Here is a 57671-nt window from a genome sequence, read left to right on the forward strand (position 1 = left end):
TGGGTTTCACCACTCCTCGTGCTGGGGCTAATCTCGTCGTCCCCGCACGGGGGGTGTAGCGCCGCCTGAGTTTATCCAAATCCCCCACCCCCCCCCCCCAGCAGCCCCATCCCCCAATTCCCTCAGCGTCCCCCTCCTCCATCCATAAGAGGTCAAAATCCTACCATTGATTGTTGACCTTACTTCTTAAAGGTCATTATAAAACCCACAAAAGGTCAAAATGGAACTTATTTTAGGTATCCAGACTGAAAGCCTCCTGTGATTTCCTTTGTTAAAATAAAGCTACAAAGAAACAAAGCAATAAAGTTTCCTAGTAACTAAGAAGGATTTGATAGGAGGAAGAAAAATGAGTAAAGCAAAAGTAGGAATTATTGGATGTGGTGGAATTGCAAATCAAAAACATTTTCCGGCACTCAAGAACAATGCGGATTTGAATGAAATCGTAGCATTCTGTGACATCATCGAAGAAAGAGCAGTGAAGGCAGCAGAAGAATTCGGAGCAGCAGATGCTAAGGTCTATACAGATTATAAGGAATTATTGGCAGATCAAAACGTGGAGATCGTACATATCTGTACACCGAACGTTTCCCATAGTGAAATCGCAGTTGCAGCTTTCGCAGCGAAAAAGCATGTATACTGTGAGAAGCCTATGTCCCACAGCACGAAGGAAGCAGAGAAGATGGTGGAGGCATGGAAGGAATCTGGAATGCAGTTCACGGTCGGATATCAGAACCGTTTCAGACCGGAGGTGCAGAATCTTCATGTGGCATGCGAAAAAGGTGAGCTGGGAGATATCTATTATGGAAAAGCACATGCAGTCCGCAGAAGAGGAGTTCCTACATGGGGCGTCTTCATGGACAAGGAAGCACAGGGCGGCGGTCCTCTCATTGATATTGGAACACACGCACTGGATATCACGTTGTGGTGCATGGGAAATTATGAGATCGACAGTGTAACAGGTTCTGTATTTTACAAGCTGGGCGGTCTGAAACAGGCAACAGAGGGAAATCTGTTCGGACCATGGGATCCTGAGACCTACGAAGTAGAAGATTCAGCTATGGGATTTGTAAAAATGAAGAATGGTGCAACAATCAGTCTGGAAGCAAGCTGGGCACTGAATATCCTGGAGTCCCGCGAGGCGTCTACTACATTATGCGGAACCGAGGCAGGTGCAGAGATTCACTCAGGAATGAGCTACTCTAAGAATGAGCTGATTTATAACAGAGGAAGAAATAATCAGTTGATGGAAGAGACTCTTTCCCCAGTCGGTGGTGTGGCATACTTCGGCGGAGGCGGCGGAGAAGAGGGCAGTATCGACTGTAGACAGTGGCTTTTGGCGGTACAGAACAACACAGAGCCTCTTGTAAAGCCAGAGGAAGCACTGGCAGTGACCAAGGTTCTGGATGCAATCTATCAATCAGCAAAGGAAAACAAAGAGATTAAATTTTAACCAGGAAAGAGAGGGTATATCATGGGATTTGCAATGCGGATGCCTTTGAACGAGGAAATCATTAAAAAAGATTCCTTCAAGAGCATGTATATAAATGGTAAGAAAAATGGATTTGAGTTTGACGTGCAGCTCGCATATTACAGAGGTCATTATCTTTCAGACATTGACCTGCTGGAGGTCTATGTGGACGGTGAAAAGATGCCCCAGGAGGCAATCACATTTGAATTGAACGGCAAAGAAATGCCAGTCTATAAGCTGACCTATGCAGTAACAGAATTCTGGAGCCAGGTCGTGCCTGCTAAGATTCGTGTAATTAAGAAGGGCGGACTGGATGAAGGAAAACATGAACTGGAACTGAAACTGATGCTGCGTGTGCCATACATGCAGATTGGACCTGATCACAGCTTTATGCCTCTGGACTGTGGCGATAAAGTAACTGTGGAATCAGCAGAATAGGAGGCAGAGGAGAATGAGCAATATTAAATTAGGTGCAACACTGTTCTGCTATGGAACAGAATATGCAAGATTTCAGTATGATTTTGAGGAATGTGTAAAACAGGCGGCGCTTGCAGGAGCAACGGGATATGAAATCGTGGCAACACAGATGATTCCTTCTTATCCGAATGTAAGTGATGAATTCTTGGGCTTGGTCCATGACCTGAAGGTGAAATACAAAATCGGCCCGGTCGGATATGGTGCAAACAATGATAAAGGCATGCGTCATGACCGGAATCTGACAGATGATGAGATGCTGGCTGATACAATCATTGACTTGAAAGCAGCTAATAAGTTAGGATGTAAAGTGATGCGGTCCCAGTATATGCTCTCACCGGCTGCATTTGAGAGGCTGGCGCCTTATGCCGAGCTTTATGATGTAAAGGTGGGAATCGAGATCCACAATCCAGAGACTCCGATGTCTCCACTCATGCAGGAATATCTGGAAGTGATTCGCAGAACAGGCTCCAAATATCTTGGCTTTGTACCAGATTTCGGATGCTTTGCCATCGCTCCGAACAAACCGCATTGGATGAAGGCAATCCAGGCCGGGGTCAAGGAGGAACACTTAAAGATGGCGGCTGACATGCGTTATGCAGGCGTCGATATCGAAGAAGCACGGGCCAAATTAATGGAGGCAGGTGCACATCCGGCAATTAATGCAACACTGCAGGGAATGTACGGATTCGTACAATTTAAATCGAAGGAAGCATTACAGGGGCTTTTGGAGGAATTAAAGGAAATCCTTCCATACAGCTTTGAAATGCATGGCAAATTCCATTATTTGAGCGAGGATTGTGTGGAGCCGAGTATACCATATGAGGAAATCCTGGCAGTATTAAAAGAGTCTGACTTTGACGGATATCTGATCTGTGAATATGAGGACGAGCTGTACTGTGGCGGAACAGAGTTCACAAAGAGGCAGCTTGCTATGGAGAAAAGGATTCTGGGAATTTAAACACAATCAGGAAGCGGATTTAAAATATCCGCATAGAGGTCAGAAAAAAAGGATATCTGATTGGAGAAAATCAGTCAATCAGCATATCATATGAAACAATAATTTCGACATTACATAAAAAGTGGCATGTCAGACGCCCGCAACGCGTCCGGCATGCCGGGATTGAATAAATCAAACCTGAATTTTATTCTATATCCGTGAAATGTATCTTGTCAAGGATTTTATAAATCTGGGAGGATTGGGATGGAAACAACAAAGTTATCCAAGAGGACGTTATTCGCATACGGCTGCGGTGATTTTGCGAGCAACCTGTGCTGGACATTTATAGGCAGTTATTTGAGCGTATTTTATACGGATGTGGTAGGAATGGCCCCCGCCGTGGCATCTGCTATCATGTTGATTGCGAAGATCTGGGATGGAATCAATGATCCGATGTTTGGTGCAATTGCAGAACGTACCAACACGAAAAAAGGACGTTTCAGACCTTACATTTTTTATGGTGCACCATTTCTGGCAGTTTTATCTGTATTAGCATTTACCACATTCGGTAAAGGAAATACAGCTATCGTCTGGGCAGCAGTCACCTATATTGGATGTGGGATGTTATATACGGTGGTCAACTTGTCATATGGTTCCCTTTCTACGGTTATGACAACAGACGCAGGGGATATTGCACAGCTGAACAGCTACCGCATGATGGGGACCAACTTAAGCTCCGTCCTTTTAAATGCAATCACGGCGCCGCTTCTTATGAAATTTTCAGGAGGCGCAGAGGGGTATACGGCAGGTGCATATACAAAGGTAGCACTTTTATTTGCCATATGTGCACTTCCCTTATTCTATTTTGTATATGCAAGCTGTAAAGAAACAGTACATCCTCCGAAGAGCGCGGTCAAGGTGCCAGTGAGCCGGAGCATCAAATCAGTGGTGACAAATGGGCCTCTGATGTTGATTTTCTTGATCCAGTTAATTGCAATGACAGCATTCTTTGGGAGAATGGGAGTGGTCATCTACTATCTGATGTACAATGTGCAGAGATTTGATCTGATTGCGGCATTCATGTCGCTGCCGTCACTGTTCACTGTTGTAGGCATCCTGCTGACCAAAAACTTTATCATCAGAGTCGGTAAAAAGAAAATGGCTGCAATCGGATATATTGGAGCAGGAATTGCATTGATTCTGATTTTTATTGTCGGCAAGACAGCAGGATATACGAATATACCGCTTTTACTCATCTTACACTGTATTTATGGCTTCTTCTGCTTTTCATTCCCGATTCCGATGGCGATGGTGCCGGATGCAATCAATTATGAGGAAGAGAGAAAGGGGATCCGGTCGGATGGAACCTCCTATGCAACCGTGTCACTTTCTACGAAGTTCGGTTCAGCCTTTGGAGTGTCCGGGGCACTTCTGATTATGGGTGCGACCGGATATGTGGCAAACGCACAGCAGAGTGCAGAGGCATTGAACGGAATTAATATGACGACAAATCTGGTGTTCGGAATCATGTTCCTATGCTGCCTGATTCCGTTGTTCTTCTATCCATTGAATGAAAAGAAGAGTACAGAAATTCTGGAAAGTCTGCAGAAGAAACGTGCTTTGAGAGAAGCAGAGATTGAAAATTAGATTCGTATAAGGACATAAGGAAACGAAAAAGGGTGTCAAAATGATATGTTCCCTTTAGGACAACAGTTAAAATCATAAAACTGTATTTCTAAAGGGGAAGATATCATTTCGGCACCTTTTGTTATCCTTTTAATTGGTGATATAATTCAGCAACTGCTGCATGATAATAGGCTCCCGGCAGTGCATAGACTGCTGTTGAGACGGCGCGCCCTATGGAGGTGGGCAGAAGCAGACTGAATCGGTAGGACAAGAAAAAGCAGAGTGCGATCCAGCCCAGGAATGTCAGCTGCATGATAAATAGATTCATCCGCTGTCCCGCTGTCATATCGCGGCTGATCCGCATGGCCTCGGCCCCGGACATTTCTGGATTCTCCGCCAGAATCCATGGGGTAAAGAAGGTGCGGTAATACTGCAGGATCCCCGGTACAATCAGAATCAGGCCGCCTGCACAGACGGTGAGATACCGAATCGCCATTCCCTTTACTATGGAAAGATAAACCTTGCTTCCCTGTGTGAAAAATTTCCACAGTGTAGAAAAATCTGCCCTATCCTGTCCCAGATCCAGATAATAGGCGTGTTTTCCGGCAGTAAGAGGCAGATATACCAATAAAATGCAGGAAAGCAGAAGCAGGATCAGTAGGATGGAACTGGTCTGAGTAAGTCTTACAATGCTGTAATCCTGTTCAAAAAGCAACGCTGGAATGTCTGCGATCAGACGCAGCAGCAGGACGATCAGATAGGCCTGTGCAAAGTTCTGGTTCAGGCAGGAGAGCCCTTTTTTCTTAATTTCTTTTGAAGTCCATACCATAATTTTTTTCAAAGGTCCTGGCAGACTGCCAGGACCCTTCCTCCATATTTGAATTCATTGTTCATAAAATATTACGTCATAAGTTGGCTTTTAGCGGCCCGAGGGCCTATGTAAGGTCAAATATTACAGTCCGATTACAGATGCAATGATTGTAAATACTGCGCAGATCGCAAGCTGGATAAGGAACATCGGCATTGCGAAGCGAATCCATTTCTCATATCCTACGTTACCGGCACCGAGGCAGGCATTTGTTGTAGAACTGGTCGGAATGACTGCATTACTGAATCCTTCACCACCCTGGAATGCAACGATTGCTGTCTGCATCGTAACACCTGTCAGAGAAGCGATTGCTGCCATGAACGGCATAACCAGTGTTGCCTGTCCACTTCCAGATGGTACGAAGAAGTTGATTACAACGTTGGCAATCAGCATTCCCAGTGAAATCAGGGATGACGGCAGCATCTGCAGCAGTGAAGATAATCCAGAAACGATGGTATCCATAATCATACCATTTTCCAGGACAATCAGGATCGCACGGCCAAGTCCGATTGCAAGGGCACCGAATACCATGGTCTTAGCACCTTTGATCCAGGAAGTACAGATTTTGTTGCCGCCCAGCCCGCCGATGATTCCAGCCAGGATGCCCATTCCAAAGAAAGCAGCAGCCATATCAGTTGTTCCCCAGGATAATTTGAGGGAACCATATACAACGCATCCCAGACCTCCGAACAGTACCAGGATTACAAGAATCTGACGTACAGAAAGTTTTGTTGTGAAACTTTCCTGTGCTTTTTCGTGTGCTTCTTTTTCACTTAATTCCAGCTCATAGCAGTAGCTTGCAGAAGGTGTAACTTTTACCTTTTTTGCATAGCGGATGATATAAGCGCATGTGAAGATCAGGGTAACGATCTGCCATACAACACGGAACCCAAGGCCGGAGAACAGTGGGATTCCTGCGATTCCCTGTGCAACAGCAGTAGTGTAAGGGTTCAGCGCACCACAGGAAAAGCCGACATATACACCGCCGAGCACCATGGCGATACCTGTGATCGCGTCATAACCACATCGTCTGGCTAATGCGACGCCTAGCGGAATGAACATGATCACCTGAGGGTCAAAGGCCATGGTAGCTCCTAAGATGGAGAAAATCGTTGTGATTGCGATAATCATCAACGTCTCTTTCCCGTTCAGACGGTGTGCGATCTTGTTGATTCCTACGTTTAAGGCGTTGGTTTCATCAAAGATTCCAAAGGTTCCTCCACAGACAAATACAAAGAAAATCAGTGCAGCCTGTGCTTCAAGTCCAGATGGGACAGCTTTCAGGAAGTCCATTAATGAAATCGGATTGGACTCGACCTGGTGGAAAGAATCAGCGACTACGATCATACGTCCGGCTTCATTTTCAACACGGTCGTAAGCACCAGCGGGCAGGATATAGGTGAGTACTGCACATAAGATCAAGATCATGAAGATGATAAAGTAGGTGTGCGGGACTGCTATATCCCATTTTTTCTTCTTTTGTTGCTCGTTCTTTTCATTCATTTTCCTCTACTCCTTTAGTATAGTAAATTTCTACCAGCCTTGTGAACGAAAGGCTAGGTTATTCGTATAAGCAAAAAACAAAAAATAATAATTTGCTGCCCTTGCTGTTTATGCAAATTATTGTTATAATGACTATAGATTTTTTGCTTATACCTATAAGCAATTTTTATATTAGCATAAATCCATAATAAAAACAAGATATATTGGAAAAAACTGTGCAAATTTATACAAGTATAAGAGATATCATTATCTTTGGAAAGAGACATGATTTCGTGGGGCTTATACTATTTATCATTTTTAAACAGAGGGATCGGTATGAAAAGCAATATTACAGCAAAAGAAATCGCAAAGATCTGCGGGGTCAGCCAGGCCACGGTATCCTATGTACTCAATGACAGGTCCGATAAACGTATCAGCCAGCAGACGATCGACCGGGTGAGGCAGGCAATCAAAGAGTATCATTATGTCCCGAATGAGGCGGCAAGGAGCATGAGGAATAAGAAATGTGCTGCGATCGGGATTGTCTGCGCATGGGACTACAGCCGTCAGTCCTTTCTGGAGACCATTGAGGGAATCGGAAGGCATCTGGACAAGATGCACCATACGCTGACACTTTTCTATGAGAAAAAGGAGGATACCTTTCCTTCCTATATTAACAGTTATAAATCCAATCTGATCGACGGCCTGATTTATATTTCAAATAAAGAACATGAGCGTTTTGTGGAACCTGCGGAGAAATATGGCATCCCATATGTGGTAGTGTGTATGGATGGTGTCTTTTCTAAGAGGTCACCTAAGCCTCATGCCTTTGATGATGTACTAAAGGAATGTGCAGCGTTCTGTAAAGAGAAGGAGCTAAGGTCGATTCGGTATTTTTCTGTGGATAATGAGGGCGTGTTTGTTAACAATAAGTTTCCACAGTTTGAGGGAATCGTGTCCCGGATCTATCCAGAATGTGATCTGGAGCATGTGGTGATTCCTGTACGTTACCGCTGTCCCGAGAATATCTACCCGGGTCTGAAGGAGTATATGGATACACACGACTTTGACATTGCGATATCTCATAACTATGACATAGGGTATCTTCTGCAGAGAGAAATATTCAAAAATGGTGTGGTACTTCCACAGCATCCGAAGAACCTGTTCATTAATAATGTAGATTTTTATGCGATTACGTATCCGTCTGTATCCGGGATATCGATTCCTTATTATGAGATGGGACGATATGCGGCAAAACTGATTTTAGCGATACTGGCGGGGGAAGAAGAGGAATTTTCTTATCAGGAATTCACTTGCAGATTGATTCACAGACAGTCAACGATGTAGGAGGTCGGACGACAAAGGGAATGTAGATGGAATAAAAAAGACGATTGCAATCGGAAGCAGCAGGCGCGTATAATAAGAACGTTATACGAAGGGAGAAAGTGTAAGTGACAGAAAACAAAGGTTTTTATAAAAATTTCTTCTCCATATACGTGGCGCTTGTCCTGCAGAATGTAATTACGATCAGTGTAAATCTGGCCGATAATATGATGCTCGGAGCATATAGTGAGACTTCGCTGGCCGGAGTGGCGGCAGTCAATCAGATTCAGTTCGTCTACCAGCAGATTCTCAATGCACTGGGAGACGGGCTGGTAATCATATGCAGTCAGTATTGGGGAAAGAAAATGGTCGGACCAATGAAGAAGATCGGGGCTTCTGCCATGAGGCTCGGACTGCTTGTGGCGGTCCTTTTATTCCTATTAGTCAGTGTGTTCCCATATCAGGTGGTCGGAATATTTACAACAGACGGGCCGATTATCCAGGAGGGGGTCGGTTATCTGAACATCATCCGCTTTACATACGTATTCTTTGCAGTGACACAGCTTCTGCTCGCAGCACTGCGCAGTGTGGAGGTGGTGCGAATCGCGTTTTATCTTTCCATTATGACCTTTTTTGTAAACTGCGGTATCAATTATGTGCTGATCTATGGAAGATTCGGTGCGCCCGAGATGGGGGCCGCAGGTGCAGCAGTTGGAACGCTGGCGGCGAGGATCCTGGAATGCAGTATTCTGATTTATTACATGTGGAAGAAGGAGACCAGCCTTCATATGAAATGGAAAGACTATCTGCAGTTTGACCGGGTTCTGTTTCGGGATTACATGAAACTGACGAGTCCTATGCTGGTGGTCCAGAGTCTGTGGGGAATCAATACAGCTTTGCAGACCGCCATTTTAGGGCATATGACAGCAGCGGCCATTGCGGCGAACAGTGCCGCGTCTACCTTGTTCATGCTGGTAAAATCTACGGCAGTAGGTGCAGCCTCCACCGCCTCTATCATTATCGGAAAGACGGTGGGAACCGGGAAGATAGATTTGGCAAAACGATATTCAGAAAAACTGCAGAGAGTTTTCCTGGTCATTGGTGTCTGTTCGGGAATCTTGTTATTCTTCATCCGGGTTCCGGTCTTAAGTCTGTATGATTTGTCTGCTTCGACCAAGGAAATGACGAATACATTTTTGATTATCCTCAGCGTGATATGCGTGGGAATGTCCTACCAGATGCCGACCAATAATGGAATCATCCGGGGCGGCGGGAATACGATGTTCGTTGTAAAGATGGACCTGGTCAGCATATGGATGATCGTGATTCCACTGTCTTTGATCATGGCATTTGTGGTAAAAGCATCTCCGGCAGTTGTCGTATGCTGTTTGAATGCAGACCAGATCTTCAAATGCGTTCCAGCATATTTGGAGTCGCATTATGGGAATTGGATTAAGAAATTGACGAGAGAAGAAAAGATAAATTTATGAATCGCCAGGCAGGCTTTTCTGCATTTCAGAATCGTGGTATAATGCTCGTAGTTGTAAATTAGAACGAAATATTTTTGTGCATAGATTCTGCTGGAAAGATGAGAGGTGTTATGATGGGACGACGGGTAAAATGCAGGCGTATTTGTGAGATGCCTAGGATTGAGGAATTTGCTCCGGCTAATGTGAATTGTCAGGAGATCATTGAGATGACCGTGGATGAATTTGAGACGATTCGTCTGATAGACCATCAGGGCTACTCTCAGGAAGAGTGTGCCCGGCAAATGAATGTGGCCAGGACTACGGTACAGTCCATCTATGATTCTGCCAGAAAGAAACTTGCAGAGGCACTGGTCGAAGGAAAGAAACTAAAAATCGGAGGCGGTGCCTATGAAGTCTGCCCGGATGCCAAAGAGTGCTGCTTAAGGAGATGCGGACATCCAGACTGCGAAGGAGATTGTGGTGAAGATCCTAAAAACTGCCGGAGGGGGTGCAGAGAATAAAATAAATGACATATGACAAAAATATAATTGACATATGCCGGAAATAGGACTACAATAAACTATATCTAAAGAACGTGCCATTTCACCTTAACAAGGGAATCGCGAGGCGAATGTTAAATATCCGCTTTGATCAGACGGCATGAATTAACAACCCAATCATTCTATTATCAAGGAGGCATTCTATTATGAGAATCGCAGTAACATACGAGAACGGACAGGTATTTCAGCATTTTGGACATTGTGAGAATTTTAAGATTTACGAGGTAGAAGACAATCAGGTGAAGTCTTCAGAAGTCGTAAGCGCCATAGGAAGCGGGCATGGTGCACTGGCTGGATTTCTTCAGGGACATCAGGTACAGACATTGATCTGTGGAGGAATCGGCGGCGGAGCACGTACAGCACTTGCTAATATTGGAATTGAGCTGTATCCGGGAGTTTCAGGAGATGCAGATGCCAGTGTTGAGGCACTGTTAAAGGGAGAACTGGATTATAATCCAGATACCATGTGCAGCCATCATCACCACGGAGAGGGACATGACTGCGGAAGTCATTCCTGTGGGGAGAACAAACACGGATGCGCCGGCAACTAAGCTTTTAGAAGGTCCGGGATTAGAAGATATACTATCAGGGAACAGACTCCATGGCACCAGAAATTTCTGGGAGCTGTGGAGTTTCTTTGTTCTGAAAGTCTTTTGAAAAGAATCTGAAAAAGAGCGAAAAGGCAGTCTTACTACAGGGAGAATTTCGGAGGATATAAGTTGCATGATGTTGCAAAAAGAGATGTTTCCCCCTATAATGTAAAAGAAATTAGGAAAAGAGAATTGCGCAGGAGATTTGCACTGCGGTAAGAAAAAATATTCGTTATTATTTAAGAAGAGAGAACAGGTCCACATGGAGAATTTAATATTTAGTTTAAATGCGACTGTCCCGGTTTTTTTATTAATGCTTCTGGGGCTTTTTTTGAGAAAAATAGGATGGATAGATGATGAATTTGCTTCTAAAATGAATAAATTTGTCTTTCTGATTCCATTGCCAGTGCTTGTGTTCAATGACCTGGCGACAGTTGATTTCAGTGAGGTATGGGATGGGAGATTTGTCCTATTTTGTGCGCTGGTAACGATTGTGAGCATCGCGATTGCTGCGGCTGTATCCATGGTATGGAGGGATAAGTCTATCAAAGGCGAATTCATCCAGGCATCCTACAGAAGCAGTGCAGCCCTGTTGGGAATCGCAATCATTCAGAATGTCTACGGAACGGCAAAAATGGCTCCCCTTATGATTATCGGAAGCGTACCTATCTATAATATTATGGCGGTTGTTGTGCTATCGCTCTTCGGGCCGGATCAGAAAAAGCTGAATCAAAAAATGCTGAAAGATACTCTGAAAGGAATTGCAAAGAATCCGATTATTATAGGAATCGGAGCAGGAATTCTGTGGTCAGTTCTGAAGATTCCAATGGTTCCCATCGTGGAGAAAACGGTGACAAGTGTTGCCGCAGTGGCGACCCCTATGGGACTCATTGCAATGGGGGCAACATTTGACATAAAGAAAGCATCATCCAAGGTGGGTCCGGCAGTTCTCGCTGCTTTTATGAAGCTGATAGGTTATTGTGCATTATTCCTTCCACTGGCTATAAAAATGGGATTCCGCAGGGAAGAGCTGATGGCTATTTTGGTCATGCTGGGATCTGCTACCACAGTGAGCTGCTTTGTAATGGCTAAAAATATGAAGCACGAAGGGGTTCTGACATCCAGTGTAGTGATGCTTACGACATTGTTCAGTGCGTTCTCTTTGACGGGATGGCTGTATCTGTTGAAAAGTCTTGGGATGCTGTAGAGGGGAATGGAACTTGGAGACGATCCCAAAAGCAGGACAAAGCAGGCAGTGTGGTCGTTTTCCTAACGACGGCCTGCCTGTTTTGTTTTTTTCTCACCTGGCGGTCAAAGATTTATTTTGCTGCTTTTTGTGCGAATTCGGTCGTCACGAGATCTGAATAAGGTGCGCGCTGCTCAAGTTCGCCTGCACTTTCCAGGATATCCTGTAATAGATTAAAACTATCTTCCTCGAATACCAGATTATCCTTCCATGTATCCTGGTCATAATATCTGGTAACGATTGTGGTGATGGTTTCTAAATCTGTTTCAGGAAACTGGGGTTCAATGACTTTGGCAATTTCTTCTGGGGTATGGGACTGGACAAAATCCATCCCCTTCTGAAGAGCGTTGACGAATCCCTGGATGATTTCTGGATTTTCCTCGATATAGCTTTGCTTTGCACTATAAGCAGTGTAAGGAACATAACCGCTGTCTTCACCGAGGGAAGCGACTACATAACCTTTTCCCTCGGATTCAAGAGAAGTCGCACCTGGCTCGAACTCAACTGTATAATCCCCTTTTCCCTCTGCAAAAGCGGCAGCAGTAGAGCCAAAGTCAATACTCTGATTGATTTCAACATCCGTTGCCGGATCCATACCGTGCTGCTTTAAGATATACTCAAAAACCATTTCCGGCATCCCGCCAGTCTGCCCCACCATGATGAACATTTTTTCCACATCACGCAGTTGCTGTCGAGAAGCCACGATTCTATAGGGATAATGGTAGATGCCTGTTTTCTCAACCAGCCCTAAGTCTAACAGGTGTTCCATGTAGGTCACAAATTTCTTCTTGTGCATGGGATAGCCCATCTTTTTTAAACTGTCGGCAAGGAATTTAACCGAGGTAAAGCCCGTTTTGTCCTTTTCCAGAAGCCGGATTGATTCAATCAACATAGTCAGTTTCAGGTTTTCTTTGTCTGCCCTGAAATCATAGGCGGCCAGATTGCCAAGGCCATGTTTCAGGTATATATCAATGTTGCCGTCTTTATCCACTATGATTTTCTCAACTAGAACTTCAATATCTTTCCGGCTTAATTCTTTCTTTTCAAGAACCTCATTCAGAATATCCAATGCCGTATGTAAGCTGGGCTTGATTGTGGTGGAAGGGATATGCGGCTCCTTTGTTAAATCCTGCAAGGTTTTTTCAATAGCGGATATGCGCTCCATTTTATCTTTTTGTAGGGCCGCATAGGTTTCAGTGATAATTTCATTCATGGAGGGATTGGCGGTAATCTCCTTGACCTTTTGCGTTATGAGAACCTTGAGTTCTTCCTTGACTTTTTCGAGTTCAGCCTCTAAACGCTGTTTGCTGTCGGTGGGAGTGTAGGTTTCCACCTTTAGCTTTGCCAAATCAAAGTTCTGTATGATATCTGCAAGACTGTCACGGCAGAGTATCAGATATTTTACTAGAGCGTCCATCAGTGTTTCTTCTGTAACTAAATGGGCGTGTTGGCAAAATTGCTTTCCTTTTTTATTGTAAGTACCACACACATAATATTTCCCACGGTTAGGGCGGTTAATCGCTGTTAGTTTCCAGCCACAGTCTTTGCAGTACAGACAGCCGGAAAAGAGGTTTACATGGGCTCTCTGCCCTCTGTACTGGCTGTGATGGCGGCTGTCCTTGACTTCGTTTAGCAGTTTCATGGTATCATCATCAAAGATTTTGGGGTGATGATTCGGAAATATATACTGATTTTCTCTGGGAACCTTTTTGTCTTTCCCGTTTATCGTAGTGCGTTCTTTCTTGTGAGTTCTAAGAATACCGTTGTTATAATCATTGAATAAGGTATCTTTTACCATGCCATAACTCCACTGGTAGGCTACCTGCTTCTTGTAAACAAGCCCCAGTGATTCATGGCGTTCTTTATCTATCATGCTGGGAGTAGGAACGCCACGGTCGGTAAGTATTTCTGCTGTTTTTCGGATTCCGTTGCCATCCAGATAAATTTCTTTTTCCAGATTAAGGATAGCGGCGGCTTCTTCATCAATCAGAATTATCTGCTTATTAAGAGGGTGCCTAGTAAAACCAAACGGCGGCTGGCTGACAAGAGTACCGCTTTCCTGTTCCATGCGCTTGATACGTTTTACCTTCCGGCTTGTATTTTTCACATGCCGTTCGTTATCCCATGTTTTGATACCGATGATATCATCATCAGAGTAAAAGGAATCGTAGTTATCATCAATTAGAATAACACGTTTTCCCATTTCCTCCATTTCTTCAAGAAAGAGCAGTACCTTTGCGTTATGTCTGCCGATACGGGATAAGTCCTTTGCAACAATGACGTTAATAGTATCAAGACTAGCCATCATTTTCTGAAAGTCAGGACGGTTGAAAGAGTAACCGGAGATACCATCATCTTCGTAAATGTGGCGGATTATCATGTTATTTTCTTCTGCATATTGCTGTATAATCTTTTTCTGGTTTTCAATAGACGAGTAGTTCCGCTTATTATCGTCCCTGGAAAGCCGAACATAACCATCTATGACTAAAGGTGTATCTGTCAGTGCCTGGATCATAATTTCGTCCTCCTTATCGTTATACCTATATTGTACTATATAGGGGGATTAACACAATGTTGCGAATGATTAGTGGAAATGGTTCCTCACAACTTCCCGCAATCCTTTTTCCATGTTTTCCTTCCCTTCGATAATGGTAACGACAAGATAGCCCTGCTTTATCAAAAGTTCCTTTTTCACAGCAATTTCATTACTGTTCGTACCAGCTTTTTGAAGTAAGTAACAGATTTCTTTTCCTTTTTTTATAACAATCACCTCTATGTATACTTGCTATATCATATGCAATTTGAGGCTTATCCTATAGATGAATTTTGAAATGGACAAAATTAAAACTTCGGGTCAAGCTGTCCCGAAGCTAAAAAGAACTTTCATAATAATGTCTGGCGGCTTCTTCAATGGTCTTGAAGTCGAATACCGTATACAACTCGGTAACAACCTGTTTTATTTCCTTTGGCTTAAATCCGCAGTTTTGCATGGCCCAGATAACGTAGCCACGGCAGGCGTCATTACTCCATGGGTCTGTTGCCATAGCCTGAATTTCCTCAAATGTTCTTTCCATTGGAAAACTCCTTCTTGAAAAACAGGGGAGCCGCGCCGGAAGATTTGGCCTGTCACAAGACAGTGAAGCCGGGCGGCTCCCCATGATATGATGTTACTTATCAGATTCCCGAACGGGTGTAGGCATGTCCACCCCATAGTATTTCAACTCTCCCCATTCTTATGGCAAGGCGTTCTCATGGCCTGCGACGGCTCACGGCTTGCAAGGCCGCTTCACGCTCGGACGGTGACTAAACGCAAGTAACAAGGTCTTTGTGTTTTATCCGGCAAACCAGCCATGGCCTGCCTGCGGCATGGACCTTTTCGCTCTCTCCATTCTCTGACAATGGAGGTCATGGCGGGTCTGTCACTGGACACATCAACCCTTCGTATCCGGGTATCTTTTTATTCAGTTTTCAAATTGCATTCAAGGCGTATTTTTCTTCGGGCCATATTGGCTCGAGACTGTTTGCCTCTCATAAGCCAGTTCAAAAATCACTTCTCTGTAAAGTCAATCCAGAGAATTTTTTAGAAATTTTTCCATGGACTTTAAAGCCCTTTCGATGGAATAGCACACTGCCATTTTGCTAACGCCTTCCGCTTTGGCAATATCCGTCTGGCTCATACCGAGAATGAAATGGGCATAGACACGCTTCGCCTGTTTATCCGGCAGACTGAATATGGCGGCATGGAGTTCTTGCATGGAAACTTTTCGCTCATACAGTTCATGGGGCGAGAGGGAAACGAACAGCGCTTCATGCTCAATCCCATCATTCCGATCAAGAGAGTAGTAGGCTTTGTGGCGGTATGTACGTAGACGATAGGCGGCTTCTTTGCGGTCAAATTCTGCCATAGCTGCCGCTACTTCATCAGGAATCTCCATAAAGCAGTCAGATGTATAAAATGGATAAAAATCCTTTAAATTGATAATTGTCATGTATAACCTCCGTTTTGGTGTTAGGTTGGTAAGCGACCAAAACGGAAGTGGGAGGAGAACGACACCAGTGCTGTTTATGTTGTAATGAAGCTTCAAAATAGATTTGCCCAGGTTTTTTCCAGTGGAAAAGAAAAAAGCTCGAATGGCATAAGGCCAATCGAGCGTAGGGATAATAAGAAACGGCTACATAATGAGCATGGCTATCCCGTCGATGGTAATAGCTTTTTTTAACAAGCCGAAATATGTAGAATCATGTTGTAGAAATGGAAACATGGCGGCACCCTCCTTGCACCGCCGTGTTCGTAAAGAAGCGCGACTTAATCACGCCCTCCGTAAACCTCTTTTTCTAAAGGAAACGGCGGCTCTGAAATTTATTGGTTTCAAAACCGCCGTCCACAAAGAGACAACACGAAATTCCTCCCGCAACAACGGTTTTTTTCTTTCGCCGTATATCGGCGGGGATTTCGTGAACCTCGGGTCAATCTGGCCCGAAGTAATTATTTAATTTTTGTTTGACAATTCTTTAGCTTTTTGTTTTATTTTATAATCTCGGAATAATAGTAAATAATTGCTACAAAACAATTTCCATTCCATCATAAGCAAAAGATATATTATCTAAGGTCTTTTCAAAGTCCTGATAGTAAGCATAGGATTTACCCCAATATTCATCAATGTGAGTGACAATAATGCTTTTTATTCTGTATGTGCGTTTGATTTCCATAATTTCATTTAAAGTGAACATATCATCCTTAAAAGGTGCCATATCAAGAGTTGAGCCATCTTTGAGTATACCATTATCAGAAACAAGCCCAATTATTAAAATATCTGCATCAAAATACAATTCATTGGGAACAAATGGTTTTACATCACAACAAGCATAAATAACCTTTTTGCTTCCGTCTGATATAACATAAAATGTCATGTTGCCACGATGAGTTTTGTTATTCACTAAGTGTATCTCAAGAGTTCCGATTTTAATGTAGTCCGTTTTGTTGATTGAAATACACTTGAGAATGTTCTCATAATAATTCAGCCCATCTCCGTTCCAAGCGTTAATATCGTCTATAACTTCAGGTAGTGCGATGAATTGTATAGGTGTTCCTTTGTCTGCAATACAGTCATAGCCTAAAGGTTCCACGATACGCATACCTCTCGTATGGTCAGGATCTTTATGGGATATAGAAAGATATTTAATACTTGTAATACCCTGTTTATCACATGCAACTGAAATATCTTCTGGTGTATCAATGAGCATATTGATATCCTCAATATATAGACTCGGGCCTAACCGCTCATATCGGCCTCTTTTGATTCTGGCTTCCTCACAGAGAGGACACTTACAAAATGGATTGGGAATTAAAAACATTCCGCCGCTTCCTACGATTTTCAATTTCATTGGTGTTCACCTCGCAATAGTATTTTCTTATTTTACTAACATCGTTCTGATTTCGTTAATCATGTCTATTGAAATTTTATCATCGTCCAGCGGCATGATATTATTCAGCATTCGTACTCCTTGATAGGAGAAAATCAGTAAATCCACAACTGCCTTTATATTGACCTGCTTAAATTCCCCTTTGTTAATTCCATACTCAATTAAGTTACAGATCATTGCTTTTGAAATGTAATATTGCTTTAGCATGGCATTATCGTCTGATAATGGCATACTGCTGTAATACTCATAAAAAGCAAGTCCTAATGAACCGCTTCGGTCAAGCATTTCAGACAAGTAACGTCCTAATAGTTCATCTAATATGATGGTTGCGGATATGCCATTTTCTATCTTTACAGCGACTTCGTTTTCAAGACTTGACATAATTTCGTTTATGATATCAGCGAAAATCTGCTTTGTACTCCCGTAGTGCATATATAGACCACCGCGACTAAGTCCCGTTGCTTCACAAATGTCTTTCATTGTAACGTCCTTAAAACCCTTGTGAATAAATAAAACAAGTGCGGCTTTCCGAATTGCTATCTTTGTTTCTTCCCCTTTTTTGCCCATATCCGAAACCTCTCTTTTTGGTTAATTTCCGACACTGGTGTCTGATTTAAGTATACGACACTAGTGTCGGAAAGTCAATGGATTTATGCAAGTTTGCTAAATGGCAAGCAATTCTTTCGTGGCCACAAATGGCACGAAGGAGGCTTGTTGGGGCCCGCCCCAAACCCGGAACCTCGGGCCATGCTGGCCCGAAGTGGTTGTGTCGCTTTGCTCCTTGTTTTCACTGTCCCTATCGCTCCTGTTCCTTCTTTTTATCCTGTCCGGTATAGCCCAGCAGATAATCAATGTTTGCTTTTGCCGTATGGACTTCCTGCATATCCTGCCGTACTCGTTGATATTCTGCATAGAGTTTCCGTTTCTGCTCCGCCAGTCTGCGGCCTTCCTCTTTTAGTGCGTCCATCTTTGGGAGCTTCGCCCCATCAAGCAGACGCTTCAAGTCAGCCTGCGCCGCCCGGTAAAGCTCAATGTCCGCCTCATGCTCCGCAAGAAATTTTCCGCTGTACTTTTCCGCTTTGTATTTCTCAAAGACAGGCCGTGTCCTGGCATACTGTACCGTGGCTGATTTCAATTCCCGGTTGGTATTCATGGCGCTTTCTGTCTGTTTTATCTGGTTTGACAGGACATGGAAACGGTCAGTGGATTCAGCAGCCTTTTTCTCTAATTCCCCATATTCCGTCAGGCCGTTATCTTGCAAATAAGCGAGTGCGGCGGCCATCTGTTTCAGGTTGAATACTTTGGCCCACCGCTCATATCCCGGCCCCTTTCCTTCGGCCAGCTTCGCCTGAATATCTACAAGCAGATTGACTTTGTGTGGACTTTGGCCGGAGTGTTTCAGGCTTCCGTCTATGACGGCCAGTATGTCTTTTAAATCGTACCCTTCCCCCAGCGTGGAGGCCCGCATACGGGTGAAACGTTCCTGCCCTTGTCCGGCCAGCCGGAAAGACAGACTGCCTCCCCTGACCTTTTTCACTTCATAACCAGCCTGTTCCATGAAGGAAAGGAAGGCCGCCAGATCACCGGGGCGCTTTGCCAGTGCCGTGTCGATTGCCAGCCGCAATTTATCCTGAAAGTTAAGCGGCCTTTCTCTGTTCTGGAGCCATTCACCATAGTTCTTATAATCCCCTTTGCTCCGGGGCTTTGGATTCTCCACAATGGACAGTCCGTTTTCCAGACACAGCCGGTCGGAGAGCCTGCGAAGGGCGAAGGACGAACCCCAGAAATTACGGAATTTCCGGGTGCAGTCAAGGGCTGTTGAATTGTAATATATGTGACAGTGAATGTGTTTCTTGTCCGTATGGGTAGTGACGATAAAGGCATGGCGGCCTTTTGTCCAGCGCATAGCCAGCTCGTACCCGATACGGTTTGCCTCTTTCGGAGTAATCTCCCCGGGGAGGAAGGACTGGCGTATCTGATAGCACAGGATATCGTCCTCCTTTTTCTGCTCCCGGCCTGTGATAGCCTTATAGCTGGCCTTTGCCAAAAGGAACTCGGCGGCCACCGTGGCCGGGTCACATTCGTATGAGGAAATGTATTTCCCGTTCTCCGTCTTTTCTGGATTTTTTCCATAATCAACACAGTCACGGATTGCTTCGGCTATGGTTTCTCCTTCATTGGCGTGACGTTTCAAAAGAGTGGTAGTAGCCAAATAGCCACCCCCTTCCCAAATAGAACAGCGGCCCTTCCGAGCCGCCGCCATCGTTGGCCTCGGGCCAGTGTGGCCCGAAGTAGTATCAGCTTACAAGAAACCTGTGGAGGGAACTGCCCAACCCGTCCACCGCCTCAATCAGAAGTCCGGCAACCGCCTGCAATCCATAGGGGGAAAGCAGAAAGGCCAGAAACAGGAAGATGAACCCGCCATGTGGAGTGGGTGTAAAGAAAAGCCCGATACCCAGCAGTGCCGTTATGACAGAAGCCACCGTCAGAAGAAATGAACAGATATCAAACAGGAACATCATTATGGCCGTAAGCAGCGTCAGGGCCAGCATGACGGGTGCGGCAAACAGCTTTAGCAGTAATCTCATTGAAAACGCCTCCTTTTATTCTTTTTACTTATATTTTACCATGGCGATCCCGGGACAGGAATGTTGCGAATGATTAGCGAATCCTGTCCTGGGACCTCGGGCCATGATGGCCCGAAGCAGAGAAGGAAAAATATGATTGTTCTATAGTTTTTAATGAGATATAATTAAAAAATAATGATAAAAATATTTTTAAGGAGAGCTGTGAATATGGAATTTGATTTGGTTGAAAATGCCTTGCATTCACTAAGTGAAGCAATATCATACTATAATGAGGCTGATGAAGGTGATAATGAGCATTTATTTAAATTTAGTGTAATTCTATCTAATCATTGCGCAGAACTTCTGCTAAAAGAAATTCTTAGAAGAAATCATCCTGTGTTGGTTTTTGAAAATATAGATAAAATAAATGACATTGACAAAGATGATGATATTCAAACAGTTGGTTATCGACTTGCATTACAAAGAGTGAAACAGCTGTGTCATGTAAATCTTGAGCCTTACGAGAACTATTTAGTTGAATTAGGAAAATACAGAAATAAAATCCAACATTATAAATGCAAAATTGATGGAGCTTTCTATAAAAATTTAATGTCGCAGGCATTTTCAGCTATTGAATATCTATTTCTTGATATTTTAAAGCTACATTTTGAAAATTATGAAGCTATACTTGATCCACGGGATATAGCCTTTTTACATGAGGATACACAGGCTTTTAAAACTCGGAGAAGTGATATATTAAAAGAGTTTCAACAAGGCACTGCCAAAAGATATAAAATTTTATATGATATTAAAAAGGAACTCATTATTCCATGCCCTATTTGCGGCGCGACGTTACTTGCTAAAGAAGGCCAAGATGGTATACGCTGCAAAATGTGTGGCAAAGAATTTACTAATTATCAAGAAATATGTGATAACGATCAATCGTGTTTGACTAGTAATCATATTTTACGAGAATTGGGTAAACGAAAGGGCAAACTATATAATCCTGTATATACTTGTCCCAAGTGTGATTGCAATGCTGTGGTATATCTTCCAGATGTTCATGGTTGGAAATGTTTGTGTTGTAATGAGGTATTTGGAGATACGGTATACTGCGATGATTGTGGAAATCCAATGCCAGATGGGATAAGTCAACTGGCTATGTCAGAATCGGATACGGAAGATTACAAATATTTATGTCAAAGCTGTACTTCAAAAGCGAAAGAGAGTGATGAATATATAGGATATTATATTGATTAAGAGATAGGCGGCAGTCCATAATTGTCCATGGCCGCCGCCCCGTCTGTTACTTTGCCACCAGTTCGGAAAGCTCTTTCAGTACATTGGAAACCTGTTCCCAGAGCTTTTCATAATCACGCTGGAGCCCGGCGATTTCCTCTGGGTATATGCCGTACATGTTGGCATGGACAGCTACCTGATTGAGATTGTTTGCGCACCGCCGTTGTAGGGAAACCAGCTCCTTTACGGGAGATAAGTCAACATGGAGGATATAGCCGTTTAAGGCCATTTTGCGCATATAGGCCCCGGCGTTGGTGATACCGGCCTCGTCCATGTGTTCCCGGATTCCCGCCAGTTCCTCCGCAGTAACCATCACATGAAGGTGTATATCACGCCTACGGCCTTTCATCTGTCCTCACGTTCCCGGCTCCGTTTGCGGGAGGGCGGTTCCTTTACTTTATCAAGTGGCTTTTTGTCCGGTTCCGGGGGAGACGGAGGGAGCGGCGTATTGTTGGGAATCCCGTCAATCATGTTGCAGTTCTGCTCTGTGGAAAGTTCTGCATTTTTAAGGTAATTATCTTTTTCGTGCATGGTTTATCCTCCTATCTGTCCTCGTGGAAGGGACCGCCCTTTTTGGCGGGTGTCTCCCAGTTTTCCTTCCCCTGTTTCGTCTCTTTGCGGAGCATGGCGGTAATCGACCGTTTTTCTTTCCGCTCCGCCTCTAATTCCTCCATGACCTCTATCCGTCCAGCAAGCTGTTCCGGGGTAAGTGGCTGTTTCAGGATATAGGTTCCAAAATCCCGATGAAACCATGTCAGCCGCCGCTGATTGCCAAAATGGCGGCTGTCCTCCCACTTGCCCAGCGTCTGCGTCTGTTCCTCCATTTTCTTCCTCACGTCAGGATTCAGGCGGGAGGGCTTCAAGTCATAATCTTTCACCATCTTCTCCGGCAGCGGCTTTGTATAAATCAGTTCCCCCCACGTCCGTATGGAATTGCCTTCCACCAACGTCTGTTTATCGTAAGGGGCAATTTCTATCAGCCCCAGCTCCTTTGATTTTGGAAACGTGTTATTATCAAGGGGATAGTGGGTGTAATACCGGTAATAATCTGTTTCCATTGGCCTTTGGTCCTTCGACAGTTGAGGAACCTTGTAAACATAATCATAGGCGGACAGGAACTTCTCAAATTCCTTCTCAGGCGGCAGGATACCATGACAGGACGTGTAGTCATAATAATTGCGCTCTCCCTCCGGCATAATCGAGAAGTGCCAGATTACGAAGGGGGACTGCGCCTCCGGGTTGTGGGCCAGCGCAAAGCCCCGGCCATTTTCAAAAACGGCCTCTTTCTGGATTTGATACCCTTTTAAATCTTCCATATAGGTTCTCCTTTCCGGCCTCGGGCCAATATGGCCCGAAGTCTGATGGTGTTACGAAATAAACGGCAGAACCGGAGGCGGAGGCATCAGATTATCACGGCCCCGGTTCTGCCTCTTAAAAATCCCGCAGTGTCAGGCTTTTCGGAAGGGCAAAACGTAACAAGGGTCCTCCGTTTTCCTCCTCATTCTGCACATACGCTCCCGGCTCTTTCTACGGTTTCCCTCGGCTTTGCAGGCTTCGGAGCAGTAGGATTGTCGTCCTATAGGTAGAAAGGGTCTGCCGCACACGGCGCAGGGCCTAAGCCCGGGGGTGGGCCCTTCCTTCAATAAGGAGACTTTTAACGCCGGGTTGAGCGGCAGGACGGAGCGCTGGAAGTAACGGCAGTAAGCGCCTGTCCACCATTTATTCAGCATATAACAGGGACAGTCCAGCGGGAGGCACATGCCGGTTTCGCTGTCATAGTTGGCGCACATGCCCGTGATGAGCCTCCGGATTTTCTTTCTCTCGTCACGGGTCAGCTCCCGGGCCATCAGGACTTCGGGCCACGTTGGCCCGAAGTCTGCGGCTCCACAAGCAGGGCGCGGAACTTTTTCCGGCAGCGTCCTTTTTGGTTTTTGCACTCTTTGGCATAACGGCATCCGGCACAGGGACCGGAATCACTCCTGCCCGGCCGGGGAGCTTCCTTCATCATCTGTTCAAAGGGGCTGTTTGTGAAATTCATTCCTTGTCCTCCTTTCCCTCCCCGTATGCTTCCGGTTCTCCTTCGTCCCACGGCGGGGTATCATCTTCCTCGGATTCTTCTGTTTCCATGGTTTCTTCCTCATACTCGCAGTAATCGTCCTCCAAGTCAGGGGCCTGATGTTTGGGTTTATAGATTTTGAAATAATATCCGGCCCCGCCGCCAGCCAGGATTATCGCCGCAACCAGAAGGAGGGAAAACAGGCCGTTGTTTGTCTTATCTTCTTTGGGCGCGGACTCCGGCTGTTCCGGTTCCTTTGCGGGCTTTTCCAGTTCCGGCGTGTGTGCTGTTTCCGGTTCCACGGCATCCCCTTTGCTGTCTTTTTCCGCAAGGGGAAGGAGGTCTTTTTCCGTCACAGCGTTCAGAAAATACACATTTTCGCTGGACTTCTGGTTATCAATCACTAAAAAGAAGATATTCTCGTCCGGGGTGGTGATGGTGTAAAATTCCTTTCCGTCCTTGTCAGTAGCTTTATCCACCACGGTTCCGGTTCCGTCCGGGGTGAAGGGGTTCGGCTCTGCTGGTTCTTTTGGGGCCTCGGTTTCAGCTGGTGTGATTTCGGCCTGCGGCTCACTGCTCTGGGCGTAGGCGGGGATAGTAAAATAAGTACAGCACAGCAGGCAGGCGGACAGCGCCGCCAGCCGGTGAAGGTTAGGCTTCTTCATTGGCTTCGTCCTCCTTTTCCATTATGTCAGCGGACTTCGGGCCAGACTGGCCCGAAGCGGCAGGTGTATCCATCGGGTTGTTTAAAAAGGCCAGGAGCCCGGCTGGGGTCAGCTTCATGGAGCGCACCGCCTGCACAATCTGGCTGTTTTCTTCCTCCTGTTTCTGCTTTTCCAGCTCCCGGACTTTGTTCTGGCATTCGGCGGCCTTTTCCCGGGCTTTCTCCAAATCCTTCTCGATTTTTTCAAGTCTGTTCATGAGAATCTCCTTTCTGTTTGTGACAATCAATTTCCTGATAAACGGCCAAAGGCGTAGAAATGCTGCTGCCAGTAGGACGTGCCGATACTGGCATATTGGATTGGGTTCCCACAGTGAATCATCATATTGTTGCCTACATAAATGCCAACGTGGGAGACTGGCACGCCGCTGTCATAGGTGCCAGTGAAAAAAATAATATCCCCGGGCCTTGCGTCAGCGGAGGATACGCGGGCGCACTGGTTATAAATGCCTTGCGCCGTGGTACGGGGCAGATTGTGGACGCCGCTGTTGGAAAATACCCAGCAGACGAAACCGGAGCAGTCAAAGGAGGTGGACGGGCTGGAGCCTCCCCATACATAGGGATATCCAAGGTATTTCTCTGCCTCCCCAATCAGGGCCGCAAAGGACGGATCGGACAGTGCCTCACCGGGTATCTGGTAGCCGGGTTCTGTCTCCGTGCCTCCTTCCGTGTAAATGCCTTCCCACAGGTAGGGTTTGTTGCCCTTTAATTCCTGCATGACGAAATAAATCTCTTTCTGCTCCATATCCAACCGGGTATTTACTACAGCGGGAAGTGTGCGGTTTTTTAAGGTCACATGGAGGATATAGTATTCATAAGAGACTTCCTCACTTGTCTCGTTGCCGTCTGCGTCCGTGCTGGTTTCCGTTCGGTAGCGGATTTCCACTTCCTCGGTCAGTGTCAGTTCGTACTGTACTTCAAAGACCTCCTGGAGCTCGCCCTGTATTTCCGTTCGTGTATAGCTGTGGTATTTGGCCGACAGGTAGGAGGTCAGCTCATAGGGGTTGTGGCCGATTTCGTCCACGTTGTAACGGTATTCGTCATAGTCGCTGTGAGTGCGCTCGATATTGGCGATTTTCTGTTTCAAGTCATTTTCCAGAGCGGCATAGTCCTCGTCCGCTCCTAGAAGGTCGCTGTCAGCGGAGGCGTAGGAGGTGCCGGATATGGCATTGACAAGGCCGCTCCCCAGCATGGGGATAAGGGAAGAAAACGCCGACAGCGCATAGAACAGCAGGAACAGCACCAGAATAATCAGGATAAATACCGGGTGGCGGGCCACTGCCTGAACCGCCCGTTTCGTGAAGGTTCCGGCTGTGGCAGTTGTTTTTTTCGCCGCCCGCGTCCCCTGCTTTGCGGCCTGTCCGGCTTGTTTGGCGTACCGGCGTTTCAACTTCCATTTTTGGGCCATACGGGAAAGGGGGTTACTGGCAAGCTCCGGGTGCTCCTTTATCATCTTCTGAAAATCCAGATTGGCTTTTGCCGCCGTTTCCTTCCGCTCCCATTTTGCCACCCGGCGGGCCGGGTGTTCCCGATAGCGGCGTCTGGCAAACCGGACGAGCTTACGGGTTCCGGCCTCGGCCACAAGCTCGGATTTATGGGCTCCTTCCACGCCTACATTTTCATGCTCTACCTCGTGTATCTTGTTGTGGGTGTAAAACCATACTTCTGCCCGCACTCCCCGGACAGTCTTTTTGGCCAGTCCCGGCCGTTTCTGCGGTTTCTGTGAGGCCAGCTTTTCCCGGGCTGATTCCAGTTTCCGTCCAGCCTTATCCGCTTTGTACTGTGCCTTCTCCATCTTGTCCGGTTTTTTCCCGTCAGGGCGTTTCCCTCTGGCGCAGTCAGAAGCGGCCTCCTTGCTATGGGTTCCCTGTTCCTTGTCGCTATCCGCTTTTTCCTCCCGCCTCATATGATCGGAGGGGCGGGCTCGCTCCTTGTCCTGCTTAAACTTCCCGGAGGGCTTCGGGCCATGTTGGCCCGAGGCGGCCCCAGCCTGCGGCGGCGTGTCCTCGTCTTCAAAATGCAGGCGGCTGGAAGGGCTGGAAGGGGCGAAATCCTGGGGTGGGCTGGTTTCCTGCTTCGGGCCAGATTGGCCCGAAGGGAAGATTTCAGGCGGGGGCTGTCCGGGCCTGCCTTTTTGGGGTTCCTTTCCGATAGGTCATTCCTCCTTTCCCGGAATAAAAAAGCCAGCCTCAACATTTCTGCATGTTGAACTGGCATACATCACGGTTAAATACTGGCGGCGTTATTCGTGTTTGGGCTCATTCTTCTTATCCTCCGGGCGGGTTGTCATGATTGCATAGAGTTCTGTATTCTGCGGGAAGTGATCTACGAAGGGGATTGTGACGTTCCCGAAAAACAAAAGGCCCTCACCGGAATTGGTGTGGGTCACATAGGAAAGCTGGTGCGGGCTGATACCGAGCTGTTTTGCGATGATCTGTCGGTCGCCCTGTGCCTGTGCGAGCAGTACGAGAAAATCCGAGTTCTCGAAAATATTCTCAATCTCGGGACTTGCCAGAAAATCCTTCACATTCTGGGTCAAAGCTGACGGAACACAGCCTTTCTTCCGCAGCATTTTCCAGATGGCAACGCAGTAGCTGGCTGTTAGGGCGTCTCGGAGCAGTACGTGAAATTCGTCAAAGTAGCACCATGTGGAAAGCCTGTTCATGAAGTTTAGGGAAACCTGTGAGTTCACTAAATCCTGCATGATGAGCATGGCAATCGTGCGCAGTCCCGCTCCAAGCTTCTTTAAATCGAGGCACACAAGGCGGCGGTTCAAATCCACATTTGTTTCATGGTTAAATACGTTTAAGGAACCCGATACGTAGATTTCAAGGGAGGTTGCAAGACGGGAAGCCTCCGCCTCCGGCTGTTTGCAGAGCAGTTCGTATAAATCCTGCAAAGTCGGCATCTGTTCCTTTTCCGGGTGCTGGATATGCTCCCGGTACATGAAGCGCACACAGCGGTCAATCACAGTCCGGTCAATAGGCTGTAAGCCGTCCTTACCGCCGACAATGAGCTCCATCAGCGACAGGATAAAGTCGGCCTTTAAGGCCATTGGGTTTTCCTCGTTAAAGCTCAAATCAATGTCCATGGGGGTGATATGATGCGGGCTGTCCGGCGCAATCTCAATCACCTGCCCGCCTAACCGCCGGATTAGCGGGGAATATTCGCCCATGGGGTCCACCACGATAATCCGGTCGCGGGTGGCAAGGAACACGTTCACAAGCTCCCGTTTTGCGGCAAAGGATTTCCCGGAACCGGGCACGCCAAGGAATAGGCCGTTGGGGTTTTTCAGTTTCTTCCGGTTCGCCATAATGACGTTGTGGGAAAGGGCGTTCAGGCCGTAATAGACCGCCTCCCCGTCCATGCGGAGTTCCTGCGTCATGAAGGGAACGAAAATAGCAGTGCTGCTGGTAGTCAGCCCTCTCTGTATCTCTATGGTATTGTGACAAAGGGGGAGGCTGGAAAGGAATGCCTGCTCCTGCTGGAAGTCCAGCCGTTTCAGGGCGCAGTTATATTTCTGCACGATTCCCGATACGGTGAACAGGTCATTATCCAGCTCCCTCCGGGTCGGTGCCATGTTTACCACAAGGAAGGTCAGAAGGAACATTCTTTCATTCCGGCTCTGTAAATCTTCCAGAAGGGTCTTTGCGTCCTGACTGTATGTCACAAGGTCAGGCGGCAGAATGTCCATGTCGTAGCCGGAGCGCACCGCCTTTTTCTGTTCCTCCACCTTCATCTTGTCGATATCGGAGACTTTGGCCTTGATGGCCTTCACGGCGGCGGCCTGGTCAACTGTCTGTACATGGAGGGTAATGGTCATTTCCGTGTCCAGCTCCAACAGCTCCGCCAGCAGTTTGTCGGAAAGCTCCGAGGCAAGAATCTGCAAGTAGGAGGCGGCTCCCCATGTGGTGCCCACCCGGAACAGACGGCTGAACCGAAAGTCAAAGCTGGTCGGCGCGATAAAATCCTTTGTGGAAAGCCCTGTTTTTGGTATCATGTCCCATGAAAAATGGAAAGGGTCATTCCCTCCCGGGTGAAGCTGGCCGTGGAGCAGTTCCAGACGTTCCAGCCCGGAGAGGGCGGCGGATTTTACGCCCAGCTTCTTGAAATTGTTCATGATGTCGGCCTCCACCCGTTCCAGCCTTGCCCGGGCCGTGGATAAATCGTCCACATTTACGCCAAAGGTCAGCAGTTTCGTCCGCACGATTCCGTTGTTGCTTTTGGCTATCTGGTTTTCCAGCATTTCCACGTATTCCTGCCGTACCCCGTTATATTCGTCCTCCTGCATGGAGATGTTGACGCTGTACCGGCTTTCCGGGCGGCTCCGGTGGTTGATGAATGAGAGCTGGAACGGGAGGGTGCTGTCAAAGTAATTTAAGCAGGCGCTCCAACCGTCAAAAATAGCCGCCTGATCCTCGGCCTGTGCGAGCTGGTAGTTGATATCCTCGTATTCTATAGTTTTCGTGTAATAATGGTCGGCCACCCGGCACACGCCGTCCCGGTACATTTCCCGGTAGGGAAGGGTCTGCTGGGCGGTGGCGGGAACCTTCCGCTTTCCGCCGGGAAACAGGCTGCCTTTCCGGTCAGGCTTTTTTCCTGCGGGGCTTTTTCTTTTTTTCTGGTTCTGCAATCGGCTTCGCCTCCTTTTTGAAACCGCTCAAAAGAGCATAAAAATTTTCTGTATTATAGGGCCGCACCCTCGGATAAAGGAACCGGGTGCGCAGGATATTCCTCAGCACCTTTTCAAGCGGCAGGCCGTCACGCTCATACATGGCAAAAAAGAAGAACGGGAGCATGAGGCCAATCATCAGGAAAAGGGACGGGCTGTTTCCAATGGTTCCACGACAGAGCAGGTAGGACGGAATCCCTACCGCTGCCGCAAGTGAGAAACAGATAAGCTGGCGCTTCGTCAAGTTCAGGGCCAGCTTCGTCTTGATTTTGTTTAGGTCTTTTGGTACGGGTACATATGCCACGGGCTGTTCACCTCCTTTGGCACTTCGGGCCATGATGGCCCGAAGCTATCTGACTGCCTCCTTCACGGGCAGGGGACGTTTCCCTTCCACGGCAGCTTCACGTCCGGCCTGTCTTGCCCGCCAGTAGTTGGGGTTGTATTGTCTGATAGACTGGTTAATGTTTTCTTCAAATTTTTCCTTATTCTTGATACGGTCAGGGATTTTCCACAGCTTTTTATCAAGGAGCTCCCGCAATACCACGCTTTCCTGTGCGTCCTCCTCAAAACAGATGTAGCCGTTTCTCTGGAAACCGCATTTTTTGGCCGCAGTGGACAGGACGGCGGCCACTTCCTTTGCCACCATTGTCCCGCCGTGGCTGGCTGTGCTCACGAGAAACACACCGGGGCAGAGCGTGTCGCAGGTCTGTACCTTGCCCCACGGGGAGCTTTCCGGCTCATGAAACATGCCGCCTGTCCTCTGGCGGTCGGCCTGCATGAGCGCCGCCTTTTCCAGAATGGCTTTCAGTTCCGGTGACAGGTATGGATATTCCCGCAGGACACGGGCCGCCTCCCCGCCACACTCCTTCATCAGAAGGGAATAGGCTTCACTGTCGGCCACGGTACAGCGGCCTAACAGCTTTCCCCCGTAGTAGCAGGCGGCGTCATACGCTGGTTTTCTCTGTGTCATGGGCTACGCCTCCTTCCTCCGCTTCGGGCCACTATGGCCCGAGGTTATCTGTCCTGCCCGCGGCTGGCCTTTGCCTTTGCGGGTTTCTCCGTCTGTGCCTGTTCCACTTGTTTTGCTCCGGCGGTGAGCTGTTCCTTAATGGAGGGGCGTTCCTGGCCTCCCCTTGCGGCGGTTAACCTTGCCTGCAAATGGTCTAGCTCCGCCGTGTAGGCTTCCACAACAGCCTCGTTAAGCTGTCTGCGGAACTCCTTCGTGATGGGTTTTGCTACGTCACGGTAGCCCCCGTTCCTGTCCGGTTGGCTGGGCATACCTGCATAAATTCCATTTTCGCCTTGCAGTATCTTGAAATTCTCCACCACAAAACAGTCGTTGAATTTCACATTGGCAAAGCCAATCAGGTTTTTTACGGGGTCAATGAGCCTCACGCTCACGTCCAACTTCATGGGTTCCTGTGTAGCGGCGGGTGCGCCGCCTGTCTGTTCCTGCATAACTGTCTCCTTTCCTGAAATGGGGACAAGGCCCCCGTTTTTATACTCGTAGCTTTCTGCCCGGAGTGCGGCATGTGTGTCCGCCGACAGAAGCTTGTACAACTGGATATCTGTGTCTGCGAGGAAACGCAGGGTATCCTCTTTTGTAAATTCCTCCGGGAGCTTTCCAAAGTAGGCCCGGTGGGCCTGCCCGTCCGCTCCTGGCTTGTAACGCCTCGGCATACGTCCTCCTTCCCGCCTCGGGCCATGATGGCCCGAAGTCCTTCTGCTGGTTTAGCCGGTGCCGAAGATGGATTTTGACAGGCTCCCGGTCTTGAACAGGGAGAAGCACAGGAGCACCGTGTAACCGACACACCGCCAGATAGCCCCCATTGGGTCACCGTCTGTTGCGATACCCTGAATGAGTACGGCGTAGATTGCCACACATACCATAATCAGAAGCCCCTGAAAGCCGACCGCGCACAGCGACCGGAAATAATTCTGCCCCATGTGTCCGGTTTCCCGGTTCGCTACAGTGGAGAAGGGGATAGGGGCAAGGCTGGTCAGCAGGTATATTTCAATCATGCGGCCATAAACGATAACAAAAATCACGATATTCAGGGCGGTCATAGTAAACTGGACAAGGAATGACTGGAGGAACAGGCCGAACAGTGGGCCCAGTTCCATCGCCTCCAAGTCTGTGCGCAGGCTGTCCATAATGTCTGGCGTGATTTCCGTGCCGCTCTGGATAAGCCCGGCCGACTGTTGTATCACATGCTGGCTTACGTCAAAAACGGCCAGCACGATATTGAAGGTGTTCGTCAGGATCGTCACGGTCACGAAGGTTTTGAATATCCACTTGAAGAACATCCATGTGTCTATGTCATGGAGGTTGTTCCGGTCTATGAGCATTCGAATGAGTTCATAGGTCATGACAAACGTGAGGATAATCCCGGCGATTGGCAGAACAACCGTTTCAGAAATATGCCGTATCATGGAAAAGACCCCGGCGTTAAAATCCGCCGGGGACGTCCCAACCTGTGCTGCAATTCCTCCGACCTGCTCATTTACGTTATTGAAAAGGCCGTCCAGATTTCCCATGATACCATCTACAAGCACACCCTTGAGCCATTCCACGATTGCATTGATGATAGTATCCATATATCACTCCTTTGAATGGGAACCGTTTAGAACAGGCCGGATAAGAGCGGGATAAGCTGGGTGCCAATCAGGACAACACCGCCTCCGGCCATAAGTTGCTTAATTCCCTGTGATTTTGCCGCCGGGTTGTCCGAGCCGTACCCTTCTAACAGGTTGATGACTCCCCACACCGCAAGCCCGGCCCCCAGGGCGATAACGAGTACCTTTAAAATGTCGATAGCAGAGTTGAAAAATTCCATGTGGGTTCCTCCATTTTCTTAGTTTGAATCGGTTTTCGTGTAAAAAAATAACCGCCCGTATTGGCGGCGCTTCGGGCCATGTTGGCCCGAGGTTACGCAAAGTCATCACTGTCCATATCGTCAAAATTGAGAATGTCAGCTTCTTCCTCTGTGTCTGTTTCCTCTATCTCGTAAACCGTGTATTCGTCCTCCGGCTTTAGTCTCAATGGCCGGTGGCGGAACAGGGTTTCCAAGCGGAAGGCATTTTTCTTTTTGTCATATTCGGCTGTCTGGTTATAGCTGGGGTGCTTTTTTAAGTCATACTTCGGGCTGTAAAAGGGCGGGAGCCCACGGAGTTGGCAGATACACATATTTCCAGGCATGGTGGTGATTTCGCTTGTGGTGAGAAGCTCCCGGTCCAGACGCTGCATGTTCTGCCCGTAGCTTTCCGACTGCCCTCGGGTGCGGCTTTCTGTCTGCATGGAGATGGTGGCCTTTCCCAGCCAGTTTTCGGAAATGTCTTTCAGGGTGGAGGCTTCACGGCCTCCAAGGAACACGATTGAATCCATGTTCCCCATGATTGTCTCGGCGTTGTCCTTATAGAGCGCCTTGCACTGGCTCATGGCCTGATAGAACAGCGTCAGGCTGATTTCGCGGGAGCGAATAACGGCCACGATTTTTTCCAGCCCCGGCACCTGTCCCGTGTTGGCGGCCTCGTCCCACAGCACCCGCACATGATGGGGGAGCCGCCCGCCGTACTTGTTGTCGGCCCGCTCACAGAGCATGTTGAACATGGTGGAGAAGGCGAGGGCAACAAGAAAGTTGTAGGTGGTATTCGTGTCGGATATCAGGAAAAACAGGGCTGTTTTTTCATCTCCCAGCGTATCGAGGCCCAGCTCGTCATAGCTCATAATCTCCCGCAATTCTCCAATATCAAAGGGAGCCAGCCTTGCACCGCAGGAAATAAGGATAGATTTTGCTGTCTTGCCGCTGGCTAATTTATACTTTTTATACTGCCGCACAGCAAAGTGATTCGGGTTCCTCCTTTCCAGTCCGTCAAACATGTAGTCAACGGCATTTTTGAAGCTCTCATCATCTTCCCGGACCTCCATGCTGTTAATCATTTCCACAAGGGTATTCATGTTCCGTTCTTCGTCTGGTCCTTCAAAGACGATATAAGCAATCAGCGCACAGTAAAGAAGGGTTTCCGCTTTTGTCCAGAACTCGTCCCCGTCCTTGCCGTCCCCTTTGGTGTTGGCAATCAGGGCAGTCACGAATTTCAGTACGTCACTTTCTGTCTTGATGTAGGCCAGTGGGTTGTAGTGCATGGATTTGGAAAAACTTATGGTGTTGAATACCCGGAGCTTGTAGCCCTGCCGTTGCAGGTATCGTCCGCATTGTTCAAGAGTGCCGCCTTTTGGGTCTACGACTACATAGGACGAATGGGCCTGAAGGAGCTGCGGGGTCAGCCAGAACCTTGTTTTTCCGGAGCCGGACGAGCCGATTACACAGGCGTTTAGGTTCCGGGCGTTGGCCGGGATTTTGGGCCGGGTGTTCAGTGTCAGGAACTCCGTGCCCGTCAGAATGACGTTGTTTTTAAATACCGGGTCTACAAAGGGCTTGATATCCTTTGCTGTTCCCCAGCGGGCCGAACCATATTCTTCCTCACGGCGGAATTTTTTCCCCTTCCTGATTTTGTGCTGCACGAGCAGGTACATACCCACGGCCCCGGTAAGTCCCACCAGAAGGTCAGGCCCGCCAAGGCCCGGAAGGTAGTTTTCAAAAGCTGTGGGGAAGGTGTTCATCATGCCTACGAGCTTCGTCCCGAAATCGGCTCCGGCGGCCATGCGGTAAGCCGTCCCCACCTTTGAGAAAAACCAGAATACAAAGAGGTAGGGGAGGTTGGGAAGTACATATTTTCGGATTTTGTCGCTCACCGTTCTTCCTTCACCGCCTCTCTGGTTTTCTGGCGCTCCTTTGGCCGGGATTTGATATGTTCTGAAAGGTTCCGCAGTTGGCCGAGGATAGAAGCCCTGTCTTTCCCCTTATTCAGCACCTTGTTACTGTATTTCTGGAATGCCGCCGTCATGGCGTCCGCCTGCCCTGCTTTGAAAAACAGAAGGTAATGGCCGGGGCTGACCTTATGGAACGCATAGTCTACATGAAATTCCTTTGCTATGCGGTCAAACTGCCAGGGTGCTCCCACAAGGGGCATGGAGTTTTTGGCTCCGTAATGATTCATCAACTTTTTCACGCTTTGGCGGCCCTGCGGGGTCAGTGCCTTCTGGTGGCGCTTTTTTCCTTCCTCTAAAATCTTCCGTAGAGCGGAAGCCAGCACCCGGCCTGTGAGTTTTGTTGCCCGGATTGAGAGGGCAACCGTTTTTTGGTTTACTTCGTCCTGCATAATACCTCCTTTCTGTCAGGCTCCCATAAACTCCGGGGGCCCTCTTAACTTTACGGGAGACAGATAACCTCGGGCCAATGTGGCCCGAGGTCTACCGCTCGGCATGTTTGGCGGGCGGGGATTCCTTTCCCGGTTCTGCCCGTATCTTTTCATTCTGCGTCCGCATGGTGCCTAAGATGGACGGCTTTTTTTCTGCCGCCTGTTCCAGCCGTTCTATCCGGGCGAGGGCTTTTTCCACGCTGTTCTGCATGGAGAGCAGGCAGGCGCGTTCCGCCCGGTAGGGGGACGCAACTGTTTTGGCCAGCTTGCCCGGGCCTTTTGCTTCTGATACGGCCTCCTTCCCCATCAGGGCCCGGCCTACATTTTTTAAATGCCTGCCCGCCTCGTGATATTCGGCTGAAACGGCTTCGATTTTCGCAAGGGCCTTTTCGTCTGTGGCAATCCCGGCCTGAATGGTTTCCTTTACCCCTTCCAGACCTTCCCGCAGATGGAAGAAGCGGGCCACACCGTCCAGGGCCGCCGTTCCACGCTGTTTAAAATCGGCAAGGGCCTGTTTACAGCCCTCTATGATGTTTTCTTTCAGTATATCAATCTGCACCCTTAGCTGGGAAACCTTCGCCTCCAATGTCTGAACCGACCTTTGCAGGGCGGCTTTTAACGGTGATTGCTTCATTTCTTGCAATTCCTGCCGCATGGCGGTAAGCTCCTGAACCGCACTGGAAAGCTGTTCCTCCAGGTCTGACACATGGCCGATCGCGGCCAGGAGATCCTTTGCGCTGGAAAAATTATTTTCCTTCAGCACGGCCAGCAGTTCCTTCACTTCCTTCTGCTCCGCCAGCCGCTTTTGTCTGGTTTTACTGATAATCAATCACTCCCTTCGTAACCTCGGGCCAGCATGGCCCGAAGCCTACCGTTCGGCCTCCTTCTTAGGCATGGGCGGCTTTTCCTGTCCCGGCTCCTTTGGATATTCCTGCATGGTTTTCAGGATAGATGGTTTTTCCTGCGCCTTCTTTTGAAGCTGGGAAGGGTGTTCGCCGGAAAGCGGCTGGATACAAGCCAGATGGTCGGCGGCCCAGAGCGCGTTATCGGTAAGCTGTCGCTGCCATGCGCCCACGCTGGGGGCCCACCGGAATCCGTTCCCTTTGAGTTCCGTCCGGGTATCGGCGTCCGGTTTCCCGTCAAAAAAGATTTGCAGGCGGTTTTCCTGCCGGTTCATCTCCACATGGCCGCCCTGAAACTCCCAGCCGGAAAATTCTGTTTCGGCCCGTTTGCTTAAATCTTCGATTCGTTCCTTTACCCTGCGGATTTCCGCGCTGGTGTTTGTAAGGTCAAAGGGCTTTTTCAGCCAACTGTACCGGGCCATATCCGACTTTAGCTTTTCTATCTGGTTGGGGGAGAGAAGCGCACAGCTGTCAAGCGTCCCGTGTTTGCGGTAATAAATGTTGACCTCCTTCATAATCAGTTGGGAGCGTTCCAGACCTTCCAGTTTCTCTTTCAGCTTCGTGACGGCCTCCGGGTCATCTGCGCTGATTCCGCTCATACCGGTGCTGCGGATTTTATCGAGGAGGCCCTGAATATGCCGCCATTCCTCCATGTTGCTGTCGCGGGCCCGGTTCTGTTTTTCCTTCTGTCTGATGGGGAAGTTGGCAGGCCCGGATATCATGACGGACGGAACCCGTGCGTCAATCGTAAACTGCTGGTTCATGTTATCCGCCAACTTGCGGGAATAGGTATCAAGCAGGTGGTCGATTTTTTCATGGAACATAGGGTCACCCCTTGCTTTCTGCTTTTCCGCCACAGCCGCGGCCTTATCTACGAGGTTGCGGTATTCTGTGGTTACGATCCCCTCCTGATAATCATAAAAGCTGTTCATCTCTTTAGCGCGGCGGGCCGCTGTCTCGTTGATTGGATAGTAGTTGATGTTACCTGCACCTCCTTTGTGGCCTCGGGCCATGTTGGTCCGAAGTCTTAATGTTCCTCATGACCACATTTGTCAGATAAGCTTCAAACATCATCAGCGTTCCGGCCCTGGTGATTAACCGTCACAATCCCGTCCAGGGTGGTTGCCGTGATGTTCAGCCGCTGGGCCACTGCAATATCATTCTTTACATCTTCGTCCACAGCGCCGCCGCAGACAACAAGTACCCGGGCCCGCCGGAGCATATCCCGGCGCATGTCAATCCCGTCCTTATGTTCCTCGGGGATAGCGTCATTGATAAACAGCGGCAGATACAACAGCGGGCAGATAGGTGAGAATCCCGCTTCGTAAGCAATTCGGCAGTATTGGATCGCAAGAGCGGTGTCAATATCCGGCTCTCCGTTCCATGCCGTAGTAATATAAGCTAAAGGTCGTTTCACTATTTTTACCTCCGTTTCTTCTATAAAAAAGTGATAGCAGAGTAGAGCCCAACCCCTCCGCCCCTTCCCGTGGGAAGGGGAACGGCTCAGAGGAATTTATATCCCCATCGCTTGACCGCCTTAAAGCATAACCGGGAGAAATCTGTCAAGGGTGCGTAGCACCGCCTACGGCGGCAGGCCCTTGACAGATTTTCCCGGCTATGCTATCCCATAAACGGCGATGGGGAATTATATATCCTTTGAGCTTCGGGGTGTGGGGCTGCGCCCCACGGTCTTAGTCTCGGGTCACACTGGCCCGAAGCCCCGTCTATTTCTCCTTGTCAGCCTTTTTCTCCGGCTTGACCTGTTCCTTCTGCTGTCCCTTCCAATCATCCAGCAGTTTGATGATCTGGTCTTTCATTTCCCGCGGGGTGGCCTCCGCGCCAAAATATTTCCCCAGCTCTGCACCTGTTAAAATCACCTTGTCTACCTCCTTTTTGTCCTCCATCATGATTCCGTCAATTACGTCACCATTGAGCAGTTTCTTTTCGTCAAGCTCCCTCATTCGTTTGGCCTGTGCCTGTGTAGGGGAAGCCTGCTGGCTGTCAATGGAGACGGCGATATAGTTCTGGTTTTTCTTATTGATATAGGAAAGCTCCACGGCTGTCGTGAAACCGATTTTCTTATCGTCCACCAGTTTCATCAGGTCAGGAACCAGCTCATTGAGCCTGATAAAACGCTGAACCTGTTTGACCGCCATTTTGTTGCGCTCTGCCACAATCTCATTGGAGCGTTTCCCGGCCTCCTTCGGGTCAACATGGCCCGAGGTGCGGGTTCCCTGATGTTTGATGGCCTCCAACTGCATTTTCAGGGCCTTTGCCTTTTCACTGGGGAGGATTTCCTCACGTTGGTTTAAGTTGTCCTCCACCATCTGCGTGATGGCTTCATCATCAGTCAGGTTACGGACGATACAGGGCATGTCCGTGTAACCTGCCAGTTCGCTGGCCTTCTGGCGGCGGTGGCCGGAAACAATTTCATAACCGCCGCCCTCTAAGGGCCGGACGATAGCGGGCTGGGTCACGCCCTTGTCCTTGACGCTGGAAACCATGGCTCGCATTTCTTCATCATCACGCACACCGAAGGGGTGATTTTTAAAGGCATGGAGCTCGTTCAGCTTCAAATAGACAATCTGTTCCTCTCCCCTGCGGGGGGCCTCCTTTGGCGGATCCGGGGGTGTGGGTGTTGCCTGTGCCGGGACGCTGGTTTCGGGAGTACCTTTGGAAACCGAAAACGCACTTTTGAGTTTTCCCGGTTTAGCTGTCTGTACGGGCTTTTCCTTTGCTTCTTTTTTGGGAGTGGCAGTCTTTTTGGCGGGTTCCGGTTTCTCGACTTTTTTCTGTCCAGTCTTTGGCAAATCAGATATCTTAGTAATAGTAGCGGACTGTTTTTTGTCGGGAGCGGCAGGGCTGGCCTCGGTCTGTTTCTGCTGGGCTTCTTTGACTTCCTTTACAATATCGTCCAGCTTTTTAGAACCAGCGGCTTCTGTTTCTTTCGCTTCAACCGATTTTGTGTCAGCCGCCTTGTCCTTTTCCTTGCCCGGTTGAGCTACAGCCGAAGCCGTGTCCTTGACCTCCTGACTGACAGGCGGGCCGGTGGGAGAGGACTGTTCATGTAAAGTTTTAGGCTTTTCATCAGCCATGTGTGCATTACCTCCTTTTCGTTGCATGAAAAAAGGCCCAACCATTACGGTCAGGCCCATTAGAAGTGACTTTTATATATGAATACGCTACCGTTAGTCTCTATTGGTATGCGCTGTTTATAAGTGATTGAGAATGAAAAGAGACGCCCATATTCGGACGTCTCTTAAACTTTATAAAATAGTTGATTCGTCAATATTTTTCAGAATTTCACTATGTAAAAAATTCAACGCATCAATGATGGAGATATAATATTCCTGTATAGATATTGATTGAATGAAAGAGTCTAACTTTTGTCCAATCTCTACATCTATATGCTCATATTCGTAATCAAGAACACTTAACCCCAAATCTTGTTCATCATTTAATCCAAACACTTCTTTTGCAATCTCATTCTCATGAATTGGTAGCCAAATTTCACTATAGAAGTCCAAATCATCAATAGAATACATATTGGCGCTAAATGAGTCAAGGAAGGATGGACATCCTTCTTTAAAAAAGGATACACTCTTTACACACCCCATCCAATCAATACGTTTGTTATTGAATAGTGCTTTTTTGATATCATCATCAAAATCTTTACGCAATGAGATACCACAATCAATACAATTATTGATTTTATAAACAGAAAAGTTTTCAATCATTTGGTGGTATAATTTTCTAAATTCTTCTTTAATTAAGTTGATATTAGAGTTAATGGTGTTTTCATATACTTGAATTGTTTTGTTACATAAAGCAAGTATGTTACGTGTACGCGGATAAAAATAATTTCTATTTTCTGGTTGTAAATAGTTCAAAAGTGGTAATAATTCATTTTCACAACTATCATCTCCGTAAAAATTAATCAAATTTCCCTCATGGTCGGTTAGTTCCTGAATTTTTAGTAATAGTTTTTCTAAATCTTTACATAGTGGAATCCAATATTCATCACGTGCTTTTATTTTTGTAGTTACTTGTATTTCTTTTTTCTTACTAGAGATTGTTACATAGTAAGTAATATAGGCTCCTAAAAATGTTGATAATAAAGGTAGCAGTTTATCTAATAGCGTAAATAGGTTATCCATAGTTATAAATCCTTCACTTAATGATGAAATAAGTATAATACAAAGTCATCAAGAAATAAAGAGACTTATGTATTAACGGATAGCTATAATTTATTAGGAATCTGCGACAATTTTCGCCTCCTTCCTTTAGGGATAATAAAAAGGACAGGGCTGGCCTGTCCTCTTTAAGCAAACTCTATAGATTCAATCAATGCTATGAAGCAGATGTAATCTTTTCATCATATTTGAAAACCGCCAAATCTAAAGCTTTTTGGCTTGTCCACTCGTAAATTTCCCTGATGTTCTCAAATGTTACATCATGCTTAGGTCGGCCGCCTTTGCGGCCGCCGAGTACGGAACTGTCCTTTAACGCATCCCAGGAGAAGTCGCTCATCTCTTCCCTGGCAACGAGAAAATTACCAGCACGCTGGGTCAATTGGGCAAAGTTGACAACATAGTCATTAGCCCCTTCATTATAGGTATAAATAGAGGCCTCCGATCCCATAAAGCCGATATCTGCCTCCCCGGAGAGTACGGCGGTCATGGTCTTATCTGCGCCAAATCCGCACACGAGATCAAGGTTGATCCCTTCCTCTTTAAAATATCCTTCCTCAACAGCTACATACATAGGAGCATAAAAAATGGAATGGGCTACTTCGTTCAGTGTCACATCTTTCATTTCCTTTTGACTATCCTTTTCCTGTGCTTTTGAGACTGTATTGGAAGAAGTCTCCTTTGGGGAATCCTTAGAGCTGCAGGCACTCAGAAGAGACAGCGCCATAGCAGTCGAAAGAAGTAAAGCAATGATACGCTTTTTCATAAATTTCCTCCTGTAACATCAATCACTTATAATATATGGAAAAATAGAGAATTGGTTCATATCGATAGATTCCTAAAAAAATGTGGTAAAATGACTACAGGTTTGATATGATGAAAATAATAATAGGTTGGGAAACTTCTATAATAGTGCAGAGGAGAGCGTATGAGAAAAGAAGCGACACTAGAGCAATGGAAAGAACTTTATGAATTATGTGGTAAATTAAAGGAATTGAAACCATGGGAGGAGTTCTGGGATATGGACCTGCTTGTCATCTGTCCAGAGGGTCGCAAGAAGCCTTACTTCTGCAGTGTGATGGGCAAAGTCGGTTCCTGCTATGGAATCAGTGTATATAAAGGTTATGAGGGCCTGCAGGATTTTGAAATGCTGGCATCCACAGAAGGAGGAGGTCCTTCGTCAGAGTATGCGATGTTTGAACAGACCAATCTCACCTGTTATTGGGGAGATCGCGAGGAAGTTCCACAGCCGCAGAAAAACATAATAAAGAATCTGGGCTTAAAATTCCGTGGAAGAGGACAGTGGCCGTTCTTTCTTTCCTTTAAAAGGCGCTTTTCCCCGTATACTCCAGATGCAGATGAAGTAGAGGAGTTGAATGTAGTTTACAAAGGACTGAATGCTCTGCTGAACGACTTTAAGGAACATAAGCCTGCGGTCGACTATGCGAATGGGGAGTTCTTATGGTATATTTATCAGGGACCGGAAAAAGGATGGAGACAGGAGATTCATGGACTGCCGGATGAAGCAGGACGGGAATATCCAATTGTAGAACTGGAAGATGAAATTTTGAAAAAGAAATTGCAGAAAAAGCCATTGATCGATGGCGAGCTGCAGATGGATTTTGTTTATCTCAACGGAAGTGTGAGAGAAGACGGTTATGACAGGCCTGTCAATCCGCTAGCATTTTTGGTAGTGGATGCCAGCAGTGGTATGGTCGTCACTGTGGATTTGTTAGGGCCGGATGAGGATGAGATTGACAGTGTCTTGAACTTTTTTGTACAGTTCATAGAACAGTACGGCAGAATCCGAACCGTTAGGGCGAGGAACCCATGGGTATTTTCAGCCCTTCAAGATCTCTGTGAATACTGCCGGATTGAGTTGAAAGCGGGAGATATGCCAGAATTAGACGAAGCCGTGAATCATATGAAAGAGTACTTTGATGGACGTCCATAAATAAGGCGGTTGAGAGATGAAAAATAGGATACAGGGAGGTAAAAAGCATCTCCTTGTATCCTATTCATTTTATGTCATCAGATAGGCAGTAAAGCGAATTGAGCATATCCGCTTTGGTCACTTGACATCGTTATCTTAGTATAATTAATTGTCATAGTCATCTTCGAATGGATCATCATAATCGTCATCGAAATCATCCTCTTCATCGCCGCCTCTTGACGCGATGGTAAGAATCAGGAAAATTACTGCCAATGCAGCTCCAGCGATAGCACCATATAAGAGAAAGTTATCTTCGCCGCGTTTCAGGAATGCAAATACTGCACTGCCGATATAGAAAAGCATAGGCAGCACAAATGCAAGAATGGTACGTTTCTTCTGCATGATCAGAAGCAAAAGACCCGATACAAGCATACAGAGTGCGAGTACAATGTAAATGGTTCCTGTGGTCGCTTTTGTTCCTGCAGAAATATTATCCAATCCTGCAAGGAAGCCCTTATATGCAAAAAATGCAAATGCAGCGATTGAAATGATTCCAAATATGATTCTCAACAAACGGAATTTGGCTTTTGGTTCAATGATTTCCTGTTCCACTTCCCTCATAGGCTGTGGTGCGGATTTTTTTCGGGCCGGTGCGGCGTTAGAAGAGGCAGGTTTCTTTTTGGAAACAGAATCTTCCGCCGGAACAGGTCTTTTCTTCTTGACTGGCTTTCTATCAGGATCTGCAGCGAGCATATCCTCGTAGCTTGCTCTGACGGCCTTTTCTCTTTTGACGCGCACCTTTTCAGGTGGAATATTGCTGTAGCGCTGTTCATCACTACTCTTAACAGGCTTGTTGGAACCTGTATCTGTCGGCACGGGTTTTTTCTTTGGAGCAGGTTTTTCATCAGGAGTTGCTTTCGGTGCAGGTTTTGGCCCTGGCGCCGGTCTTGTGGATGGATTCTTCTTTCCTGCCGGAGCTGCCTTTTTTACCGGAGCAGCAGATGGATTACCTTCGGTTGCTTTGCGCTCATCCGCAGGAGTCTTCTTCACAGGAGCGCTCGACCGAACATCAGCCGGAGCCTTTTTTACTGGAGGATTCGCTTTTCCATCTACCGGAGCCTTTTTGACCGGGGCCTTCGCCTTGGTATCCGTTGGAGTCTTCTTTATCGGAGCGTCTGGCTTTACATTCGTTGGAGTCTTCTTTATTGGAGCGTCTGGCTTTACATCCTTTGGAGTCTTCTTTATTGGAGCGTCGGCCTTTTCATCCACCGCAGCCCTTTTCACCGGGGCCTTCGGTCTGCTGTCTGCCGGAGCCTTCTTTGCCGGTCCGCCAGTCTTGGATACTGGAGCTGTATTCTTTGCGTCCGCAGGGACGGTTTTCCTTTTCGGGACAGCGATCTTTGTACCATCGTCAGCAGGGGATTCTACTCCTGCCGGGCTTTCTTTAGATTGTGTATGATTAGAAGCATTGGCATCCGCCGCTTTTTTTTCTCTTTGTTTATCAAGATTCCATTGTTTTTTGCAGTCTCTGCAGATTGCGTATTCGTTAAAGATAGGTTTACCGTTCTCGTCAACGCCTACTTGTTTCTTTTGTAATTCTACATCTTTTCCACATTTCGGGCATCTCATGTATGCATTCCTCTCTTTCATTGGTAGATTAACAACGCTTTTATTATAGCATTTTGTAAGTATAAGGACAAGGAAAAATGCAATATCTTGATGTATTAAGTCGAAAACACCGCCACATTATGTGAATGGCGGTGTTTTTTCGGGAAATACTATACCCACAGGGCTATTGTAAAATAAGCTTTGGGCATACCTCAGTATATGATAGAAGGTAATAGAGATATTTTCTGAGGCGAATTATTTTGTAGAGTTGGCATGTGAAGATGTTTTGGATCTGATTACAGGGGGCTGATACTGATACAGGTCATTATAAGCTTCGAGTTCTTCGTCTGACATGGGGAGAGAGGGGATCAGACCTGTGCAGTCTCTGGCCGATGCTGCGTTTGACAGATAATCGTAATCATCAATAATCTTTTCATTTTCTTTATTGTTAAGCATAATTTTCACCTCACTGATAGTATCTGCAAAGCTGCAGATCATATGCTGGAAAAATTATGGTACGCTGTCTTAAAAAGGCAGACGAACTTTATGTATGGCTTATCCTTACCGAATCCAAGACCAAGGGCTTTCACGAGTCGGTTGTTTATGGTATACTATGAGGCGAAATGGAAAGAAAGAAGGATGATTATGAAATTTGAAGCTGATACACATGCACATACAATCGCGAGCGGACATGCCTATAGTACTATCCGGGAAATGGCAGCGGCTGGGGCGAAGAAAGGCTTAAAGGCCCTGGCTTTGACGGAACATGCACCAAAGATGCCTGGTACCTGCCAGATGTATTATTTTCAGAATCTGGATGTCGTACCGAGGGAGATGTGTGGAATCCAGATGCTTTTCGGTGCAGAGCTCAACATTATGGGACCGGATGGGACATTGGATCTGCCAGAGAAGGTCTGCAGGGATCTGGATATTGTCATCGCAAGTATCCATCCACCATGCTATGGATTCGAGCACACAGTAGAAGAGAATACCCAGGCATACATCGAGGTCATGAAGAAACCTTACGTCAATATCATCGGGCATCCAGATGACGGACGTTTTCCAGTGAATTACGAGGCGGTAGTGAAGGCTGCGAAGGAGACAGGGACACTTCTGGAACTAAATAATTCTTCCCTGCGCCCGCAGAGCTTTCGTCAGGGAACACGGGAAAATTCGATTGCCATTCTGGAATTATGTAAGAGGTATGAGGTGCCTGTCACAACCGGAAGCGATGCCCATGTAGATGTGGATGCAGGAAACTTTGGGAACATAGAGGAGATTCTTCAATACTGCAGTTTCCCAGAAGAATTAGTCGTGACTACAGATTTTGAAAAATTAAAACCATACCTGAACCTGTACCGGGCAAAATAGGGGAAGATAGGTGTTGGACAAAATCTGCATAAAAAGGTAGACTTTAAAAGTTTAGTGTGCTAAAATGTAACAGTAGTCATTTGACTGATAAAGGAGATCGGTAGTATGAGTAAGAAGATAAGAACAGAGGCGGTGGACTATCTGTTTAACGCCATATTAAGTCTGGAAAACAAAGAAGAGTGTTATACTTTTTTTGAGGATATCTGTACCATCAATGAATTATTATCACTCTCTCAGCGATTCGAGGTCGCTAAGATGTTAAGAGAACAGAAGACTTATCTAGAGATCGCTGAGAAGACCGGAGCTTCAACAGCAACCATCAGCCGTGTTAACCGCTCACTGAATTATGGAAATGACGGGTACGATATGGTATTTGAAAGATTAAACAGTAACGAAAAGAGAGACGCATAGGCCTCTCTCTTTTTTCTACTTATAAAAGAATTATTTCTTCGGTGGTTTCTTACCGGGTGCAGGCAGTTCATCGATGATTTTTTCAATCAGCAGTTTTTTCACGTATACATCAAAACTGAGACTGCAGATGAAAGAAAATAATTTGAGATAGTCTTTATCGTCTGTATCTACCTTCTCAAAAGAGGCTTCCGCCCTTGCATAAGCGGATTTGATTTCTTCCTGGAGCGGCTCGATCTGCGCCTTTTCCATTGCACAGATCTCTTCATAGAGCTGTGTCATCTCTAAGGCATCATCGGAATGAAAATACTTGTCCGTGATGGGCCGAAGCAGTGTCTCAATATCCTTGATCGAGAGGATATTCTTAAAATAGTAGATAAAGATCAGGACAAGGAGATGCTCCTGTGTATATTTCTTTTTTACGGGAGGAGGAAGAAGGTTATTCTTGGCATAATTGTTAATCATCGTCTTCGTTAGAATCTTATCCTCTTTGTAGCGCTTCGTAGAAGCAAGCTGTGCATCCATGAAGGTAGTCACCTGATCCATATATAAATCTATATTGGGAATATCGCCCGGATGAATATAATCAATGCGGGAGATGCTTTCTAAGATGCTGTTCAGCATATCATTCGTATCAATTGTCATAATATCACCTCAATATCCTTATTATATAGTATTCAAAACTAGATAGCAAGCGTTCTTTAAAAGAATAGGAAAATTCAGAAAAATCAAGTAATAGGCGAAATGCATTGATAAAACTTCTGACCAGGAAAAGAGCTGTTGACATGCAGTACATGCAACAGCTCGAAGGAGGGGGAAAATCTATCTATATAAATATAAGAAATTGTTGTATTTAGGCGAAGTCCAATGGCCGCAGATGCAGGCTGCAAGTGCAGCCATCGTCTTCTGTTTTTCATGTACTTATCATAGCAATGAATTGTGAATGTATTGTGACAAGATTTGGAAAAATTTATTAAGTAAGTGCAAAAAGTTTATAAAATAGATATTCTAAAAAATTTAGAAATCGGCAGTCTCTTGCCAAAACACGATGTGAGATGTAAAATAACGAACAGACATAAAAAATACGCATTGGAGTCTATGTTGAGGAGTGAGGTCATATGAGAAGAATGGAATTCACAATGGACCGGGAAGGGCTGGTCGAGATCGGACAGGAAGTAAATGTCATAGAGGGGAAGCTTCCGAGTTCATATTATTATACGATTGAACATGCAATTGCTATGAGCGGGAATTATCCGAACCGTGAGCGGCTGAAAAGTACGCACGGGACTGTGGTCGATATTCAGTCGAGCCTCATGGGAAAGAGTGTGATTTTAGAATTTGACGAGTAAGGTAAAAAGCATCCAGACTGCGCTGGATGCTTTTTATTATGTAGGAAGTTCTTCGAGCTTTCCTACATAATAAAAACCTTCAGAGGTTGCGCACTTCGCGCAAGAGGAAGATGGCCGTAAGCGGCCGCGCTACGGCGCGAGATTTCGGCCCGCCGAAATCTTTATTTCTTATTATATACGGTGTGCATACTGTTTTTTAGGGAATCCTGCCAGAACTCCTTCTTTTTTTCATACATTTCATAGAGCCACTCGATTGCAGAGTCCATGCCCTCGTCTGACATTGGAAAGGAGGTGTGCTCCTTATTCTCATCCGCTGTCTTATCAAAGGACCATGGCTCCGGGAAAACGGTCACGGTAAAGGTCTCTTTGCTTTCGTCGACCTGGAAATAATAACGCATACCACCGTGGCTGCCGGAGAAGGGCTCTCTTTTTAAACCACCTATGGGAATCAATTTCTTATCGATCATCTCAATCCTCCTTTTTCTGGACATTATCAGCCCAATAAGTATACCATGATTCTCTTGTCTGTAAAACATCTTTTAGGGGGAAAATATCTTCTATCTGCAAGTTCCAGGGGAATTATTTTGCATCATTGACGCGCCTGTTTAGATTGTACTATAATAAAAACAACAACAGTTTTTCTCATGTAAGAAGGTGAAAATATGGGCACTTTAAAAGAGGGTACAAATACTTCAGCGTTTGTTATAAATAAGGCGTATGAAATTGTGCATTATAATCAGACCATACAGGAAGATTACCCGGAGGTACGCAAAGGAGATTTGTGTTATCAAGCTCTGTGCGGAAGGGGGATGCCCTGTTCAAGGTGCCCGATCTTAGAGGGGCAGGGAAGAGCAGATAGTATCGTTTACAATGAAAAGATGGGAAAATGGATGGAAGTTATTGTATCCGATTTTGTACTGCCTGATGAGGGACCGTGCAGCATAGTGATTGCAAAAGATACAGGAGATGAGACACATCTTTATTCTGGAGCCAGACATCAGGGAAAGAATGAGAGGGACCATCTGACCAGTTTATATAAATCAGAATACTTTTTAAGACGTATTGAGGAGTTCTTAAAGGGAACAGGGGATGAAAAGTACTGTCTGACTGCAATTGATATAGAACATTTTAAGTTGTTCAATGAGTGGTATGGGCAGGAGGCAGGAGATTGTTTCCTTGCGAATATAGGAAGACAGCTGCATGCATTCGTCGAGGAGTCCGGGGGAATCGCAGGATATATGGGGTCAGATGATTTCTGTATTCTCCTGCATAATGAGGATCAGGTACTGGAACATTTCCAGAAACAGATGCTGTCATATGTAGGGCAGTACGGCGGGGAAGTAGGATTCCTTCCATCCTTTGGCATCTATGTCATTAAGGATAAAAGTATACCTGCCAGCATGATGTATGACAGAGCATCCATTGCAGTCGACTCGATCAAGGGCAATTATGCCAAGAGAGTTGCCTATTATGATTCTATGATGATGCAGCAGATGGAAGAAAATCATGTACTGCTTTCGGATGTACAAAGAGGTCTTGTAAAGGAAGAATTTGTGCTGTATCTTCAGCCGAAATGCAATATGGCTACGGGAAAAATAGTGGGAGCAGAAGCGCTGGTACGCTGGCAGCATCCTGAACGAGGGCTCATTATGCCGGGAGGCTTCGTACCGCTATTGGAGCGAAGCGGTTTTATTGCAAGATTGGACTGTTATCTGTGGGAACGGGTATGCAGATGCTTAAGGGGCTGGATTGATGCAGGACTAAGGCCAATGCCGATTTCGGTCAATGTATCGCGGGTAGATATTTATACGATTGATGTGGTCGAGCATATCAAGGCTCTGGCAATCGAGTATGAACTGCCCAGATATCTGCTTGAGGTCGAGATTACGGAGAGCGCGTATGCAGAGGACGACCAGTTGATCACCCAGGTCGCAGAAGCGTTGAGAGATGCCGGTTTTACGGTCCTGATGGATGATTTTGGAAGCGGATACTCTTCCTTGAATATTTTAAAGGATCTCAATGTGGATATCTTGAAGATTGACATGAAGTTTCTGGCTATGGACGAGCAGACAGCGGGAAAAGGCCTGGGAATCTTAGAGGCTATCACCGGTATGGCAAAACTGATTGGGATGCGGATGATCGCGGAGGGCGTAGAGACAGAGAAACAGGTAAAGCTGCTGTTGGATATGAATTGCGTGTATGGACAAGGCTTCTATTTTTATCGTCCAATGCCTGTGGAAGCCTATGAGGCGTTGATGGAAGATGAGGACAACTTCGATTTCAGAGGAATCAAAGCGAAAAAGACTAAGAATCTAAGCGTGAAGGAACTTCTGAGTGATGGTCTATTCAGTGAAGTCGTCATCCATAAGATTCTGGGTGGGATTGGATTTTACAAGATCTTTGAACAGAGAATAGAATTATTGCAGGTGAATGAGCAATACTACAAGGTGACTGGGACGAATCCGGTGGATCTGGAAGAGAAGCGTGCCTGGATTTTAGATGAGATATATGAGGAAGACAGGGAAGAGGCACAAGAGATTTTCCGAAGGGCCGACAGAGATATTTTAAATGGTGCGGAAGGTGATATTAGGCGTTATTGTCCTGACGGCAGTATTATTTGGGTGAATCTGCGAGTCTTTTTTATGAAAGAAAAGGACGGAGCAAAGTTCTACTATGGTGCGATCAGTAATGTAACGGAACAGATGGAGATGAGAAGAAAACGTTTGAATGAACAAAAAGTTTTGTCTTATCCGCAAGAATAGGGGGATTTTGGGCAAAAGGAAAGAGCCACAACGTGTGTGACTCAAAGGGGGAAAAAGTTTATGAAAAAGTGTTCTTATCTTTTGAACAATTATAGTATATAATTTAGTTGTGTAAAAATTGTGATTTATTTTTGAATGAATTGTTAACTTATCTGAAATAAATTGTGAAGAACCAAGGTGCATCATATATGTATTCCAGAAGTATGCCCGTCTGCCGTGTGATGGCGGACGGGCATCTATTATGAAAGAGGCAGGTACAGCATTATGAATCAAATGTGGAAGAGAATTCTTTTGGCGGCAGGAGTCCTGGGAGCACTGGACTGTCTTTTAGTGGGGGCTTTTTTTAATATGGCAGCAGGAAGAAACTGTATCTTTTTCAAGAAGAAGAAAGAGAAGAAGAGCAAAAATAAGCGGAGAAGGACAAGAAGTAATCAGGCACCACAGGAAAAGTCAGGACATGAATTATGGGAGGAGCAGGTAAAAGAGGAGCGCACAAAAGGGGTCGAATGGATGCAGAGAATGCCTTATGAGAACGTGCAGATAAGAAGCGAAGAGGGGCTTCTACTTGCAGGCTCCTATCTGGAGGCGGAGGATGCAAGGCGGATCGTCGTGCTGTTCCATGGCTGGCGCGGCTCCTGGCAGCATGATTTTGGGGCCTGTTTACGCTGGCTGTATGAGGAAGGGACCAGCCTTCTTATTGTAGAGCAGCGCTCACAAGGACAGAGCGAAGGAAAATACATGGGATTCGGTATTCTGGAGAGACGGGATTGCCATGCATGGTTGAAATGGCTGGCAAAGCGAAACGGCAGTGGTCTGCCTGTGTATCTGTATGGGGTGTCCATGGGGGCGGCGACCGTTTTGATGGCGGCTTCTGACAAGCTGCCGGGAGATGTGAAGGGCGTGATTGCAGACTGCGGCTTTACATCACCCTATGAGATGGTCTATCGTTTCGGTCATTCGAAATTTAAGCTGAATGAGCATCCGATCATGGACCAGTTGAATTGGGTATTTAGGAAAAAAGCAGGATATGATTTAAAGGAGTACAGTGCCCTGGAAGCAATGGAGCACTGCCTTGTGCCGGTCTTGTTTATCCATGGGAAAGCAGATACCTTTGTACCATATGAAATGAGTGTGCAAAATTATGAGGCGTGCACGGCAAAAAAGAAGCTTCTGCTCGTAGAGGGGGCAGAACATTGTATGAGTTATTTGAAGGGGAAAGAGCAGTATCAACAGGCCGTCCGGGAATTTTTCCGGGAGGCAGAAGCATAGAACAATATCAAGAGAAGGAGCAATTTAAATGACGGATGAAAAGACAACAATGGCAGAGGTAAAACAATTTATTCAGGATTTTTCAGATGCAAGAGGCTGGAAGAAGGGTCAGAATGCAAAGGACCTGGTCATGGCGCTGAGCGTGGAGGCGGCGGAACTTTCTGAAATTTTCATGTGGCTGCATTCGGATGAGGCAGACAGCGTGAAGGAGGATGAGAGAGAATTTGAGCATCTGAAAGAGGAAATTGCGGATGTATTCTGGTATCTCTGCCGTGTATGTGAACATTTTGAGATAGACCTTACTAGGGCCGTAGAGGAGAAAGCAGTTAAGAATGCAAAGAAATATCCGGCGAATCAAGAGTAAAGGCGAATCAAGAATAAAGTAGAAGGAATTATCGGCATCAGTTCTATTTACAGCAGGCAGATAGTCTGATATAATATAGAACATCAGTTCGAGGCGTCGCGTTTGTCTAAATAGCATGGAGGAGAAGGAGAGATATGGAATTACAAGACTTGGTCATACATACGGAAATATTGCCCAGGAGAGAAGCACAGTATGCTCCTTTTCCAGCAGAACTGCATGAAGAGATCAGAGCCTGTCTGCAACACAGCGGGATCGGGCAGTTATATTCCCACCAGGCAGAGATGTTTGAGGCTGCACAGCAAAAGGAGAATGTTGTAATTACGACCTCTACAGCCAGCGGAAAGACCTTAAGCTTTCTGCTGCCTGTGCTTCAGGCCGTTTTGGAGGACCCTCTGACCAGAGCCATCTTCATCTATCCTACGAAGGCACTTGCCGCTGATCAATTTCGTGCGCTTAAGCCGTGGCTTGAATATTTCGGGGAGGAACGTGTATCTGCCGGAGTCTATGATGGTGATACGATGCCTGCCGAGAGGAGCAGAATCAGGAAAAGTGCGAATATCATCCTGACCAATCCCGAGATGGTAAATGGTGCCTTCCTCCCAAATCACAGCAGCTATGGCTTTGATTTCATATTTACCAATTTAAAATATGTAGTCATTGATGAGCTTCACAGTTACCGAGGGGCATTCGGATCTCATTTGGCAAATATTTTCCGAAGACTGGACCGGATCTGCAGATATTATCAAGCTTCCCCGCAGTTTTTGTGCAGCTCCGCTACCATTGCAAATCCAGTCGAGCTGGCCCAGAATATCTGCGGGGGTGCGTTTACACTGATATCTGATGACGGGTCACCTTCGCCCGAGAAGCGATATCAGATTATACAGCCACCTGTAATGAAGGGAACCAATGATAAGGAATATGGACGTTATTCCCCTACTTCTGTGGCCGCAGAGCTGCTTCCTAAGCTCGTGGAGGAGAAGCACCATTTTATTGCGTTCGGGAAATCCAGGAGGAATGTGGAGGTTCTTCTAAAGGAGTCACGGGATAAACTGGATTCGGCCGGATTTTTGTCCCAGGGGGATTCCAGGAGAATTGCGGGATACCGGGGCGGCTATACCCCGTTGGAACGAAAAGAGATCGAACATAAGATGATCACCGGAGAATTGCTCGGTCTGGTATCTACCAATGCCCTGGAATTGGGGATTGACATCGGAAGTCTTGATACTACAGTGATCGTCGGATATCCGGGGACAAGGGCCTCCTTCTGGCAGCAGACTGGGAGGGCAGGAAGAGGCCAAAAGGCCTGTGTGAATTATTTGATTCTGGAGAACCAGCCCTTTGATCAGTATATTGCCATTGATTCTGATTGGCTGTTTTCCAGGGAGAGTGAGAATGCGATTGTGGACCGTGACAACCTGCTGATCCAGCTTTCTCATATCCGGGCTGCCGCAGCAGAGATGCCGCTGACCATGGATGATATCGCGTTGTTCCCGGCATTAGGGGAAGTGATTCCCGTTCTTTTAAAAGCAGAAGAGGTGAAGAGCCTGGGAGGGAAGTTCGCCTGGTCCGGTCCGGCGTTCCCGGCAGGGGATTACAGTCTGAGGAATATGGATCAAACGAGGTTCAAGCTGATTCTGGAGCAGGATGGCAGAGAGATTACGGAGATGGATGAGACTCAGGCCTACCACGAACTATATCCGGGGGCAGTCTACATGCATGAGGGCGTATCTTATGAAGTATTGAGTCTGGATCTGAAAAGCAGGACTGCCAGATGTATTCCTTTCGATGGAAATTACTATACGGTTCCGGTGGGGACAGATAACACCCGGATACTGCAGGTCTTTCAGGAGGAACCTTATGAGCGTACGTACATCCGGTTCGGAGATATCAACGTGAATGAATTCGTTTCTATGTTTAAGAAGCTGCAGTTCCATAACCATCAGAATCTTGGCTATGTAAATCTGCCGCTCCCGCTTCAAAAGGACTATGATACAGAGAGTACATGGCTGTTGATTCCTGAGAATGTGGTGCGCGCTTATCGAAGGCTGCTTTTGAGAAGCCAGTCTGGTGAATTCGTGAGGAATAATCACTTTGAGGGAATCGCCAATGCTGTGAAGAATGCGGCGATGATGGTCACCATGGCGGCCCGTGATGATATTGATGTGATCATTTCCAATAATGCCCTGATACCGGATGGGGGTGAGGAGGAGGCCGTCTCCTTGTTCATTTATGATAAATATGTAGGCGGGCTTGGATATTCGGAGAAAATCTATGATCTGGTGCCGAAGATTCTCGAAAATGCAATCCGCATGGTGGAAAACTGTCCCTGCGGGGACGGCTGTCCGGCCTGTGTCGGTGATTATACACTGGACAAGAAGCTGGTACTCTGGGGACTTCAAAACCTGCTCAAAGAGTCAGAAGCGCCAAAGTCTGTGAAGATCATGGAAGAGATACAGAAGCCTTCCGTTCAGAAACGTTTTTCCTTTTTTACGCTATCTCAGGATTGGGAAGCATTCTGCGAGGCAGTGGAAAAGAATGGGGAGACAGGCAGTGTATTTTTGAAAACAGTGAAGAAAGTGGAGATCAAGAGTCACACCCTTGTCCTGACAGTGGACAATTCTTTCTATGAAAAATGGATCATGGAGCCGGAGAATCTGAAAAGTATCGAAAACATCCTGCGTTATCATGCAGTCTGTCCCAGGGATATGAGGATAGAAGCGGCGTCTCAGGTCGATGAGGCTCAAAAGGAGAAGACTGCGGCAAGGCTTCGAAGACGGTACGAGGATGTACGATAAGGAAACGGCAGGAGATTGAGATATGAACTATGAAGAACAATGGAACCGTTTAAATGAATACCAAAAAGCGGCAGTGCTGGATGAAAGTCCGGCCTGTATAGTCAATGCAAATGTGGGCAGTGGGAAGACGACGGTGTTGATTGCCAAGATTCTTTATTTACATATGAAAAAACAGGTCTCTATCCGGGATATGGCAGTTCTGACCTTTACCAATAAAGCGGCGGGTGAGATCAAAGAACGACTGCTTGCAATCGAACCGAAGCTGACAGAGGAGGATCTGGCCGGCTTTGGAACGTTTCATAGTGTGGCAATGAATTATTTAAGGACCAGGCTGGATGTGGAAAGCATGGGTTGGACGAAGCAGTTCTTGATTATCGAGCCGGACGAGGAGGCAGAGCTTGCACTGCGGCTTTCGAAGGAACAAAACTGGAAGATCAAATATAAGAACCGGCTGAAGAAGCGGCTGGAACAGGAATATACAGCATTTAGGCAGGGAAAGACCAAGAGCCGGTATCAAGATGATATGTTTCTACTGTTTGAGGCTCTGCAGGAGGAGAAGAAACGGCAGAACAAGATGTCCTTCTCGGACCTCATCGAGGTCTGTACGAAGTTGTTGAACAGGGAAGACGAACAGAAGGAATCTACGTGTGCAGATGACAGTCTGCCAAAGAATGGAGAGACGGATTATGGACACCGATCTGAAAAGCCTGAATGGATCATCGTAGACGAGGTTCAGGACAGTGATAAACAGCAGATGGAGTTTCTCACCGCATTAAAAGGAGAACATACCAGGCTGTTTGCCGTAGGCGATCCGAACCAGTTGATTTACAGTTGGAGAGGCAGTGTGGAGACGATGTTCTATTCTTTGAAGCATCAGTTCGATGCAAAGGAGCTGTCCCTTCCTGTGAACTATCGTTCCAGCAGGACGATTCTGGAGGCTGCAGGACGGTTCCTCCAATATGGAAATACAGTAGCAGGAAGCAGAGAGGAAGGAATGCCGATCAAGGTACAGAACCACTATGATGCTTTTCAGGAGGCCCAGTATCTGGCCCAGAAGATCAAAGAACTTCACTTAGGCGGCATGGAGTACGGAGAGATTGCTATTTTCTATCGACTGCAGAGTCAGTCGGAGATTCTGGAAAAGGTATTTGAAAGGGAAGGAGTTCCTTATACGGTCTCCCTGAAAAAGACGCTGCGAGAGATTCCCGTGCTGGACTGGTTTGTGAAGGTACTTACTTTTGCTTGTAACCAGAAGGACCGCTATGCGGCAGAAGCGGTCCTGTCCCATCCATTTTATGGAGAAGGGATGGAGAAAAAGAGGTTAAAGAGTTTTCTTGCAGAGCCCAAAGAGGGGGAGGTAGATCTTTATGATCGGATGAAGGGATTCCAGGAAGCCTTTTCTTCGGAGACGGGAAAGGATGGGATGGAGATCTACAGTTATTTTTCTCTGGATGCTTCTCTGCATCCGAATGCGGCATCCTATGAGGAAGACCGGAAATTAGTCCTGGATCTCTGTAAGAGATTGGTTATTTACAGTCAGGAGGATCAAAAAAGTCTTGCCAAGGGGACCGCGCAGTTTCTTCGTTCCTCGGCCTTGTATGGAATCCAGATCTTAAAGGAAGAGGAGAACCCGGGGAAGGATCAGGTCAGACTGATGAGCCTCCATGCCTCAAAAGGGCTGGAATTTACAGTGGTTTTCATCATCGGGGTCAATGATGGGCTGATTCCTCTTACCGGACGCAGCTTTGAACAGGAAGAGGAAGAACGCAGGCTCTTCTTTGTCGGAATGACAAGAGCCAGAGAACAGTTGGAATTATCCTATTATACGAATCCGGGACAGCCGCGCGTCAACGGCGGACCGGGAAGATATCTGAACATGCTGCCTAAGCATCTGCTGGATTGGGAGGGGAGTCAGGCCCCGGAAGAAAAAATGGCGAATCTTAAACAGCTTAGAAAAGCGGTCCGCAGAGAGCAGGAGAAGAGTGGATACGCGCAAAGTAAGGCAGAAGCTGCGACAGAGAGCGTTGCAGCAGAGAAAATCGCGCCTGCCATAGCAGGGGAAGAACTTACAGTCAGAAAGGTAAGACATCCGAAATATGGAATCGGTATCCTGGTCGATGAAAATGAGATGACAGCCGAGGTAGAGTTTGAAGGCTACGGAAGAAAAGAATTTTTAAAGGCCTTTGGTGAGATTGAGATGTTACAAAGGAAAATCAGAGAGAAAAAGTGCCGTACACAGATTTTCATACTGTGGCGGCACTTTTTCTACTAATGGAGTGGTATGACACTGATTCGAATTATTCCAGTACGACCTCTTCTGGAAGAGGTGCTGCTTCTGGTTTAGTATAACGCTTTTTGAAAACAGCAGAGCCGACAAATCCTGCCAGGCTTCCGCCAGCTACAGCCAGGCCAAGTGCAATCAGCACATTGACAGGCGGATTGAAGGCGAACGGGGCTAACAGTCCTGGAATGGGGGATGCTGTGCCCGGAGCATTATTGATAATGCCGAGTGCTGCAGCTCCCATACCGGCAAGCCCGCCCCCGAAAAAGTTGGAACAGTAGATCGGAATCGGATGGGACGTAATAATGTCAGCCTGGGTCAACGGCTCCAACATGACTGCAATCACATTGCTTTTATCTCCAAGCTTGAGACGGCTGAAGATCAGTCCATTTGTAAAAGAACCGCCCACGCATGCAATCGCAGCAATTCCCATTGCAAGTCCATTTAGTCCCAGCATGGCAGTCAGTGCCATGGAGCTTAGTGGAGAGGTACAGATCATCTTCATGATTCCGCCCAGCAAGAGTCCCATTACAAGCGGAGACTGTTCTGCAGCAGCGGATATGGTCTGTCCAATACGCACAAGAGTAGAGTTTACGACTGGATCCACAAGCAGGGCAATCATGCGGGCTGCAGGTGCGATGAGCAGTGCTCCGACGATCATGTTCAGTCCTTCCGGTAGTTTTCTTTCAATGACAGGTCCAATCAGTCCGATGACATATCCAGCAATAAAACCAGGCAGGATTCCATATCCACCGACGGCAACGCCTGCAACAACAGCAAAGACCGGGTTTGCCCCCATACTGATCGGTACTGTGATGGCAGCGGCGACCCCGCCGAGACTTCCAGATGTGCTTCCTAAATCCTGAAAGAATTTAACGTTCAGCAGATCTCCGGTAATGTAACGGTGGACTGCTTCCACCAGAAATGTGGCAATCGCGGCGTTCGCCATGCCAGACATTGCAGCCTGCCCTTTGGGCATTTTGAGGCTGAAGAGGGAAAATCCCGCAAGTGTCAGTAACAAAAGTCCAATTCCAGAAATGATTGTCAGCATGTGATCCTCCTTATTTTCCATAAACATGAATGAGTAATTGACTAAAAATTAACAATTGGGTTTCGGAAAATTACAGAAAGTAACAGAAGTTTTTGGAAAATCTACGGATACTACAAAAACGCCCATCTGTTATTATGCAAAATATATAACAGACGGGCGATTTTTAGGATTCAGTACAAGCAAGAACAAGGGCATTTAAAAAGCTTTTGATTTTAACGTTACCATGCCGGGTACTTTTGCCGCGGATAAAATCCATCTCGCGGCGTACCTGTTCAAAATTATAAAGTGTGTTCGCATAGGTGGTGAAAGTGTCGTTGGAGTAATCCTCCAATCCCAGGTTAGCGAGATTTACCATCCCCATGCTGGCAGTTCTGCGGATACGCTGTTCCATTGATTTTGGGTTGTCACTGAATTTGCTGCAGAGTTCTCCGAGCGTGGCATCACTTAACCGTGTCTGATGCTCCGTCAGATAGTCCACAAGCTGTATAATATCCCGGCTGCCCCGTTCCCCGGAAATCCCGAGCTTCTGCAAAATACTCCGAAGCCGGAGGATGTGCGTTTTGGAGGCATTTCCATCTGAAGAACGGATAGAAGAAATAGAAGCATGGCCGGAATAGCCGCCCGTCACAGGCGGTATTCCCGTATTTGCTGACGCATCACTCTGATTTATGAAAATGTTCTGGACCTTTCGAAGCGTACGGCGGTCGATCAGGGACTGTTCGACCTTTTTTACTACCTTTTCCACTTCTACACTGTTGATGGGTTTTTGAATGTAGAATTCTATGCCGCTTTCATAGGCACCGGCAATCATATCCTTTGAAGCGACCTGGGATAACATGATAAATACGGTATCCGGCCAGAGGGCACGGGCCTTTTTTACAAAGGTGATGCCGTCCATCTCCGGCATGAGAAGGTCTGCGATCACAATGTCCGGCTTTGCATAAGGCATATCCTCCAAGGCATCTGCGCCATTGGCAGCAATGCCGCAGAGTGTACCTAAGTTCCGGTCACGGATGATCATTTTTAAAATGGTCTGCACATTACGGTCATCGTCTACGATATAAAGTCTCATGATCTATCTTGCTCCTTTCAGTTGCGATTTTGGTATTTGAATAGAAAAGACAGTCTCACCGGGGTGGGAAGATACAGAAATCTGTCCGTTCCATTGATTTTTTATGATATCCTGCACAAGATTCAGTCCGAGACCGCGGTTGATTTCTCCGGTATCATAGTTGATCTTAGTGGAGAAACCAGGCTGGAAGATATCCTCTAAGTCTTCCTTCAAAATACCGGGGCCGTCATCGGTCACTGTGAACAGCCAGTGAGAATCATCGAGGCGCTGTG

59 protein-coding genes and 1 pseudogene (1 of these 60 running past the window's edge) are annotated in these 57671 nt (G+C 46.8%); 20 read left to right on the forward strand and 40 right to left on the reverse strand.

Going from position 1 to position 57671, the window contains the following annotated elements:
• The first annotated feature begins 346 nt into the window (after positions 1–346).
• From HGO97_RS13480 to HGO97_RS13495, 4 genes are all read left to right on the forward strand, one after another.
• Positions 347–1450, forward strand: a complete 1104-nt coding sequence (locus HGO97_RS13480) for a Gfo/Idh/MocA family protein (protein WP_216242612.1) — start codon at positions 347–349, stop codon at positions 1448–1450.
• 21 nt (positions 1451–1471) lie between these two features.
• Entirely contained in the window at positions 1472–1906 is a 435-nt protein-coding gene (locus tag HGO97_RS13485; protein ID WP_216242614.1) for a C-glycoside deglycosidase beta subunit domain-containing protein, read from the forward strand.
• A 13-nt stretch (positions 1907–1919) separates the two neighbouring features.
• Positions 1920–2903: a sugar phosphate isomerase/epimerase family protein gene (locus tag HGO97_RS13490; protein WP_216242616.1), complete on the forward strand. Its 984-nt coding sequence runs from the start codon at positions 1920–1922 to the stop codon at positions 2901–2903.
• A gap of 243 nt (positions 2904–3146) precedes the next feature.
• Positions 3147–4529: an MFS transporter gene (locus HGO97_RS13495; protein WP_216242624.1), complete on the forward strand. Its 1383-nt coding sequence runs from the start codon at positions 3147–3149 to the stop codon at positions 4527–4529.
• A 121-nt stretch (positions 4530–4650) separates the two neighbouring features.
• On the opposite strand, the gene HGO97_RS13500 is transcribed toward HGO97_RS13495, so the two are convergent.
• Together HGO97_RS13500 and HGO97_RS13505 are read right to left on the reverse strand one after the other, a co-directional pair.
• A complete protein-coding gene (locus tag HGO97_RS13500) occupies positions 4651–5349 on the reverse strand; it encodes a DUF975 family protein (RefSeq protein ID WP_216242626.1) in 699 nt (232 codons plus the stop codon).
• A 111-nt stretch (positions 5350–5460) separates the two neighbouring features.
• Entirely contained in the window at positions 5461–6879 is a 1419-nt protein-coding gene (locus HGO97_RS13505; protein WP_216242627.1) for a YfcC family protein, read from the reverse strand.
• Between the two features lie 315 nt (positions 6880–7194).
• Here HGO97_RS13505 and HGO97_RS13510 point away from each other — a divergent pair, with 315 nt between their 5' ends.
• The 5 genes from HGO97_RS13510 to HGO97_RS13530 all read left to right on the forward strand — a co-directional run bounded on the left by HGO97_RS13510 (position 7195) and on the right by HGO97_RS13530 (position 12007).
• A complete protein-coding gene (locus HGO97_RS13510; RefSeq protein WP_216242629.1) occupies positions 7195–8205 on the forward strand; it encodes a LacI family DNA-binding transcriptional regulator in 1011 nt (336 codons plus the stop codon).
• 104 nt (positions 8206–8309) lie between these two features.
• Positions 8310–9671, forward strand: a complete 1362-nt coding sequence (locus HGO97_RS13515) for an MATE family efflux transporter (protein ID WP_216242631.1) — start codon at positions 8310–8312, stop codon at positions 9669–9671.
• 110 nt (positions 9672–9781) lie between these two features.
• Positions 9782–10171 carry a DUF134 domain-containing protein gene (locus HGO97_RS13520; RefSeq protein WP_246597447.1) on the forward strand — a complete coding sequence of 130 codons (390 nt, stop codon included), beginning with the start codon at positions 9782–9784 and terminating at the stop codon, positions 10169–10171.
• A gap of 185 nt (positions 10172–10356) precedes the next feature.
• Positions 10357–10761, forward strand: a complete 405-nt coding sequence (locus HGO97_RS13525) for a NifB/NifX family molybdenum-iron cluster-binding protein (protein ID WP_216242633.1) — start codon at positions 10357–10359, stop codon at positions 10759–10761.
• Between the two features lie 301 nt (positions 10762–11062).
• Positions 11063–12007, forward strand: a complete 945-nt coding sequence (locus HGO97_RS13530) for an AEC family transporter (protein WP_216242634.1) — start codon at positions 11063–11065, stop codon at positions 12005–12007.
• Positions 12008–12119: 112 nt separating this feature from the next.
• Here HGO97_RS13530 and HGO97_RS24525 read toward each other — a convergent pair whose 3' ends face one another.
• The 5 genes and pseudogenes from HGO97_RS24525 to HGO97_RS13550 all read right to left on the reverse strand — a co-directional run bounded on the left by HGO97_RS24525 (position 12120) and on the right by HGO97_RS13550 (position 16035).
• Positions 12120–12713: an ABC transporter substrate-binding protein gene (locus HGO97_RS24525; RefSeq protein ID WP_408610862.1), complete on the reverse strand. Its 594-nt coding sequence runs from the start codon at positions 12711–12713 to the stop codon at positions 12120–12122.
• A gap of 738 nt (positions 12714–13451) precedes the next feature.
• Positions 13452–14561: pseudogene (locus tag HGO97_RS24530) on the reverse strand (recombinase family protein); the annotation flags it as partial.
• A gap of 69 nt (positions 14562–14630) precedes the next feature.
• Positions 14631–14816 (reverse strand): hypothetical protein, encoded by a 186-nt coding sequence (locus HGO97_RS13540; RefSeq protein WP_216242638.1) that lies wholly within the window; start codon positions 14814–14816, stop codon positions 14631–14633.
• Between the two features lie 100 nt (positions 14817–14916).
• Complete coding sequence (locus tag HGO97_RS13545) at positions 14917–15120, reverse strand: hypothetical protein (RefSeq protein ID WP_216242640.1); 204 nt, start codon at positions 15118–15120, stop codon at positions 14917–14919.
• Between the two features lie 489 nt (positions 15121–15609).
• The gene (locus HGO97_RS13550) at positions 15610–16035 is read right to left on the reverse strand and encodes a sigma factor-like helix-turn-helix DNA-binding protein (RefSeq protein ID WP_216242642.1); all 426 of its coding nucleotides are present in this window, start codon (positions 16033–16035) and stop codon (positions 15610–15612) included.
• Positions 16036–16225: 190 nt separating this feature from the next.
• Between HGO97_RS13550 and HGO97_RS13555 the strand changes: the two genes are divergently transcribed.
• Complete coding sequence (locus HGO97_RS13555) at positions 16226–16540, forward strand: hypothetical protein (RefSeq protein WP_216242645.1); 315 nt, start codon at positions 16226–16228, stop codon at positions 16538–16540.
• 66 nt (positions 16541–16606) lie between these two features.
• On the opposite strand, the gene HGO97_RS13560 is transcribed toward HGO97_RS13555, so the two are convergent.
• The 4 genes from HGO97_RS13560 to HGO97_RS13575 form a co-directional block, all read right to left on the reverse strand.
• Positions 16607–17431, reverse strand: coding sequence for an MBL fold metallo-hydrolase (locus HGO97_RS13560; RefSeq protein WP_216242647.1), 825 nt, complete (start codon positions 17429–17431; stop codon positions 16607–16609).
• A gap of 27 nt (positions 17432–17458) precedes the next feature.
• Complete coding sequence (locus HGO97_RS13565) at positions 17459–18037, reverse strand: TetR/AcrR family transcriptional regulator (RefSeq protein WP_216242649.1); 579 nt, start codon at positions 18035–18037, stop codon at positions 17459–17461.
• A 229-nt stretch (positions 18038–18266) separates the two neighbouring features.
• Entirely contained in the window at positions 18267–19682 is a 1416-nt protein-coding gene (locus HGO97_RS13570) for a relaxase/mobilization nuclease domain-containing protein (protein WP_216242650.1), read from the reverse strand.
• Positions 19683–19767: 85 nt separating this feature from the next.
• On the reverse strand, positions 19768–20058 hold the full coding sequence (locus HGO97_RS13575; RefSeq protein ID WP_216242652.1) for a CD1845 family protein: 291 nt from the start codon (positions 20056–20058) through the stop codon (positions 19768–19770).
• A gap of 207 nt (positions 20059–20265) precedes the next feature.
• Between HGO97_RS13575 and HGO97_RS13580 the strand changes: the two genes are divergently transcribed.
• Positions 20266–21297 carry a hypothetical protein gene (locus HGO97_RS13580; protein WP_216242655.1) on the forward strand — a complete coding sequence of 344 codons (1032 nt, stop codon included), beginning with the start codon at positions 20266–20268 and terminating at the stop codon, positions 21295–21297.
• A 46-nt stretch (positions 21298–21343) separates the two neighbouring features.
• Here HGO97_RS13580 and HGO97_RS13585 read toward each other — a convergent pair whose 3' ends face one another.
• The 22 genes from HGO97_RS13585 to HGO97_RS13690 form a co-directional block, all read right to left on the reverse strand.
• The gene (locus HGO97_RS13585) at positions 21344–21685 is read right to left on the reverse strand and encodes a plasmid mobilization protein (RefSeq protein WP_216242657.1); all 342 of its coding nucleotides are present in this window, start codon (positions 21683–21685) and stop codon (positions 21344–21346) included.
• A complete protein-coding gene (locus HGO97_RS13590; protein ID WP_216242658.1) occupies positions 21682–21867 on the reverse strand; it encodes a DUF4316 domain-containing protein in 186 nt (61 codons plus the stop codon). The genes HGO97_RS13585 and HGO97_RS13590 overlap by 4 nt, the downstream gene beginning before the upstream one ends.
• An 11-nt stretch (positions 21868–21878) precedes the next feature.
• Positions 21879–22652: a defense against restriction DarA-related protein gene (locus HGO97_RS13595; protein ID WP_216242661.1), complete on the reverse strand. Its 774-nt coding sequence runs from the start codon at positions 22650–22652 to the stop codon at positions 21879–21881.
• A gap of 132 nt (positions 22653–22784) precedes the next feature.
• Positions 22785–23183 (reverse strand): cysteine-rich VLP protein, encoded by a 399-nt coding sequence (locus HGO97_RS13600; RefSeq protein WP_216242663.1) that lies wholly within the window; start codon positions 23181–23183, stop codon positions 22785–22787.
• On the reverse strand, positions 23183–23374 hold the full coding sequence (locus HGO97_RS13605) for a hypothetical protein (RefSeq protein WP_216242665.1): 192 nt from the start codon (positions 23372–23374) through the stop codon (positions 23183–23185). The genes HGO97_RS13600 and HGO97_RS13605 overlap by 1 nt, the downstream gene beginning before the upstream one ends.
• A complete protein-coding gene (locus HGO97_RS13610; protein ID WP_216242668.1) occupies positions 23371–24057 on the reverse strand; it encodes a DUF4366 domain-containing protein in 687 nt (228 codons plus the stop codon). The genes HGO97_RS13605 and HGO97_RS13610 overlap by 4 nt, the downstream gene beginning before the upstream one ends.
• Positions 24044–24313, reverse strand: coding sequence for a DUF4315 family protein (locus HGO97_RS13615; protein WP_216242670.1), 270 nt, complete (start codon positions 24311–24313; stop codon positions 24044–24046). The genes HGO97_RS13610 and HGO97_RS13615 overlap by 14 nt, the downstream gene beginning before the upstream one ends.
• A 26-nt stretch (positions 24314–24339) precedes the next feature.
• The gene (locus HGO97_RS13620; RefSeq protein WP_216242672.1) at positions 24340–26019 is read right to left on the reverse strand and encodes a C40 family peptidase; all 1680 of its coding nucleotides are present in this window, start codon (positions 26017–26019) and stop codon (positions 24340–24342) included.
• A 336-nt stretch (positions 26020–26355) separates the two neighbouring features.
• Positions 26356–28746, reverse strand: coding sequence for a VirB4-like conjugal transfer ATPase, CD1110 family (locus tag HGO97_RS13625; RefSeq protein WP_408610860.1), 2391 nt, complete (start codon positions 28744–28746; stop codon positions 26356–26358).
• Positions 28700–29089 carry a PrgI family protein gene (locus tag HGO97_RS13630; protein ID WP_216242680.1) on the reverse strand — a complete coding sequence of 130 codons (390 nt, stop codon included), beginning with the start codon at positions 29087–29089 and terminating at the stop codon, positions 28700–28702. Before HGO97_RS13630 ends, HGO97_RS13625 begins: the two co-directional genes overlap by 47 nt.
• 45 nt (positions 29090–29134) lie before the next feature.
• A complete protein-coding gene (locus HGO97_RS13635) occupies positions 29135–29755 on the reverse strand; it encodes a DUF7007 domain-containing protein (protein WP_216242683.1) in 621 nt (206 codons plus the stop codon).
• Positions 29756–29799: 44 nt separating this feature from the next.
• Positions 29800–30465 (reverse strand): septation protein SpoVG family protein, encoded by a 666-nt coding sequence (locus HGO97_RS13640; protein WP_216242685.1) that lies wholly within the window; start codon positions 30463–30465, stop codon positions 29800–29802.
• 51 nt (positions 30466–30516) lie between these two features.
• Positions 30517–31383 (reverse strand): VirB6/TrbL-like conjugal transfer protein, CD1112 family, encoded by an 867-nt coding sequence (locus HGO97_RS13645; RefSeq protein ID WP_216242687.1) that lies wholly within the window; start codon positions 31381–31383, stop codon positions 30517–30519.
• A 26-nt stretch (positions 31384–31409) separates the two neighbouring features.
• On the reverse strand, positions 31410–31622 hold the full coding sequence (locus HGO97_RS13650) for a Maff2 family mobile element protein (protein ID WP_002571582.1): 213 nt from the start codon (positions 31620–31622) through the stop codon (positions 31410–31412).
• Positions 31623–31714: 92 nt separating this feature from the next.
• Entirely contained in the window at positions 31715–33538 is a 1824-nt protein-coding gene (locus tag HGO97_RS13655) for a VirD4-like conjugal transfer protein, CD1115 family (protein WP_216242696.1), read from the reverse strand.
• Complete coding sequence (locus tag HGO97_RS13660; RefSeq protein ID WP_216242698.1) at positions 33535–34005, reverse strand: PcfB family protein; 471 nt, start codon at positions 34003–34005, stop codon at positions 33535–33537. Before HGO97_RS13660 ends, HGO97_RS13655 begins: the two co-directional genes overlap by 4 nt.
• A 91-nt stretch (positions 34006–34096) precedes the next feature.
• On the reverse strand, positions 34097–34873 hold the full coding sequence (locus HGO97_RS13665) for a DUF6674 family protein (protein ID WP_216242700.1): 777 nt from the start codon (positions 34871–34873) through the stop codon (positions 34097–34099).
• A 39-nt stretch (positions 34874–34912) separates the two neighbouring features.
• Positions 34913–35959 (reverse strand): hypothetical protein, encoded by a 1047-nt coding sequence (locus HGO97_RS13670; RefSeq protein ID WP_216242702.1) that lies wholly within the window; start codon positions 35957–35959, stop codon positions 34913–34915.
• A 50-nt stretch (positions 35960–36009) separates the two neighbouring features.
• On the reverse strand, positions 36010–36363 hold the full coding sequence (locus HGO97_RS13675) for a DUF7768 domain-containing protein (protein ID WP_216242704.1): 354 nt from the start codon (positions 36361–36363) through the stop codon (positions 36010–36012).
• 307 nt (positions 36364–36670) lie between these two features.
• The gene (locus tag HGO97_RS13680) at positions 36671–38041 is read right to left on the reverse strand and encodes a ParB/RepB/Spo0J family partition protein (RefSeq protein ID WP_216242706.1); all 1371 of its coding nucleotides are present in this window, start codon (positions 38039–38041) and stop codon (positions 36671–36673) included.
• Between the two features lie 171 nt (positions 38042–38212).
• Positions 38213–39103: a BAR domain-containing protein gene (locus HGO97_RS13685; RefSeq protein WP_216242708.1), complete on the reverse strand. Its 891-nt coding sequence runs from the start codon at positions 39101–39103 to the stop codon at positions 38213–38215.
• Positions 39104–39296: 193 nt separating this feature from the next.
• Positions 39297–39902, reverse strand: coding sequence for an ABC transporter substrate-binding protein (locus tag HGO97_RS13690; RefSeq protein WP_216242716.1), 606 nt, complete (start codon positions 39900–39902; stop codon positions 39297–39299).
• 162 nt (positions 39903–40064) lie between these two features.
• Here HGO97_RS13690 and HGO97_RS13695 point away from each other — a divergent pair, with 162 nt between their 5' ends.
• Positions 40065–41090 carry a DUF7309 domain-containing protein gene (locus HGO97_RS13695; protein ID WP_216242723.1) on the forward strand — a complete coding sequence of 342 codons (1026 nt, stop codon included), beginning with the start codon at positions 40065–40067 and terminating at the stop codon, positions 41088–41090.
• A 144-nt stretch (positions 41091–41234) separates the two neighbouring features.
• On the opposite strand, the gene HGO97_RS13700 is transcribed toward HGO97_RS13695, so the two are convergent.
• On the reverse strand, positions 41235–42698 hold the full coding sequence (locus tag HGO97_RS13700; RefSeq protein WP_216242726.1) for an MFS transporter: 1464 nt from the start codon (positions 42696–42698) through the stop codon (positions 41235–41237).
• 234 nt (positions 42699–42932) lie between these two features.
• Complete coding sequence (locus tag HGO97_RS13705) at positions 42933–43133, reverse strand: hypothetical protein (RefSeq protein ID WP_216242728.1); 201 nt, start codon at positions 43131–43133, stop codon at positions 42933–42935.
• Positions 43134–43322: 189 nt separating this feature from the next.
• Between HGO97_RS13705 and HGO97_RS13710 the strand changes: the two genes are divergently transcribed.
• Positions 43323–44048, forward strand: a complete 726-nt coding sequence (locus HGO97_RS13710; protein ID WP_216242730.1) for a phosphatase — start codon at positions 43323–43325, stop codon at positions 44046–44048.
• 105 nt (positions 44049–44153) lie between these two features.
• Positions 44154–44459: a YerC/YecD family TrpR-related protein gene (locus HGO97_RS13715; protein WP_216242732.1), complete on the forward strand. Its 306-nt coding sequence runs from the start codon at positions 44154–44156 to the stop codon at positions 44457–44459.
• A 30-nt stretch (positions 44460–44489) separates the two neighbouring features.
• On the opposite strand, the gene HGO97_RS13720 is transcribed toward HGO97_RS13715, so the two are convergent.
• Entirely contained in the window at positions 44490–45101 is a 612-nt protein-coding gene (locus HGO97_RS13720) for a DUF1836 domain-containing protein (RefSeq protein ID WP_216242734.1), read from the reverse strand.
• A 473-nt stretch (positions 45102–45574) separates the two neighbouring features.
• On the opposite strand from HGO97_RS13720, the gene HGO97_RS13725 reads away from it, so the two are divergent.
• Positions 45575–45805, forward strand: coding sequence for a hypothetical protein (locus HGO97_RS13725; RefSeq protein ID WP_216242735.1), 231 nt, complete (start codon positions 45575–45577; stop codon positions 45803–45805).
• Positions 45806–45966: 161 nt separating this feature from the next.
• Here the strand turns inward: HGO97_RS13725 and HGO97_RS13730 are convergent, their stop codons facing one another.
• Complete coding sequence (locus tag HGO97_RS13730) at positions 45967–46272, reverse strand: hypothetical protein (RefSeq protein ID WP_216242738.1); 306 nt, start codon at positions 46270–46272, stop codon at positions 45967–45969.
• A gap of 195 nt (positions 46273–46467) precedes the next feature.
• Between HGO97_RS13730 and HGO97_RS13735 the strand changes: the two genes are divergently transcribed.
• From HGO97_RS13735 to HGO97_RS13755, 5 genes are all read left to right on the forward strand, one after another.
• Positions 46468–48567, forward strand: coding sequence for an EAL domain-containing protein (locus HGO97_RS13735; protein ID WP_216242740.1), 2100 nt, complete (start codon positions 46468–46470; stop codon positions 48565–48567).
• 264 nt (positions 48568–48831) lie between these two features.
• The gene (locus tag HGO97_RS13740; protein ID WP_216242744.1) at positions 48832–49836 is read left to right on the forward strand and encodes an alpha/beta hydrolase; all 1005 of its coding nucleotides are present in this window, start codon (positions 48832–48834) and stop codon (positions 49834–49836) included.
• A gap of 28 nt (positions 49837–49864) precedes the next feature.
• Positions 49865–50200 (forward strand): nucleotide pyrophosphohydrolase, encoded by a 336-nt coding sequence (locus tag HGO97_RS13745; protein WP_216242746.1) that lies wholly within the window; start codon positions 49865–49867, stop codon positions 50198–50200.
• A 134-nt stretch (positions 50201–50334) separates the two neighbouring features.
• Positions 50335–52995 (forward strand): DEAD/DEAH box helicase, encoded by a 2661-nt coding sequence (locus HGO97_RS13750; RefSeq protein ID WP_216242748.1) that lies wholly within the window; start codon positions 50335–50337, stop codon positions 52993–52995.
• A 22-nt stretch (positions 52996–53017) separates the two neighbouring features.
• A complete protein-coding gene (locus tag HGO97_RS13755; RefSeq protein WP_216242750.1) occupies positions 53018–55267 on the forward strand; it encodes an ATP-dependent helicase in 2250 nt (749 codons plus the stop codon).
• A gap of 25 nt (positions 55268–55292) precedes the next feature.
• Here the strand turns inward: HGO97_RS13755 and HGO97_RS13760 are convergent, their stop codons facing one another.
• From HGO97_RS13760 to HGO97_RS23795, 3 genes are all read right to left on the reverse strand, one after another.
• Positions 55293–56324: a PTS sugar transporter subunit IIC gene (locus HGO97_RS13760; protein WP_246597454.1), complete on the reverse strand. Its 1032-nt coding sequence runs from the start codon at positions 56322–56324 to the stop codon at positions 55293–55295.
• Positions 56325–56490: 166 nt separating this feature from the next.
• On the reverse strand, positions 56491–57399 hold the full coding sequence (locus tag HGO97_RS13765; protein ID WP_216242755.1) for a response regulator: 909 nt from the start codon (positions 57397–57399) through the stop codon (positions 56491–56493).
• Positions 57400–57402: 3 nt separating this feature from the next.
• A protein-coding gene (locus HGO97_RS23795) for a sensor histidine kinase (RefSeq protein WP_246597448.1) crosses the window boundary here: on the reverse strand, positions 57403–57671 show its 3' end. It continues 997 nt past the right edge of the window; the window shows 269 of its 1266 coding nt (coding positions 998–1266); its start codon lies off the right edge, out of view; it ends in the stop codon at positions 57403–57405.

Origin of the sequence: Faecalicatena faecalis (assembly GCF_012524165.2) — a bacterium.
GTDB lineage: Bacteria > Bacillota > Clostridia > Lachnospirales > Lachnospiraceae > Faecalicatena_A > Faecalicatena_A faecalis.

Excerpts from the sequence above, each read along its gene's own strand:
- HGO97_RS13680 (WP_216242706.1), bottom strand. The coding sequence starts at position 38,041 with ATGGCTGATGAAAAGCCTAAAACTTTACATGAACAGTCCTCTCCCACC.
- HGO97_RS13765 (WP_216242755.1), bottom strand. The coding sequence starts at position 57,399 with ATGAGACTTTATATCGTAGACGATGACCGTAATGTGCAGACCATTTTA.
- HGO97_RS13615 (WP_216242670.1), bottom strand. The coding sequence starts at position 24,313 with ATGAACAGACTTGAAAAAATCGAGAAGGATTTGGAGAAAGCCCGGGAA.
- HGO97_RS13480 (WP_216242612.1), top strand. The coding sequence starts at position 347 with ATGAGTAAAGCAAAAGTAGGAATTATTGGATGTGGTGGAATTGCAAAT.
- HGO97_RS24525 (WP_408610862.1), bottom strand. The coding sequence starts at position 12,713 with ATGTTCATCATGGTGGGGCAGACTGGCGGGATGCCGGAAATGGTTTTT.
- HGO97_RS13690 (WP_216242716.1), bottom strand. The coding sequence starts at position 39,902 with ATGAAAAAGCGTATCATTGCTTTACTTCTTTCGACTGCTATGGCGCTG.
- HGO97_RS13650 (WP_002571582.1), bottom strand. The coding sequence starts at position 31,622 with ATGGAATTTTTCAACTCTGCTATCGACATTTTAAAGGTACTCGTTATC.
- HGO97_RS13545 (WP_216242640.1), bottom strand. The coding sequence starts at position 15,120 with ATGGAAAGAACATTTGAGGAAATTCAGGCTATGGCAACAGACCCATGG.
- HGO97_RS13710 (WP_216242730.1), top strand. The coding sequence starts at position 43,323 with ATGAAATTTGAAGCTGATACACATGCACATACAATCGCGAGCGGACAT.
- HGO97_RS13610 (WP_216242668.1), bottom strand. The coding sequence starts at position 24,057 with ATGAAGAAGCCTAACCTTCACCGGCTGGCGGCGCTGTCCGCCTGCCTG.
- HGO97_RS13510 (WP_216242629.1), top strand. The coding sequence starts at position 7,195 with ATGAAAAGCAATATTACAGCAAAAGAAATCGCAAAGATCTGCGGGGTC.
- HGO97_RS13755 (WP_216242750.1), top strand. The coding sequence starts at position 53,018 with ATGAACTATGAAGAACAATGGAACCGTTTAAATGAATACCAAAAAGCG.
- HGO97_RS13730 (WP_216242738.1), bottom strand. The coding sequence starts at position 46,272 with ATGATCGATAAGAAATTGATTCCCATAGGTGGTTTAAAAAGAGAGCCC.
- HGO97_RS13495 (WP_216242624.1), top strand. The coding sequence starts at position 3,147 with ATGGAAACAACAAAGTTATCCAAGAGGACGTTATTCGCATACGGCTGC.
- HGO97_RS13745 (WP_216242746.1), top strand. The coding sequence starts at position 49,865 with ATGACGGATGAAAAGACAACAATGGCAGAGGTAAAACAATTTATTCAG.
- HGO97_RS13555 (WP_216242645.1), top strand. The coding sequence starts at position 16,226 with ATGAGCATGGCTATCCCGTCGATGGTAATAGCTTTTTTTAACAAGCCG.
- HGO97_RS13575 (WP_216242652.1), bottom strand. The coding sequence starts at position 20,058 with ATGAGATTACTGCTAAAGCTGTTTGCCGCACCCGTCATGCTGGCCCTG.
- HGO97_RS13640 (WP_216242685.1), bottom strand. The coding sequence starts at position 30,465 with ATGCCGAGGCGTTACAAGCCAGGAGCGGACGGGCAGGCCCACCGGGCC.
- HGO97_RS13490 (WP_216242616.1), top strand. The coding sequence starts at position 1,920 with ATGAGCAATATTAAATTAGGTGCAACACTGTTCTGCTATGGAACAGAA.
- HGO97_RS13700 (WP_216242726.1), bottom strand. The coding sequence starts at position 42,698 with ATGAGATGCCCGAAATGTGGAAAAGATGTAGAATTACAAAAGAAACAA.
- HGO97_RS13520 (WP_246597447.1), top strand. The coding sequence starts at position 9,782 with ATGATGGGACGACGGGTAAAATGCAGGCGTATTTGTGAGATGCCTAGG.
- HGO97_RS13485 (WP_216242614.1), top strand. The coding sequence starts at position 1,472 with ATGGGATTTGCAATGCGGATGCCTTTGAACGAGGAAATCATTAAAAAA.
- HGO97_RS13635 (WP_216242683.1), bottom strand. The coding sequence starts at position 29,755 with ATGACACAGAGAAAACCAGCGTATGACGCCGCCTGCTACTACGGGGGA.
- HGO97_RS13605 (WP_216242665.1), bottom strand. The coding sequence starts at position 23,374 with ATGAATTTCACAAACAGCCCCTTTGAACAGATGATGAAGGAAGCTCCC.
- HGO97_RS13735 (WP_216242740.1), top strand. The coding sequence starts at position 46,468 with ATGGGCACTTTAAAAGAGGGTACAAATACTTCAGCGTTTGTTATAAAT.
- HGO97_RS13715 (WP_216242732.1), top strand. The coding sequence starts at position 44,154 with ATGAGTAAGAAGATAAGAACAGAGGCGGTGGACTATCTGTTTAACGCC.
- HGO97_RS13565 (WP_216242649.1), bottom strand. The coding sequence starts at position 18,037 with ATGGGCAAAAAAGGGGAAGAAACAAAGATAGCAATTCGGAAAGCCGCA.
- HGO97_RS13660 (WP_216242698.1), bottom strand. The coding sequence starts at position 34,005 with ATGCAGGACGAAGTAAACCAAAAAACGGTTGCCCTCTCAATCCGGGCA.
- HGO97_RS13620 (WP_216242672.1), bottom strand. The coding sequence starts at position 26,019 with ATGAGGCGGGAGGAAAAAGCGGATAGCGACAAGGAACAGGGAACCCAT.
- HGO97_RS13550 (WP_216242642.1), bottom strand. The coding sequence starts at position 16,035 with ATGACAATTATCAATTTAAAGGATTTTTATCCATTTTATACATCTGAC.
- HGO97_RS13530 (WP_216242634.1), top strand. The coding sequence starts at position 11,063 with ATGGAGAATTTAATATTTAGTTTAAATGCGACTGTCCCGGTTTTTTTA.
- HGO97_RS13695 (WP_216242723.1), top strand. The coding sequence starts at position 40,065 with ATGAGAAAAGAAGCGACACTAGAGCAATGGAAAGAACTTTATGAATTA.
- HGO97_RS13685 (WP_216242708.1), bottom strand. The coding sequence starts at position 39,103 with ATGGATAACCTATTTACGCTATTAGATAAACTGCTACCTTTATTATCA.
- HGO97_RS13740 (WP_216242744.1), top strand. The coding sequence starts at position 48,832 with ATGAATCAAATGTGGAAGAGAATTCTTTTGGCGGCAGGAGTCCTGGGA.
- HGO97_RS13670 (WP_216242702.1), bottom strand. The coding sequence starts at position 35,959 with ATGGCCCGAGGCCACAAAGGAGGTGCAGGTAACATCAACTACTATCCA.
- HGO97_RS13705 (WP_216242728.1), bottom strand. The coding sequence starts at position 43,133 with ATGCTTAACAATAAAGAAAATGAAAAGATTATTGATGATTACGATTAT.
- HGO97_RS13595 (WP_216242661.1), bottom strand. The coding sequence starts at position 22,652 with ATGGAAGATTTAAAAGGGTATCAAATCCAGAAAGAGGCCGTTTTTGAA.
- HGO97_RS13560 (WP_216242647.1), bottom strand. The coding sequence starts at position 17,431 with ATGAAATTGAAAATCGTAGGAAGCGGCGGAATGTTTTTAATTCCCAAT.
- HGO97_RS13525 (WP_216242633.1), top strand. The coding sequence starts at position 10,357 with ATGAGAATCGCAGTAACATACGAGAACGGACAGGTATTTCAGCATTTT.
- HGO97_RS13590 (WP_216242658.1), bottom strand. The coding sequence starts at position 21,867 with ATGCACGAAAAAGATAATTACCTTAAAAATGCAGAACTTTCCACAGAG.
- HGO97_RS13720 (WP_216242734.1), bottom strand. The coding sequence starts at position 45,101 with ATGACAATTGATACGAATGATATGCTGAACAGCATCTTAGAAAGCATC.
- HGO97_RS13645 (WP_216242687.1), bottom strand. The coding sequence starts at position 31,383 with ATGGATACTATCATCAATGCAATCGTGGAATGGCTCAAGGGTGTGCTT.
- HGO97_RS13585 (WP_216242657.1), bottom strand. The coding sequence starts at position 21,685 with ATGAAAGGCCGTAGGCGTGATATACACCTTCATGTGATGGTTACTGCG.
- HGO97_RS13725 (WP_216242735.1), top strand. The coding sequence starts at position 45,575 with ATGAGAAGAATGGAATTCACAATGGACCGGGAAGGGCTGGTCGAGATC.
- HGO97_RS13580 (WP_216242655.1), top strand. The coding sequence starts at position 20,266 with ATGGAATTTGATTTGGTTGAAAATGCCTTGCATTCACTAAGTGAAGCA.
- HGO97_RS13750 (WP_216242748.1), top strand. The coding sequence starts at position 50,335 with ATGGAATTACAAGACTTGGTCATACATACGGAAATATTGCCCAGGAGA.
- HGO97_RS13505 (WP_216242627.1), bottom strand. The coding sequence starts at position 6,879 with ATGAATGAAAAGAACGAGCAACAAAAGAAGAAAAAATGGGATATAGCA.
- HGO97_RS13600 (WP_216242663.1), bottom strand. The coding sequence starts at position 23,183 with ATGGCCCGGGAGCTGACCCGTGACGAGAGAAAGAAAATCCGGAGGCTC.